The following is a 55365-nucleotide window of genomic DNA, read 5'->3' as shown; positions in this document are numbered from 1 at the left end:
CGGGGCTGCGCATGGATCGCTCGCGGGCCGCGGCCCAGGACGAAAACGGATTCGGCGGGGCCGCGGCCGGGAGCGTCGACAGCAGCAACCAGATGAGCGGCTTCCTGCGGGTCGAACAGGACTTCGCGGCCTGGCCGGCCACCGGGTACCTGGGTATCGGGCGGGCCGAACGCGCCGCCGACTTCTGGGAACGCCGTCGCGTGTTCGAGCTGGAGACCGAGACGCTCACCCAGTTCGATCTGGGAGTACAGGTCCATCATGGCGATCTGACCGGATCGCTGGCCGTGTTCTACGGTCAGTTCGATGACTACATCCTGATCGCCCGCGAGGCCCCCGAGGCGCGTAATGTCGATGCCACCACCTATGGCGCAGAGCTGGACCTGGCCTGGGCGCTGCACCAGCACTGGACCGCCCGCGCCGGCGCAGCCTGGGTACGCGCTCGGAATGACAGTGATGGCGTGCCCCTGGCACAGACGCCCCCCGCCGAGCTCACCCTGGGCCTGGAGTACGCGGCCGGGAACCGCTTTGCCGGGGCGCAGGTGCGCGGCGTTGCGCGCCAGGACCGCATCCACCTCGATCACGGCACCATCTACAGCTTTGATACCGAGGAAACGCCCGGATTTGCCACCGTCGCGGTCTATGCCGGGATGGAGGTCTTCGGAAACTCGCGGGTCACCTTCGGTATCGACAACCTGTTCGACCGCAGCTACCGCGAGCATATCCAGCGCGGTCAGGCCGAGCTCGGCACCGCGACACGCTCCATCAACGATCCGGGGCGAACGCTATGGGCCAACTGGACCGTGGAATTCTGATCCAATCTCGGGCGCAAGGATTTCGCCGGCAGCCCACTACGAGGAAGCAAGAAATGAACACATCCATTCGCACGCTTTGCGCATTCGCGCTGGTCGGTCTGTTCGCCACATCCGGTGCACATGCCCATCATGTTGAGGGCCACGAAGAGCCGGGGTTCTGTGACTGCATGGAGGGCGTCGAGATCGATGAACGGCCCTGGGTGCGCCTGATGCCCCCCGGAATGCCCAGCACCGCGGCTTACATGACCTTGCGCAACACGACGGACGAAGACATCGAGATCGTGTCCGGGTCGTCGCCGGTGGCGGCGGTCACCGAGCTTCACGATCATGTGGAAGACGACGCGGGCGTGATGCGCATGCGCGAGGTGGAAGCCATCACCATTCCGGCCGGGGGCGAAGTTGCGCTGCAGCCGGGCGGCCTGCATGTGATGCTGATTGACCTCCACGAGCCCCTGCAGAAGGGCCAGGAAGTCTCTATCGAGCTGCATACCCGCTCAGGCGAGGTGTTCACCGTGGAGGCCGAAGTCCGGCGAGCCGATGGAGGGATGGGTCATGGCCACGGACAGGGCCATGGGGCCGGTGGCCATCACCATCACTGACCCGTCAGGGGGCCAGACACCTACCCGGTGGCGCCGATCCAGAACTCGATGGAGCGGCCGAGGAACTCGTCCCAGGTCATGTAGTGCGAGCCGTCACAGGAGAAGGTCAGGCTGACCATGCCATTGAACAGGTTGATGGAGGCGGAGCGCAGATAGATGGTCTCGTCCGCGTAGCGCAGGGCCTTCAGCCCCTCCAGTACCCGGCCGACCTCGTCCTTCGGGATGAGTGCCTCCTCGGGGTACGGCTCGTGCGGAAACGCCAGGCACACGTCCGGATCGCCGAGGGATTCGTGGGTCAGGATGCGGTAGCGGTACGGGTCCTCGGTGGTCCACAGCGTGGCGCGTGAACTGGAGAAGTGGAATACCCCCTGAAACACCCCGCGCTCGGTGAACAGTTCCTCGATGATGGCCAGGGCCGTATCCATGTTCTGGTCCATCAGGCTCTCGGTACGGCTCTGCAGGAACAGCGTGCCGCGGATGGACGGATCGCCCTTGATCTGCCGCCACTCGTTCGGCTCTTCGTACAGGTCCTCGGAAAAGTCGGGCAGGTTGCGCAGGTCAAAGTCCGCTCCGAGAAAGCCCAGCGCATTGCCGTCGCTGTCGCGAACCAGCTGCAGCGCGGTCAGCGAGGGCCGCCGTCCGAGCAGGCTGATGTAGGCATCCGAAAGCAGAAAGCCCGTCGCCGGCACGACCTCCTTCATGTACGGGCGTTGTGACCGGTCGCGCCCGAAATGCTCCGGCAGTACGCCGCTGCGCGAGATGTTGTCGGAGAGCTGGATGCCCCGGGTATTCAGGGCATAGACGAACGTGGCCTCCGGGATCTGGCGGATAGCCTCTTCCAGAATCGAGTCCAGGTCCTCGCGGCGCGGCCAGACCGCGGACAGCCGACGCGCGATGTTGGCCAGAGGCTCCTGCAGCTTGTTCTCGAGGTAGTCGCGCTGGTGCTCGATCGCCTTCTTCAGTTCCGTCATGGTGCGGTGTCGTCTCCTTTCGGTGCGGCGCGGATTATCCCCGATCGAGGGTTTCGTTGTCGTGAAGGGCCTCGTGGGTCCATGCGTTTGGCACTTCGCGTTGCGCAAAAGGTCCGAGCAGGAACCGTGCCGACAAACCTGATGACCGATGCCCGAAACCACAACCTCCCTTACCACCTTGACTGCCCGTGCCGCGCGCCCAGAGGATCTCGATGCCATCAACCGCCTCGTCGCCGAGGCGATTGAGGACTGGCCGTTGCCCGAACGCGTGCGCCGCCTGGCCCTGCCGGCCTACCGCTACACCGAGGCCGACCGGATGTTCCTCGACATGGTCGTGCTGGAGTGCGCAGGCGACGTGGTCGGCGTCGCGGCCTGGGAGGCGGCGGGGGCCCAAGAACTGCCGGAGGGTATACCGGATGGCCTTCTGCTCCACGGCCTCTATGTCGGGCGCGCCGCGCGCGGGCAGGGGGTGGGGCGGCAACTGGTCGAGGCCAGTCGCGCCGCCGCGAGGGAGGCCGGTGTCGCCGGGGTGCTGGTCAAGGCCCAGGCCTCCGCCGCCGGTTTCTTCGCCGCCATGGGCTTCGTCCCGGTGCCGGTCCGCGATCGCGACCGGGATTACGAACAGCGTTACTGGTGGCCGGCGAAGGGCGCGTCCTCTCCGCCCTGAGCTCAGCGCCGCGGGCGCTTGCGGTGCCACTGTCGGGCAAACAGCCCCACGATGATCGCCATGGCCAGAAGGCCCAGGCCCAGCGGCCACGCGTGTTCCGGAGCGCTCAGGAAGTGAAGCAACGAGAACCCTTCGCCATGGCCGTGCCCCGGGTGGGCCAGAGCGGGGCTGCTGGCGAGCGTGAGGACTGCGGGAATCAACGGGCGCATCGACATCGGGGGTTCCTCCTGATTGAACCGGGGGGATCACCATAACGCCCGACGGCCGCCGCCGTCATGCGCGTGATCCCGTGTCGTCGTGAGCACTCCATCGGGCGGTTTCCGTGGTCCCTCGGCAGGCGCTGCAAACAGCGACTCAGCAGATGCGGGGCAACTGCTCGCCGGCCGGCAGGATCACCCGGCGTTCCACGCCGGTCGCGAGGCGTCGGATGACCGCGGGTTCGCCCGCCTCGGCCTGGCCGATCGCAACGGCCCCGGCCGTCTCCGGTCGTGACCGCAGCACGCTCAGGGCATGTTCGGCCGCGGGTTCCGGCACGGCGGCCAGGAAGCGCCCCTCCGAGGCGCTGTGCAGCGGGTCCAGCCCGAGGATCTCGCAGGCCCCGCGCACGTCCTCGCGCACCGGGATGGCTGCGTCCTCCAGTATCAGGCGGCAGCCCGAGGCGTCCGCCAGTTCCTGCAGCGCGGCCACTGTGCCGCCGCGGGTGGGGTCGCGCAGGGCATGCACGGGCACATCGGCTGCCAGCAGCGCGGCCACTGCCCCGGCGACCGGGGCGCTGTCGCTGGGGATCGGCGGGTCCAGTCCCAGGCCCTCGCGCGCGGCCAGGATGGCGACGCCATGTCGGCCCAGGTCACCGCTGGCCAGCAGCATGTCGCCCGGCCAGATCGCGTCCGGTGCGATCCGCACCCCCTCCGGCACGACGCCCACCCCGCTGGTGTTGAGGTAGGCCCCGTCGCCGCGCCCGCCCTCGACCACCTTGGTATCGCCGGCCACGACCCGGACGCCGCATTCTTCGGCGGCCGCGCTTACGGAGGCGAGGATGCGCCGCAGGTCCTCCAGGGGCAGCCCCTCCTCGAGGATCAGCCCCAGCGTCAGCCACAGTGGCCGCGCCCCGGCCATCGCCAGGTCATTGACCGTACCGTGCACCGCGAGGCGGCCAATGTCGCCGCCGGGGAAGAACAGGGGGCGCACCACGAAGCTGTCGGTGGTCATGGCCAGGCGTCCGTCCGGTCCGTCGAGCACGGCCGCATCGGGGGCGCCGCGAGCGGACGTGCCCAGCGCCGACAGGATCACCTCGTCCAGCAGCTTGGCCTGCAGGCGGCCCCCACCGCCATGCGCGAGGCGGACCACCTCCGTGGTCATGCCCCGCCCCGGTAGTGCAGATAGGCGGCGCAGGCCCCCTCGGAGGACACCATCGGCGCGCCCAGCGGGGTGTCCGGGGTGCACTCGCGGCCGAAGGCGGGGCACTCGGTCGGTCGGCGCAGCCCGCGCAGCACCTCGCCGGCGATGCAGGGCCCGTCCGCACCGGTCGCGGGGGCCGCGATCCCGAAACGCGCGACCGCATCGAAGCGGGCATAGGCCGGGCGCAGGCCCAGCCCGCTGGCGGGCAGGCGGCCCATGCCGCGCCACTCGCGTTCCTCCGGCTCGAACACACGGCTGACCGTATCGCGTGCGGCCACGTTGCCGTCGTCGCGGGCGGCTCGGTCATAGCGGTTCTCGACTCGGGCCTCGCCACGTTCCAGCTGCTCCACACAGGCCCGAATCCCCGCCAGCAGGTCCACCGGCTCGAAGCCCGTCACGACAATGGGCACCCCGAAATGCTCGGCGATCGCCTGATAGGCCGCGGCCCCCTCCACGGTGCAGACATGCCCGGCGGCCAGGAACCCCTGGATACGGTGGTCCGGATCCGTCAGCAGAGCCTCCATCGCTGGGGGTACCAGCGAGTGCGAGACCAGCAGCGACAGGTTGGGCAGCCCCAGGGCCTCGGCCTGCAGTACCGCGATCGCGGCGGCCGGGGCGGTGGTCTCGAAGCCCACCGCCAGCAGCACCACCTCGCGCTGCGGGTGTTCGCGCGCCAGGGCGACCGCATCCAGCGGCGAGTAGATCACGCGCACATCGCCGCCGGCCGCGCGCGCGGCGTTCAGGTCGCCCAGTGCGCCGGGGACGCGCAGCATGTCGCCGAAGGTACACAGCATCACCTCCCGGCGGCGGGTCAGCAGCACGGCCTGGTCCAGAGTCTCGGTCGGGGTCACGCAGACCGGGCAGCCGGGCCCGTGGAGCAGCTCGACCGAGCCCGCCAGCAGGTCGTCCAGCCCGTGGCGCAGGATCGCGTGGGTCTGGCCGCCGCAGACCTCCATCAGGGTCCAGCGCCGGGTGCAGGCCGCGCGGATCGCCTCCGCCTGGCGCAGGATCAGCGCCGGGTCGCGGTATTCGTCGAGGTGCCTCACGGGCCCTCCGGCGCGGGCGGCTCGTGCTCGGGGATCTCGCGCAGTGCGGCCAGGGTGCGTTCGGCCGCGGCCTCGTCGATGGTGGCGATCGCGATGCCGGCATGTACCAGCACGTAGTCGCCCGGCCCGGCCTCCGGCGTGCAGGCCAGCGAGACCGTGCGGGTGACGCCGCCGAAGGCCACGCGCGCCTGGCGGAACAGCGGGTCGTCACCTTCCACGCTGTCGATACGACCGGGGATGGCAAGGCACATCGGCTAAGTCTCCGTTCGGTGGCACAGCGGCCCGGCGCGCGATCACCGCCTGACCGAGCGCCAGCCCGCCGTCGTTCGGCGGTATGTGCTGCGGCCACAACGGGCGGAAGCCGGCGGTTTGCAGGGCGTCCACGCATTGTTGCAGCAGTCCCCGATTCTGGAAGCATCCGCCGGTCAATGCCACGGTCTCGCGTTCGCCCGTCCGGGCGGCCGCCACCGCGAACCGCGCCAGTGCGCTATGCAGCCGCGCGGCGATCGCCCCGGGGGTGGCACCGCCCGCCTGCGCCGCCAGCAGGTCGGTGATCAGCGGGCCCCAGTCCGCCTGCCAGGGCATCGCGTTCTCCAGCTCGAGATCCGGGGCATCCACCACGCCCGGCGCGGCCTCTGCTGCCTGCTGCACCAGCATCGCGGCCTGCCCCTCGAAGCCGGCACCGGTGCGCAGCCCGGTCAGGGCTGCCACCGCATCGAACAGCCGCCCGACGCTGCTGGTCCAGGGCGCATTGACCCCGCGATCCAGGGCGCGGAGCAGCGCTGGCCACTCGGCATCGTCGAACAGGGCCCGCGCCGGGCTGGCCGCCAGGGCCGCCGTATCGCCCGCGAAGTGTGCATGCAGCAGCCCCAGCAGCGCGCGTCGCGGCTCGCGGATTGCGGCCTCGCCCCCCGGCAGTCGGAACGGGCGCAGATGGCCCGCACGCTGCCAGTCACCGTCGGCGTCCACGGTCAGGCACTCGCCCCCCCAGAGCGTCCCGTCCGTACCCAGCCCCGCGCCGTCCCAGACCAGCGCCAGGACCGGGTCCTGCACCCCGTGCTCGGCCAGACAGGCCGCGGCATGGGCGTGGTGGTGCTGCACGGGGAAGACCGGCACGCCCGGGCGCTCGGCGAGTGTGGTAGAGGCATAGTCCGGGTGTCGGTCGCATGTGATGCGCTCGGTCTGCACGCCGCAGAGCCCGGCCAGCGCGCGGGCCTCGCTGTCGAGGCGGCGCAGGGCCGGATCGCTGTCGAGGTCGCCGACGTGGGCGCCGACCACGACCTCGCGGTTCAGGGCCAGCGCCGGTGCCGCCTTGAGGTGGCCGCCCAGCGCCAGCGTGACCGGGCCGGGCTGCGGCAGCGGGATGCGCAGGGGCAGGGCTCCCCGTCCCACGCGCAGGCACTGCGGCTGCCCGGCCGCGATCTGGAACACGCTGTCGTCCAGCGGCCGCGCAATCGGACGGTCGTGGTCGAGGATGGCATCCGCGATCCCGCCCAGCCGAGCCACCGCCTCCTCGCCGGAGATACAAAGCGGTTCGCCGCTGCGGTTGCCGGAGGTGCAGACCAGCGGGGTCGCGAGTGCGTCCAGCAGCAGCTGGTGCAGCGGTGTGGCGGCCCGCATCAGCCCGAGGCGGTTCAGCCCCGGGGCGATGTTGTCGGCCAGCGGCGCGCCGGGCTGGCGATCCACCAGCACGATCGGAGCCTCCGGGGCCTCCAGCAGGCCCCTTTCCGCATCGGATACGTGGGCCAGACAATCCAGCCAGTCGCCGTCCGGCAGCAACACCGCCAGCGGCTTTTCCGGGCGCTGCTTGCGCGCTCGCAGGCGGGCGATGGCCTCCTCGCGGGTGGCGTCCGCCAGCAACTGGAACCCGCCCGCGCCCTTCAGGGCCAGGATCTGCCCCTCGCGCAGGGCCGCCACAGCGGCCTCCAGTGCCGCATCCCCGGTGGCCTGTTCGGTGCCGTCCGGCGCGCGCAGCAGGAGCCGGGGCCCGCAGTCCGGGCAGGCCATCGCCTCGGCATGGAAGCGCCGATCCCCCGGGTTCTCGAACTCCGCACGACAGGCCGGGCACAGCGGGAAGTCATGAAGGGTGGTGCCGGCACGATCCCAAGGCAGCGCCGTGGCAATGCTCCAGCGCGGGCCGCAGGCCGTGCAGGCGGTGAACGGGTAGCGGTAGCGCCGCGCCGTCGGGTCGCGGATCTCGGCCAGGCAGTCGGGACAGGGGGCGCGGTCCGGGGCCAGGGCCGGGGCGCCGCCTCGGTTCGGCCCCGTAGTGAGCCGGAAGCCGGCTGCGCCGGTGGGGGTTACGGGGCTGACAGAGATGTCATTGACACGTGCGGCCACCGGCGCCTCTTGCGCCAGTGCCGAACGAAACGCATCCAGGCGAGCCGCGTCCCCCTCGACCTGGATCACCACGCCCTCGGGCGTGTTGCCGACCGTGCCGGCCAGCGCCAGCCGTTTTGCCAGCGCCGCGACGAATGGGCGAAATCCCACGCCCTGCACCCGGCCGGTGACGACCAGGCGCCAGCGCTCCCGCGCCGGGCTAAGTGTCGCGGGCGTGTTCACGCCACGTCCAGGCTCCGCAGCAGGATCTGTTGCGCCTCGGGGTGGGTCTCGTCGTCGGAGGTCTCCACCTCCAGCTCGGCGCCCTCGGCCAGCGTGCCGCGGGTGCCATCCTCGAAGTGCTCGCGAAAATGCTCCGGCGTGATGTGCGACAGCGCGCCCAGCCAGACCCGCACCCGGGTGACCCGCTCGGCGTTGTTATCCGCCGCCACCTGCTCGATCTTGCGCATCAGGTCGGCCATCAACGAAAACTCGTGCATCCGTGTTCCCCTATCCGAAAAAGCAGGCGTACTCGTCTTTCTCCACCACACTCAGCACATCCTCCAGCGAGGCCAGTTCCGGGTGTGGGTCGTAGCCGTGCCACTTCAGGTCTGCCCGTTGCCAGTAGAGTTTCCAACGGCCCGATTTGCGCACGAACGTGGCCTTGAACACCGGGTGTTCCATGACCCTTGTGGGAGCGTCCATCAGCGGGCGCACTTCGTACAGCACCACGCTTTGGCCTTCGAGACGCCAGACAAGGTCCAGACGGTCTCGAACATGGGCGGGCGGTCGGCGCCTTTCCATGAACCCCTCCATCACTTTTTCAATCCGCTTGCGCTCGAATTCGCTCAGGGCCATATGTATCCGTTCTCCGTTGCTGTCGGGGCCAATCGTTGGCTAGTCGGGGTCGGCAAAGTGACGATCCCGATAGTTTAGAGTGTGTGCCACGAGACAGCGCTGAAGCGATCCTACGGGCAAGGCTGCCCGTGTCCGGCCAAGTCTCCGTAAAGCGCGACCCCTTCCACCAGCCGACCCCCTCGGGAGACCTCATGCAGATTCACCTCGACACCCCGGATCTGATGACCCGCGTACGGCTGGAGTCGCGCTGGCGTTCGGCCGGCGCCGTGGTCACCTCTAGCCAGACACCGGAGGCGCCTGACCTGGTGGTGGTCGATCTCGGCAGCCGTGGCGTGGAAGCGGTATCGAGCTGGCGCGAGCGCTACCCGGACGCAACGATCCTGGCCTTTGGCCCGCACGTGGAAGGGGCCATGCTCAAGGCCGCGCGCCAGGCGGGCGCCGACGAGGTCGTGGTCCGCGGCAAGGTGGCCGATCGGGTTGCTTCCAAGCTGGGGTGCTGATTGAACCGGAAGGCGTTCGGCCGCGTCATCCGGCGCCCGCGCTCACGCCGTACCGCCTCTGCGTGAGGCGGACAGAGCGCGCAGGCGGCGGCGCTGCATCTTGAGGCGATACTCCAGCTCCTTGAACTGGGTGTGCAGTTCCGTGCGCAGCCAGCGGTCGTTCAGGACCTCGCGCCCGGCCCGCATGTTGCGCGCATGGACCTCCTGCCACTGGTTCACGATTTCACGGAAGCGCTGGTACTCGCGCTCCAGGGTCGCGCGCCAGTTGTCGTGGATTGCGCCCGCTGTGTCGGCGTTGAGCAGCCGGCGAAACTCGGTGTGCAGCCGCGCGCGCAGGATCTTGAAGCGCGGCGTCCAGCGCCGGTCATACACCAGTCCTGTCCAGGCAAAAAGGTTGATCAGCCATTTCGAGGGGTCGTACTGCCACCAGCGCACCCCGTTGCGGTAGTCCGCCTGAAAGGCGTGGTGGAAGTTGTGGTACCCCTCGCCCCAGGTGAGCAGGGCGACCAGGCCGTTGTCCACGGCGGTGTTCTCGTCGCTGTAGGGGCGCCGGCCCCACCAGTGCGCCAGGGAGTTGATGAAGAACGTGAAGTGGTGGCTGAGCACCAGGCGCAGCACGCCGGACAGCAGCAGCATGCCGACCACATCGCCGAACGCCAGCCCCAGCAGCAGCGGCAGGCCCAGATTCAGCCCCCATGCGAGCGTCCAGTAATGACGGTGCTGCCACATTACCACCGGGTCCTTCGCCAGGTCCTTCACGCGCGAATAGTCGGGCTCGCTGGTGGGCCAGTTGCGCAGCATCCAGCCCATGTGGGCGTGCCAGAAACCGCGCTTGATCGAATGCGGATCGCGGTCCACGTCATCCACGTAGCGATGATGTACGCGATGCCGCGCGCCCCAGTTGTAGATGCTGTTCTGCAGTGCCAGGGCGCCACACAGTGCCAGCACAACGCGCAGAGGCCCACGCGCCTTGAGGGTGCGGTGCGCCCACAGCCGGTGATAACCGACCGTGACGCCCAGCCCGCTCAGCACCAGGAACAGCCCGAAGAACAGCCAGGCCGCGCCGCTGAAACCCTGGGTGAACCACCACCACGGCACCAGCGTGACGGCGGCCAGGTTGGTCAGTACGAAGAAAACTGCCGGGGTCCAGGCAATCGGAGGGGAGCGTTCGGACATCGGGGAGACCTGCTGACGATCGGGGCGAGCGAGGGTGCTCGTTCATTCATACTGTATGAGACCACTGCGGGCGCAAGAAATGCCCTTGTGCCGGAAGGCCGGCCCCAGCGACCGGTCGGATGCGGGGCATTCCACCGGAGCCGACGTTCGGCGCCGGGTCTTTCCAACCGTGTCGGGCCTACCTGTAAGATATGACGCTTGTTTCGAAGGCCGGCCCGGTCGCTCCCGTGGCCGAATACCCGCCATTGCTGGCCACGTCGAGTCACCGACTACGGCCCGTTACATCCAGCGATCAAAGGGAGTGATTGATGGGCCTCGGTGTTGGACTCGTGGTGCTGGCGGCTTTCTTCTGGGGGTTGTCCGGCGGGATCGGCGGCATCCTGATGGCCGAGGGCTGGGACGCCTTCGTGGTCTCGTTCTACCGCGGTGCCATCGGCCTGCTGTTCGTGCTGATCTGGCTCGCCTGGCGTCCCGGTGGCAGCGGGCTGGGCAGCGCCAAGATGTGGTTCTGGTCGGCCGTGGCCGGGCTGGGCGTGGCCGGCAACTTCGCGTTCTACTTCCTCAGCATCGCGCATGGCAGTGTGGCGGTCGCCGCCACGTTGATGTACTGCGCCCCGGTGTTCGTCTACATCATCTCCTTCGCCCTGCGGCTGGAATCCCCGACCACGCTCAAGCTGGTGGCCATCGCGATGGTCATGGTCGGCATCGTGCTGCTGACCCAGATCTACGACACCGGAGCGGGCAATGTGACCCTGATCGGCGCCGGTGCCGGCCTGTTGGCGGGCCTGTCCTACGCGATCTTCATCTTCGGCTTCAAGTACGCCGGGCAGCACGGCAGCCCGCAAGCGATCCTGACGATTGCCTTCGGTGTGCTGGTCATCCTGCTGATGCTGCCGGGCGACAATACCCAGATGGTGGAGGTCCTGAGCACCTCCGACTGGCCGCTGTTCCTGGCCCTCGGCATCTTCGGTGCCGGGCTGTCGTTCGCGTTCTACATCAATGGCTTGCGGACTACGGCCCCCGCCGTTGCCTCGATCGTCGCGATGATCGAACCGGTCACCGCCACGCTGTTCGGCGTGGTGATCCTGCACGAAAGCCTGGCACTGGTTCAGATCATCGGCATGGCCCTGATCCTGGTCACCGTCACCGCCCTCAGCGTGTCCTCCCGCGCCACGCCGCCCCCGGTCCCCGAGCGGGGCCGCGACGCCGAGTAGCGTTGTCGCACGGAGTTCCGGATCGCCCGCGCGATCCCTCCTGCCGGGCGGCAGGCCTTTGATGCGCGGGGAGATGCCACGCCGGTCTGCAGGGCTGGTATCCTCGCAGCCTGTTGATGGTGGCCGCTGCGGGCGGTCGCGCACGATCTTTCCGGGCTCGCCCGGACCGAGGATTCTGGAGGCTGCATGAGCAGTACGCACCGACCCACCGATATCCAGCTGCATCAGAAGTCGCGCATCCTGGAGTTGACTTACTCCGACGGTTCGCATTTCGAGCTGCCCTGCGAGTTCCTGCGCGTGTACTCGCCCTCGGCCGAGGTGCGCGGGCACGGGCCGGGCCAGGAGGTGCTGCAGGTGGACAAGGAGGACGTGAACATCACCGCGATCGAGCCGGTCGGCAACTACGCGGTGAAGCTGGTGTTCTCCGATGGTCACGACACCGGCATCTACGACTGGGACTATCTGCACAAGCTCGGCACGGAGCAGGAAAGTCTGTGGCAGGATTATCTGGATCGGCTGAAAGAGGCCGGCCACGAGCGCAAGACGCACTGACAACGGCAGCTTGATGAAAGAAGAACCCGGCAAGACCCACTTCGGCTACCAGACCGTACCCGAGTCCGAGAAGGCCTCGCGGGTCGGCGAGGTCTTCCATTCGGTCGCATCGCGCTACGACGTGATGAACGACCTGATGTCGATGGGCATCCATCGCATCTGGAAGCGCTACACCCTGGAGCGCACCGGGGTGCGCCCGGGCATGAAGATCCTCGACCTGGCCGGGGGCACCGGGGACCTGGCCGGGGCCTTCGCCCCACGTGTCGGGCCGAAGGGGCAGATCGTGGTCTGCGACATCAACGCCTCGATGCTGGAGGCCGGGCGCGACCGCATGCTGGACGAGGGCCATGTGGGCAACCTCGACTTCGTGCAGGCGGACGCCGAACAGTTGCCCTATCCGGATGACTACTTCGACCGCGTAACCATCGCCTTCGGCCTGCGCAACGTGACCCGCAAGGAACGCGCACTGGCCGAGATGCGCCGGGTGATCAAGCCGGGCGGGCGCGTGCTGGTGCTGGAGTTTTCGCAGCCGATGGCGCCGCTGCGCCCGCTCTACGATGTCTATTCGTTCAAGATGCTGCCGCTGATGGGCAAGCTGGTCGCCAACGATGCGGACAGCTACCGCTACCTGGCGGAGTCCATCCGCATGCACCCGGATCAGGAGACCCTGGCCGGGATGATGCGCGACGCCGGCCTGGAGAGGGTCGAGTACGACAACCTGACCGGCGGCATCGTCGCGCTGCATCGCGGCACAAAACTGTAACGTTTTCATGGCCGAACCCTTCGCTCTGCCCAGTCCGTTCACGGCCCTGATCGAGGCCACGCTGAACGAACACCTGGCGAGCGCGCCGGAGAAGGACCGGGCGCGCCTGGCCGGGCGCGCAATCGCCATCGTGATCGAGCCCCCGGGGCTGGCCCTTTCGCTGGTCGGGGCTGCCGACCGACTGCAGGTCATCGGCGGTGTCGAGGAGCCGGTGGATGTGCAGCTGACGGGCTCGCCCCTGTCGCTGGCCGCGGCGCTGGGCCGTGACGACCGTTCCGGGCTGACCATCACCGGTGACGCCACCGTGCTCTCCGATCTGCAGCATGCGCTGCGGGATTCCGGAATCGACTGGGAGGGGCTGTTCGAGCGCTTTGCCGGCGCCGGGGCCGCCGGACCGCTGCGCCACCTGCTCGATCAGGCCCGCGGCAGCCTGCGCCACCTCGGCCGCCGCTCCGCCGAGGATACCGCCGACTATCTGCGCGACGAGCTCGAGTGGCTGCCGGCCGGCGGGGCCTTCGAGGCCTTTGCCGAGGACGTCGCCGACCTGCGTGACGGGGTCGCCCGCCTAGATGCCCGGCTGCGCCGTCTGGAGGCACAGTCCTCCGCACCTGACGACCGGCAGGCCTGATGCGCCGCGCGCTGTACCGGGGCCTGCGGCTGTGGACCATTGCGCGGGTCCTGGTGCGCTATCGCCTCGACGTCATCCTGTTTACGCTGAAGCCGCTGCGCCCGCTCAGCTTCCTGCTCTACCTCGCGCCCTGGAACTGGTTTCGCCGTACCGAAGGCACGCGCGGCGAGCGCATCCGCCGCGCGCTGGAGGACCTGGGGCCGATCTTCATCAAGTTCGGGCAGATGCTGTCCACCCGGCGCGACCTGCTGCCGGACGACATCGCGGTGGAGCTGGCCCGGCTGCAGGACCGCGTACCCCCGTTCCCGTTCGAGCAGGCACGCGCCCTGATCGAGGCCGAGCTGGAGCGCCCGATCGAGATCGCCTTCGCCACCTTCGAGGACACGCCGATCGCCTCGGCCTCCATCGCCCAGGTACACGCGGCCACGCTGCAGGATGGGCGCGAGGTGGTGGTCAAGGTCGTGCGCCCCGGCATCCTCAAGACCATCCGCGCGGATCTCGAGGTGATGCACCTGATCGCGGACCTGGCCGATCGCTACTGGTCCGAGGCCAAGCGCCTGCGCCCGCGCGAGGTGGTGGACGAATACGAAAAGACCGTCACCGACGAGCTGGACCTGATCCGCGAGGGTGCGAACGCCGCCGCGATCCACCGCAACTTCGAGGACAGCCACCTGCTGTACATCCCGGAGATCATCTGGGACTACACGCGCCGCAGCGTGCTGGTGATGGAGCGCATCGGCGGCATCCCGGTGGCCGACATCGCCGCGCTGCGCGAGCGGAACGTGGATCTGAAGCTGCTGGCCGAGCGCGGGGTGGAGATCTTCTTCACCCAGGTGTTTCAGCACAACTTCTTCCACGCCGACATGCACCCGGGCAACATCTTCGTCGATGCCACCCACCCGGACGACCCGACCTACCTGGCGGTGGACTTCGGCATCGTCGGCTCGTTGCTGGACTCCGACCAGCGCTATCTGGCGGAAAACTTCCACGCCTTCTTCAACCGCGACTACCGCCGCGTGGCCGAACTGCACGTGGAGTCCGGCTGGGTGCCGAAGGACACCCGCGTGGACGAATTCGAGGCGGCCATCCGCACCGTCTGCGAGCCGATTTTCCAGCGCCCGCTGGACGAGATCTCCTTCGGCCAGGTCCTGCTGCGCCTGTTCCAGACTGCGCGGCGCTTCAACATGGAGGTCCAGCCGCAACTGGTGCTGCTGCAGAAGACCCTGCTGAACATCGAGGGCCTGGGCCGCCAGCTCTATCCACAGCTGGACCTGTGGACCACCGCCAAGCCATTCATCGAGAAGTGGATGCACGAACGCATGGGCGTGCGCGCGTTCATCCGCAACGCCCAGCAGCACCTGCCGCGCTTGCTGGCCCATCTGCCGGAGATCCCGATGCATCTGGAGAAGGCGTTGACGGTGGAGGAGCAGCGCGCCGAGCGCGACGCCGCACTGCGCCGCCAGATCCTCGAGCTGGAAGACGGACTGAGACGACAGTCCCGACGACGCAACGAGGGCTGGGCCGGGGTCGCGTTGCTGGCGCTGGCCGGCCTGGCTACGCAACTGGAGGTGGCCAGCTGGCTGGGACTGCCCTGGCCGACCTGGCCGCTCGCCTTCGCCGGTGCCGGCGTGCTCCTGCTCGGTTTGCGCCCCGGTCCGCGGCGGCGGCGCCGAGACGTGAACGCCTGACCCCTACAAAGCCCCGCCCGACGATCGAATCCGACCGCTGAGCGGCGCGCGGCTGCTGTATTAACAAACCCTGTTTGTTCCCGGCGGGATGCCTTTTTAAGCTACAGACTCCCCGCACGGACGCCGGGGCGCCCCCAGTCCATCGAACAAGAGGACCGCATGGCCCGCAGGCGCCGCCTTTTCCGACTCGGGATTCGCCAGAAGGTGGTGCTGGTCCTGCTGACCGTGCTGCTGACCGCGCTTTCGATCAGCGGCTATCTGGTCCTGCGCGATGTCGAGCAGAACGTCCTCAGCGAAACCGATCGCCGCGGCGGCGAGACCGCCGACTCCCTGGCCCGGTCGCTTTCCTTCAGCGTGGTGGGCTACGACTACCACACCATCCAGTTGCTGCTGGACCAGTTCGTCGAATCGGGCGGCGTGGTGCATGCGCGCGTCTTCAGCGATCGCGGCAACACCATGGCGGAGGCGCAGCATCCCGAACGCATGGAGCTCGAACGCGTGGCGTTCGACCGACCCATCGAACTGGACGGACGAGCCGTCGGGCACCTCGAGATCGAACTCAGCATCGAGCCCATCCTGGCCCAGCTGGAACAGCAAAAGGCCTCCCTGATCCGCCGCGAGGTGGCCGTGATCGCGCTGATCGCGCTGGGCGAGTTCGCCGCCCTGTCCTGGATCATCATCGCCCCGCTGACCCGCGTGTCGCGCGCCCTGGAGTCGAACGTCGACCGCAACGGCGTGATCGTGCGTGACATCGAGGTGCACTCCAATGACGAGATCGGGGACCTGGCGGCCCGGTTCAACCAGATGCGCGCCCAACTCAACGCCGCCAACGAACAACTGCGGGGGCGGGTGGAGTCGGCCGACCGTGAACTGCGGGAGGCCTACGAACGGCTGATCCAGCAGCAAAAGGAGCTGGAATCCTCCAATGCCGAGCTGGAGGCCTTGACCCGCACGGATCCGCTGACCGGCCTGGGCAACCGCCGGGCCTTCCAGGAGGCGATGGAACAGGACATCGCCCTGTTCCGCCGCCACGGCGATCCGGCCAGTCTGCTCATCCTGGACCTGGATAACTTCAAGGCCATTAACGACACCTGGGGCCATGACACCGGGGATCGCATCCTCAAGGCGTTCGCCGGGCTCATTCGCGAGCAGTGCCGGGATACCGACACCACATGCCGCATGGGCGGCGAGGAATTCGCCGTGTTCCTGCGCCGCTGCGATGCGCGTGGCGCGCAACGGACCGCGGAGAAGCTGCGGCGCACCGTCGAGGCGATGGAAGTGCCCACGGAGGATGGTGGCCAGCAGTTGCATGTGACCGTCAGTATCGGCATCGCGACGCTCTCGCTGGAGGAGGGTGTCACCTCCTCCAGAGCCCTTTGCCGCGCGGCCGATCAGGCGATGTACTCCAGCAAGCGGCGCGGACGCAACCGCGTGACCAACTACACCACACTGATCCATGAAGACCCGCTGTCAGTCAACTTCGAGGGAGACGAGTCATGAACAAACGGTTCCAGGGAATGCTGCTCGGCGGTCTGCTGGCACTGACCGCATCCGCGGGCGCCGCGGACGCAAATGAACCACTGGTGTTCGGGTCGGTGGCCATGGACATCCCGGCGCAGATGATGGCGCGCCTGGAGCCGTTCACCGAATATCTGGCGGAAACCCTGGAGCGGGACGTGTCCCTGCGCCTGTCGTCCAGCATGCCCGACGCGATCCGCGAGATCGCGGAGGGGCGTTCGGACATCGCCTACCTCACCCCGGTCGCGTATATCCGGGCGAATCAGCGCGGGGACGCCGTACCCCTGGCGCGCACCATCACCAAGGGCGAGGACAGTTTCCGCCTGATGATCGTGGTCGCGGAGGACAGCCCCTTGCAGACCCCCGAGGAACTGGCCGGCAAGCGTTTCGCCTTCGGCGACGAGGCCGCCCTGCTGCAGCGGGCCGCGGTGGTCGACTCCGGGGTTGAACTCAGCGAACTCGGGGAGTACCACTTCCTCGGGCATTACGACAACATTGTGCGCGGGGTCATCAGTGGCGATTTCGATGCCGGCATCCTGAAGGACACCGCTGCCTACCGCTGGGAAGGCGAAGGCATTCGCATCCTGCACGCCTCGCCCTATCTGCCACCGTACGTCATTGCCGCCCGCGCCGGGCTGGACCCGGACCTGCGGGAGCGCGTCCGCGACACCCTGCTGGCGGCGAACCCGGACGACCCGGCCTCGGGCCCGGCCCTGCGCGCGCTGGACGAGAACTACAACGGCTTCGCCCCGGTTCGCGATGCCGACTACGATGTGGTGCGCGAACTGATCGCGCCGTTCGACTGACGGCGGACCTTCGCCACCTTCGGTCCCCGCAACTGTAGGAGGCCAGCCCTCTGGCCGATAGGGGCCTGCCCGACGCCCCATTCGCCAGAGCCCCTATCGGCCAGAGGGCTGGCCTCCTACGGGGAGCGGTCCGGCGCCCGGGGTCAGACGTCGAGGAGCAGGCGCGCCGGGTCCTCGATGGCGTCCTTGATGGCGACCAGGAACTGCACCGCATCGGCGCCATCCACCAGACGGTGATCGTAGGATAGAGCTACGTACATCATCGGCCGGATCACCACCTCGCCGTCCACCGCAACGGGGCGCTCCTTGATCGCGTGCATGCCCAGGATCGCGCTTTGCGGCGGGTTCAGGATGGGCGTCGAGAACAGCGAGCCAAACACACCGCCGTTGGTGATGGTGAAGGTGCCCCCGCGCAGCTCGTCGATATCCAGCTTGCCGTCGCGGGCACGCTCGGCGAAGTCGCGGATGCGGCGCTCGATGTCGGCGACGCTGGCGTTGCCGGTATCGCGCAGCACCGGTACGACCAGCCCGCGCGGTGACGACACCGCGATCCCGATGTCGCTGTAGTGATGGTAGACAATCTCCTCGCCGTCCAGCGCGGCATTGATCACCGGGAAGCGCTCCAGCGCCCGCGTGGCCGCGGCCACGAACAGGCCCATGAAGCCGAGCTTGATGGAATGGCGCTTCTCGAAGGTCTCCTTGTAGCGCCCGCGCAGGGCCATCGCCGCGGACATGTCGATCTCGTTGAAGGTGGTCAGCATCGCGGTGGATTGCTTGGCCTCCAGCAGGCGCTCGGCGATGCGCGCACGCAGCCGCGTCATGGGCACGCGCTCGATGCGTTCGGCACGGTCCGTCGGCTCGGTCGGGCGTTGCGCCGTGCGGGCGGCCGAACCGGAGTCTTCCGCCTGCGCACCCGTACGGGTCCCGGAACCCGCGGCCCGCTGGTCACGAACGCGCTCCACATCCTCGCGCTGGATGCGCCCATCTTCCCCAGTGCCCTCGACCTCCCCGGCACTGAGCCCGGCCTCCTGCAACAAGCGCCGAACGGAGGGAGAGGGCGGCGGCGCACTGCCGGCATCATCCGCGCCCGTACCGGACGCTGCGGACTCGGCAGCGGGCTGCGCGTCGGCGCGCTCCTCCTGTGCGTCGGCAGCCGGGGCGGGCTCGGCAGTCTGCCCCTGAGCCGCGGTCTTCGCCGGCTCCGGTTCGTCACCGGACTCGTCTTCCTCATCCTTTGGCGCGGCCTCGGCCGGCCCCAGATAGCCCAGCACGGCATCGGCCTTGACCACGTCGCCCTCGCTGGCGGACAGCTCCACCAGGGTGCCGGGGCCAGGCGCCGACACCTCGAGGACCACCTTGTCGGTCTCCAGCTCGGCAATGAGTTCATCGCGCTTGACGGGGTCCCCGGCCTTTTTGTGCAGGGCGATCACGGTCGCGTCGGCGACCGATTCGGGGAGTTCCGGGACCTGGATCGGGGTGCGATCGGTTGCCATCTCGCTTCCTTGTGCTGTACGTCAGTTTCGAAGATTCAGGGCGTCGGGTGCGGCGTGTCCCGCGAGCTGATGGGCCCGAACGCACGTTCGAGCAGATCCTTCAGCTGGGCCTTGTGCACCTCGGGGTAGCCGACGGCAGGGGCCGCAGCCGGGGGCCGCGCCACCGCGTGCAGGGTCTGGCCGCGTACCGCCAGCAGCGGGTTGATGCGCGGCGCGACGAACTCCAGATACCCCTGGTTCTCCGGCTCGTCCTGGACCCAGACGAACTCGTCCGCCTCCGGGTAGCGGCCCAGCAGCTCGGTCAGGCGTGCCTCGGGGAAGGGGTAGCACTGTTCCAGGCGCAGGATGGCCGTGTCCGCGTGCTCGCCCTCGGCCTGGCGGGCGGCCAGGTCGTAGAAGATGCGGCCGCTGGTGAGCAGGACGCGCTTCACCCGGTTCGGGTCGTCGATGCCGGCGTCGTCGATGACCGTCTGGTACTGGCCGCTGGCCAGGGCATCGAGGTCGGAGACTGCGTCCTTGTGTCGCAGCAGGCTCTTGGGCGTCATCACGACGAGTGGCTTGCGGTAGGGGCGCAGCATCTGGCGGCGCAGCAGGTGGAACATCTGCGCTGGCGTGGTCGGCACGCAGACCTGCATATTCTCCTGTGCCGCGAGCTGCAGGAAGCGCTCCGGGCGCGCCGAGGAGTGTTCCGGACCCTGCCCCTCGTAGCCGTGCGGCAGCAGCAGGGTCAGACCGGACAGGCGGCCCCATTTCTGCTCCCCGGAGGAGATGAACTGGTCGATTACCACCTGGGCGCCGTTCACGAAGTCGCCGAACTGCGCCTCCCAGATCACCAGGGCCTCCGGGGCGGCGGTGGCGTAACCATATTCGAAGGCCAGCACGCCCTCCTCGGAGAGCAGCGAGTCGATTACCAGGAAGCGCGGATGGTCCGGGTCCAGACGCCGCAGCGGCACGATGGCCTTCCCGGTCTCCTGGTCGTGCAGCACCGCATGGCGGTGGAAGAAGGTGCCCCGGCTGGAGTCCTGTCCGGACAGACGGATGCGGTAGCCATCCTGGATCAGCGCCCCATAGGCCAGAGTCTCGGCCGCGCCCCAGTCGAGCGGCTGTTCGCCCCGCGCCATGGCGACGCGGGCCTCCAGGATCTTCTGCACGCGGTCGTTCGGGCGAAAGCCCTCCGGCGGCGTGGACAGCTGCTCCAGGGTGCGCGCCAGACGCTCGGCGGGCGCACCGGTCTCCACGTCCTGGTCCCAGGTCTGGTTCACGTAGGGGCCCCAGTTGGTCGAAGACCCGGTATGGCCATTGCGCTCGCGCAGCAGCGACAGTGCCACCGGCTGTCCGGCATCCAGCCGGCCGCGGTAGTCCTCCAGGGCCTGATCCTGGGCCTCTTCGGTGGTCAGGCCGTCGCGGATCAGGCGCGTGGCGTAGCGCTCGCGGGTGGTCGGCAGCTCGCGGATGCGGTGGTACATGCGCGGCTGAGTGGCGGCCGGTTCGTCGGCTTCGTTGTGCCCCTGGCGGCGATAGCAGACCAGGTCGATCACCACGTCCTTGCCGAAGCGCATGCGGTAGTCCAGCGCGATCTGGGTGACAAACACCACGGCCTCGGGGTCGTCGCCGTTCACGTGCAGGATGGGTGCATTCACCATCTTGGCCACATCGGTCGCGTAATGGGTCGAACGTGCGTCTTTCAGGGTCGATGTCGTGAACCCGATCTGGTTGTTCACCACCACGTGCACGGTGCCCTTGGTGGAGAACCCCCGGGTCTGGGACATGTTCAAGGTCTCCATGACCACGCCCTGCCCGGCGAACGCGGCATCGCCATGGATCACCACCGGCATCACGCGGTTGCCCTTGCGATCGCCAACGCGGACCTGGCGCGCGCGCACTGAGCCCTCGACTACCGGGGTGACGATCTCCAGATGCGACGGATTGAAGGCGAGCGCCAGGTGAACCGGCCCGCCCGGCGTATCCAGATCCGACGAGAATCCCATGTGGTACTTCACGTCCCCGGTACCGCGATCGTCACGCGGCCGGCCCTCGAATTCGTTGGCCAGTTCCTCCGGCGACTTGCCGAACAGGTTGACCAGCACGTTCAGGCGCCCGCGATGGGCCATGCCGACCACGAGTTCGTGCAGCCCGCGCGCGCCGCCACGCTGGACCAGGGCATTCAGCAGCGGGATCAGGCTCTCCGCGCCCTCCAGCGAGAAACGCTTCTGTCCGACATAGCGCCGGTGCAGGTAGCGCTCCAGGCCCTCGGCCGCGGTGAGACGCTCGAGGATGGCCAGGCGCGTCTCGTCGTCGAAGCCGAACCGGCCATGCGCGGACTCCAGGCGTTCCTGCAGCCAGCGCTTCTCGTCGGTGGCCATCAGGTGCATGTATTCCGCGCCGATACTGGCGCAGTAGGTCTCCTTCAGGACCCGCTCGATGGTATCGAGCGAGACGCGCCCCTCGATAAACAGGGAACCCGGATCGAAGGTGATGTCCGGGCCGACCTGGTCCAGCCCGTGATGCTCGCGGCTCAGCTCGCGCGGCGGCTCGGGGGACTCGCGTTCCAGCGGGTCGAGGCGGGCGCCGAAGTGCCCGAGATAGCGGTAGGCGTTGATGAACTGCAGCACCCGGATCTGCAGTTGTTCGTGCGCCAGGTCCGGACGGTCGGTCGAACGCCGGCGGCGTTCCGGCCGCGACACACCTTCCAGCGAGCGAAAATAGTCGGCCCAGGCGGGCGGGACCGAATCGGGGTCCTCGCGGTAGCGCTCCAGCAGACCCTCGGCAAAGGCCAGATTGTCGGGGTGCAGTTCCTGGCCGGAGACGGGGCTGTCCAGCCGGTGCCGGGATGGCATCTCGTTCATTCGCGGTCTTCCCATTCCTGATGCGACTACCCTTGTGACTCCGTCGGCGTGCGAGGTTCCTTGCAGGCACCCTGGCGCTTCGACGCGGGCTGACTTCGAGAGTAGCGCGTTTGCCCGGCCGAAGGCACACGGCCCGCATGTGGAACGTGCGATTCCGGCCGGGTTTCCCTACCATTCGCGCATGGATGTCTCCCCCCTGCTTGATTCCCTGAACCCGGCCCAGCGCGAGGCCGTGGCCGCCCCGCCGCAGCCGCTGTTGGTACTGGCCGGCGCCGGCTCCGGCAAGACCCGCGTGCTGGTGCACCGCATCGCCTGGCTGATCGGCGTGGAGGGCGTGGCCCCGCACAGCCTGCTGGCGGTCACCTTCACCAACAAGGCGGCGGCCGAGATGCGCGGGCGCATCGAGGCGCTGCTGGGCCACCCGGCCACGGGGCTGTGGGTCGGCACCTTCCACGGCCTGGCGCACCGGCTGCTGCGCCAGCACTGGCAGGAGGCGAAACTGCCGCAGGGCTTCCAGATCCTCGACTCCGACGATCAGCTGCGCATGGTCAAGCGCGTGCTGCGCGGCCTGGAACTGGACGAGGCGCGCTGGCCGCCGAAGCAGGCGCAGTGGTACATCAACGCGCGCAAGGACGAGGGCTCGCGCCCGGAACACCTGCCGGATACCGGCGACCCCGTCGCGCGCCAGTGGGTGCGCGTCTACACCACCTACCAGCAGGCCTGCGAGCGCGCCGGCGTGGTGGACTTCGCCGAGCTGATGCTGCGCTCGCTGGAGCTGCTGCGCGACAACAAGGCGCTGCTGGAGCACTACCGCACGCGCTTTCGCCATGTGCTGGTCGACGAGTTCCAGGACACCAACGATATCCAGTACGCCTGGCTGCGCCTGCTGGCCGGCGACAGCCCCGTGTTCGCGGTCGGCGACGACGACCAGTCCATCTATGGCTGGCGCGGCGCGAAGATCGAGAACATCCAGCACTTCCAGCAGGACTACCCGGGCACCCAGGTCGTGCGCCTGGAGCAGAACTACCGTTCCAGCGCCAACATCCTGAACGCGGCCAACGCCTTGATCCGCCACAACGCCGGCCGCCTCGGCAAGGAGCTGTGGACCGAGGACAAGGAGGGCGCGCCGGTGCGCCTGTACACCGCGCTGAACGAGCAGGAAGAGGCGCGCTTTATCGCCGAGACCATCGCCCGCCATGTGGACGAGGGCGGGCTGTACCGCGAGTGCGCCGTGCTCTACCGCTCCAACGCCCAGTCGCGCGTGCTGGAAGAGACCTTCATCGGCCGGCGCATGCCCTACCGCGTCTACGGCGGTCTGCGCTTCTTCGAGCGCCAGGAGATCCGCGACGCCCTGGCCTACCTGCGCCTGGCCGGCAACGGCGATGACGACGCCGCGTTCCTGCGCGTGGTCAACCAGCCGCCGCGCGGGATCGGCGAAAAGACCCTGGAGGGCCTGCGCCAGGCGGCCCAGGCGGCGGACACCAGCCTGCTTCAGGCGGCGGCCCACGCGGTGGATGCCGACGCCCTGCCCGGGCGCGCGCGCAACGCGGTCGCCGGGTTCGTGCAGCTGGTCCGCGATCTGCAGCAGGAGCTCCCGCGCCAGCCGCTGGCGGACCAGGTGGAGCAGGCGATCGAGCGCGCCCAGCTGCGCGAGCACTACAAGAAGGAAAAGGGCGAGCGCGGCGAGGCGCGCCTGGAGAACCTGGACGAACTGGTGGGGGCGGCGCGCGCCTTTGACATGGAATCCACCGCCGAGAGCGAGGAAGGCGAGGGCAATCCGCTGACCGAATTCCTCGCCCACGCGGCGCTGGAGGCCGGCGAGGGCGCGGCCGACCCGCACGAGGACGCGGTGCAGATGATGACCCTGCACTCTGCCAAGGGCCTGGAGTTCCCGCTGGTGTTCCTGACCGGCATGGAGGAGGGCCTGTTCCCCAACGCGCGCTCGTTGGAGGAGCCGGGCCGGCTGGAGGAGGAGCGCCGCCTGGCCTACGTCGGTATGACCCGCGCCGAGAAGGAGCTGTACCTGATCCACGCCGAGACCCGTCGGTTGTACGGGCGCGAGTCCTACAACGTCGCCTCGCGCTTCATCAACGAGATCCCGGAGGACGCGCTGGAGGTGCTGCGCCCGCAGGCCTCGCCCTACGGCGCCGGACGCTTTGCGGCGGCCCGGCAGAAGACGGCGGGCTTTGGGTCCATGGATGCACAGGCCGCCGAGGCCTCCGCGGCGGGCCTGGCCATCGGCGCCCGTGTGCATCACGCGAAGTTCGGCGAGGGCTTGGTCACCCAGTTCGAGGGCTCCGGCAACTCGGCGCGGGTACAGGTGAACTTCGCCCACGCCGGCTCCAAGTGGCTGGTGCTCAGCTTCGCCAAACTGGAGGTTCTGGGTTAGGCGGAATGCCGCTTATTTCACCACGGAGAAGGGCCAGGGCGATTTACAGGAAGGTGGGGAGACAGGAAGAGATGGGCTGGATTGATAGGGCGGGCGTTGTGAGCGTCGCGCGGCAATCCTTTGGGTAACACTGGAGGGGATCCCAACCCGATCGCCACGTCGCTTCGCTTCTCGCGATGACGTACTCAATAGCGACACGATGCGATTCGCTGCGCTCGTCACATCCTGCCCCCCTTCGCGGGGTTTCTCCGTGCCCTCTGTGGTGCAAACGCCCTTGATCCCCTTCGTATCTTCGTGCGCTTCGTGGTGACACAAAAAAGCCCCGCCGAGGCGGGGCTTGTGAGCATCAAGCCGAACGGCGATCACTCGATCTTGATGTAGGCGAAGCCTTCCTCGTTCTGCAGTTCGGCCACGCGCACCACGCCCGAGGGGACGAAATTCACGTGGTCGTAGATCAGATCCTCGTCGAGGCCGATCTGCGAGCGGGTGATCTCGCACAGTTCCAGCTTCACGCCATGGGTGCTTGCGAGGCTCATCAGGCGGCCGCGCAGGGTCTCGCGCTCTTCCTTCAGTTCCTCGTCGGCCTCGAACGGCGTATCGGCGAGATTGTCGTCGGTCAGGAAGCGGATGCCGTGGGCCACGAACACGATGCGCACGTCGGCGTCGATGAACTCGTTCTGGTAGTGCGTCATCATGTTATTGATGCTGGTCAGCATCGCGGAGAAGCGGCGCGGGTCGGCGAAGTCGGCGTGATAGACCACCTTGGCCTCCGGCTCGAAGGCCTTGGCATGGGGCATGAAGGCCAGGCTCGCGACCAGCAGGGTGGCCAGCAGGAGGGCCATGCCCGCGGCGGTTGCCGAGGTGGTTTGAAGGGTCCGGGGAAAGCGGTTCATCGTGGTCTCCTTTGTATGGTGTTGTTTCTTTCTAGAGTAGACGCCCCGGAACCCCCCTGTCATTCCCGCCACGCCCCGCTCCCGGTTGACGCGCAGCCGGCCCGGCGGTATGCTCTGCCGCCTTTTCCAGAACCTAGCGATTCAACGCGAGGGAAGTACTTTGGCGAATATTGCTTCTGCCCGTAAGCGGGCCCGTCAGGCGGTCAAGAACCGCGCCCACAACATGGCGCTGCGCTCCCGTTTCCGTACGGCCATGAAGGCCGTGCTGAAGCCGCTGCACAAGGGCGATGCCCAGGCTGCCGCCGAGGCCTACAAGTCGGCCGTGCCGGTGATCGACAAGACCGTGAGCAAGGGCCTGATCCACAAGAACAAGGCGGCCCGTCACAAGAGCCGTCTGAACGCCCGCATCCGCGACCTGGCCCAGGGCTAAGCCCCCGGGCATCTGGCCGGCCTCGCGCCGGCCGCGGATAGCTGAATCGCGAAGCCGCGCCCCGCAAACGGGCGCGGCTTTTTGCGTGGGTGGCATTCGGCGCGCCCCTGAACGTATTCGTCGCCGCTATCCCCCGTCATCGCGAGTCGCACAGCGACGTGGCGAGCTCTCGGGGTACCCGCGACTGCCGCGTTCCTTCCACAATGAGGGTTACGGGAGCTGAAAGACGCGCGCCTCGCCCTCGCCGCGCGGGTCGGAGGCGGCCTCCAGACGGTCGGCCTCGGGCTCCCACAGAATGGCGTGCATGTCGCCGAACGGGCGGACCTGAGGCACCAGCTGGTGCCCGCGCGCGACCAGCTGGCCGCGCAACTCGGCATCAAAGGCGCCGGTCTCGTGCTCGACCCGGTCCGGCAGGTACTGGTGGTGATAGCGCGGAGCCGCCACCACATCCTCGATGGACTGTCCCTCGAGCACCCCGAGGATGCCGTGCAGCACCATGGTGATGATACGGCTGCCCCCGGGCGTCCCCAGGATCGCCACCCGCTCGCCGGTGTCGACGAAGGTCGGGCTCATGCTCGACAGCGGCCGGCGCTGCGGGGCGATGGCGTTGGCCTCGAAGCCGACCAGGCCGTAGGCGTTGGGCTCGCCCGGTTTCGCCGAGAAGTCGTCCATCTCGTTGTTCAGGAGCACACCGGTGCCGGGCACCACATAGCCGGCGCCGAAGGGGTAGTTGAGGGTCAGGGTAGCCGCGACGCGGTTGCCCTCGGCATCGATCACGGAGAAATGCGTCGTCTGGCGGCTCTCGGTGGCGGCGGCCTCCGGGTGGTCGGCCTGCGGATCCACCGACAGCGGCAGGTAGCGGCTGGGGGTGGCCGTGTCCGGATGGATCGTGGCGCGCAGTCCGGCGGCGTAGTCGCGCGACAACAACCGCTCCAGCGGCATCTCGACATGATCCGGATCGCCCAGATACTCGGCCCGGTCGCGGTACGCGCGGCGCATGGCCTCGATGGTCAGATGGGCGCGCATGTCCGGCGCCAGTGCCTCGAGGTCATAGAATGAAAGGATGTTCAGGATCTGCCCCAGTGCCACCCCCCCGGAGGATGGCGGGGATGCCGTGGTGATCTCGGCCCCGTGGTAGTCGAGTCGGATCGGGTCGCGCTCGACCACCGCGTAACCGGCGAGGTCGTCCAGCGTCCAGATCCCGCCCGCCTCGCGCACCCCCGCGACCAGCAGCTCGGCCAGTTCGCCGGTATAGAACCCGTCGCGGCCGGCGTCCGCCAGGCGCCGCAGGGTCGCGGCCAGATCCGGCTGGCGCAGGGGCGCCCCTTCGTCCGGCAGCTGGCCGTCGTCCAGGTAGATGTCGCGCGCGTCTGCCCCGTCGCGCAGGGCCTGGTGGCGGAACCCCGCCATCTGCCGATAGCGACCGCTGACGGGCACGCCATCCTCGGCCAGACGGATCGCCGGGGCCAGGCTGTCCGCCAGGGACAGACGCCCGTAGTTCCGCGCGAGGTGATCGAGGCCGGCCGGCATGCCGGGGATGCCCGCCGCCAGCACGCCGTCCAGCGACAGTCCGTCGACCACCTCGCCTTCCGCATCCAGATACATGTCGCGATGCGCCGCGGCCGGGGCGGTCTCGCGAGCGTCGACCATCACGCTGCGGTTCGAGTCGGCCTCGTACAGCAGGAAGAACCCGCCGCCCCCGAGGCCGGAGCCATAGGGTTCGGCCACGCCCAGCGCGGCGGTGATGGCCACGGCGGCGTCGAAGGCATTGCCGCCGTCGCGCAGCACGGCCTCGCCGGCCTCGGTGGCCGCGGGGTGGGCAGTGGCCACCGCATGCTGCCCGGGCCCGGCCCAGGCCAGCGGGGCGGCCAGTGCTAGGGTGACAAGGACGGCGCCGCGCTGGAGGGGTCGATGCCAGTCCACGAGGTTGCCTACTTCGCGGCCATCAGGGCTTCATACTTGGCCTGGAGCTGTTCTCGGGTCTCCTTGTGATCCGGGTCCAGCGGGATGCAGTCGACCGGGCAGACATCCTGGCACTGCGGCTCGTCGAAGTGCCCAACACATTCCGTGCACAGATTGGGGTCGATCTCGTAGATCTCGTCACCCGGGTAGATGGCCTCGTTCGGGCACTCGGGCTCGCAGACATCGCAGTTGATGCATTCGTCGGTGATCATCAGGGCCATGGGCCAATCCTCGTATCCAGTCGCAGGGCCCGGCCGCTAGCGCTCCAGGCCGTTTTGTTCGGCCAGCATGCGCGCCACGCCGGGGCTCACGAATTTTGAGACGTCGCCGCCCAGACGGGCGATTTCCCGTACCAGACTCGAGGAGACGAAGCTGTATTCCTCGGCCGGTGTCAGGAACAGGGTTTCGACCTCCGGCGCCAGCTGGCGGTTCATCGCCGCCAGCTGGAATTCGTGTTCGAAGTCGGACACCGCCCGCAAACCGCGCAGGATTACGTTGGCGCGCTGGGCGTGGACAAAATGCGCCAGCAGTACGTTGAACCCCTGCACCTCGACGCCGGGGATCTCGCCCACGGCCTCGCGGGCCAGGGCCACGCGCGTCTCCAGCGGGAAGGCCGGGCCCTTGTTGGGATTGGCGGCCACCGCGATCACCACGCGATCGAACAGGCGGGCGGCCCGGCGCACGATATCGGTGTGACCATGCGTGATGGGATCGAAGGTGCCGGGGTAGATAGCGGTAACGGACATGGGCGAAAGGCCGGCCGGGAAAGCCCCCATTAGACCCCAAGCACCGCAAGCAGACAAAATGCGCCCGCCGCACCGCAACCAGGGAATGCCCCATGAGTGACGACTACCGCCCTCCGCTTGCCGACTACTGGGATCAGCTCGAGTCCCGCTACGGTGGCGGCTTCAATTTTCACCAGATCTCGCGCGACGAACTGGCGCAACTGGTGGAACACCTGCGCCACGCCGTGAAGGAAGACCCGCAGGTCACGGACGTCGAGAAACAGAACCTGGGCCTGGTCCTTAAGCACGCTGAACAGACGCTCGAGAAGCGCAAGTAGGCGCGCCGCACACGCCCCGGCCGGAGAGGACCGGCGCGCGCCGCGCAAGCGTGCACCCGCCTAATCGCGCTCCGGTAAAGCCGCGGAGTCCATCGTCGTGGCACAAGGCGGCAGGGCGCGGCATTCGGCCCCCGTGTCCGGCGCATCCGCCGCCGCGCCGAGGGTGCGAGCGTAGCTGCCCGGCCCCGCCAGACCGGCCGCGCAGCTCGCCGCCTCGCGTGCCTGCTCACCGCACTCGCGGGCGATCAGTACATGCGCCAGGTTGTTCCACCCTTCGTGACGCGCCGGATCACGCTCCACGAGGTTCCGCAGGGCGTCCTCGGCCGTGGTCAGGTCGCCCTGGGCAAACGCCACGTTGGCCCGGCCCACATAGGGGATGGCCTCGTCGGGCCAGCGCTCCATCGCCGTTTCATAGCCAGTGGCGGCCGCCGCGAGGCGTCCGGTCTGCTCCAGCTCGTTGACCGCTCGCAGCCAGCGCAGGGGCGTGGCCGTTGCCGGCAGGGTGTCCGGTGCCATCACCAGGAAGGCCCAGCGTTCCCCGCGGGCCCAGGTCCGCTCGAAGCGGGCAAACGAGTTCACATGGCGCTGGATGGGGCCGCTGCGCAGGAAGATCTCGCGATCCTCCAGGTCATAGCCGATCACCACTGCGAAGTGCCATTCCGGGATCAGGGCCACGCCGAGGTTCTGGAACACCACCACCGGGTTGCCGGCGGCCACTTCGCGCAGGACGGTCTCCAGTTGCGGCTCGATGCGGTAGGCGACCTGGTCGCGGGCCCGCACCGCCGCGCGCATCTCGGCCTGGAGACTGCCCTCGCGGCCGGGGAGGTAGACTTCCTCGATCAGGTCGTCCAGCGCGGCGTCGATGCCGCGGGCGTTCAGGGCCGTGGCCAGGGCGGCGGGGCCGCACTGGTATTGCTCCTGCGGGAAGAAGGGCGTGTCCGTCAGTTCCACGCGTGTCGGCAGGTCGGCCGGGCGCTCGCTCGCCAGGCTCGCGCTCTGCGGCGCGGTGGCGCAACCGCCCAGGGCGAATGCCCCAAGCACCAGGCCGAATACAAGAACGGCGAGCCCGGGGGCTCGCCGTCGGTTCCGGGATGTCATGACCGCGTCAGCGGTTGGCGCGCGCCGGACCCACGAACGAGAAGATGTCGGTCACGCCGACCGCATCGAGGATCACGAACACCACGAACACGATGGCGACCACACCGAGGGCGCTGGCGGCACCGGCCGGGTCGGTTTCCATGTGCGCTTCCAGGCGGGCGAGTTCCTCGTCGGTCAGACGCGCCACGCGCTGCTCGGCCCGTTCGGGGTCGACCCCCATCTCGATCAACTGGGCACGAACATCGGCGTCATTGAGCTGTTCCAGCAACTGGGCGCGGGTGTCGTCGGCGCTGGCCTGCTGGATCATGCTGCCGGTATCGAGCATGCCCACGCCGGCGAAGGCCGGGGTGGCGGGCAGCAGGGTCAGAGTCAGCGCGACCAGAAAGGCCGCGGGGGCGGACAGGACTTGGCGAAACGAAGGGACGCGCATGGACAGACTCCTCGAATGGGGACGGGGTGCATAACGCTTACGAGTGTAGCGCGCCCACGGCGCAAGGGAACCGGCCGCGAAGAAAAATCGCGGCCGGAATCACAGGCCTCAGCTTTCGTCGGGGGCGTCAACCACGTTGATCTCGTACTCCAGGACCTCGACCCCGCGCGCCCAGGCCCCACCGCACACCGAGTTGTCACGCGTGCGTTCCTGGGTCTCGCCCGGACCGAGGGTGCGCCACAGGCGGGTGGTCGTGCGGACATCGTCCTCCAACTCGCCGGGGCAGTTGTAGGCGGTCTTGGTGACGCGCACCTCCAGCCAGTCGTCGGTGTTGTTGGTCGCCCGCCATTGGCCGCGCACGTTGGCACAGCCGTATTCGCGCATGCGGTACTCGAAGGTGACCTCGTCCGGCGAGCCATCGGCCGGCGCGAAATAGGCGCCCTGCGCGGCGACCTGGCCTGGCGCCAGGAATGCGGCGGCCAGGACGCTGGCGGCCGACAGGGCAAACGTGCGGTTCAGGATTCGCGTGTACATCGTTTCCTCCATCCGGTATCCGGTGTTGGCGCCCGTCTTGCGCGGGCTTGCAGTGCTGTAGACTCCGGAACCGCCCGTTTTGTGCCGATCCCGGTTGTCCGGCGGGGTTTTTCGCCTGCCCGCCTGGATCTTGCATCCCATCCTCGCAAACCGACCTGAAACGCATATGAACGAGATCATCCCCGACTCGACCCTGACCTGCCCGGAGTGCGGCCATCAGAAGACCGAGACGATGCCCACCGATGCCTGCCAGTGGTTCTATGAGTGCACCGGCTGCGGTGCCCTGCTGAGGCCGTTGCCGGGGGATTGCTGCGTCTTCTGTTCCTACGGGTCCGTGCCCTGTCCGCCGATCCAGCAGGAGGGCCCCGGTGCTTGCTGTACCCCCGGGAGGCCTTCGGGTCCGTAGTCCGCGTATCTACTCGGTCTTCACGTCGAATGGCGGGCAGCGTTTTGGCAACAGCTCGCCGCGGATGCGCGGGTAGCAGGGCAGGCCCCGTTCGAATGGCGGGGCATCCTCGCCCTGTATCAGCGGGCGCAGGTAGTCGCGCGCGGCCTGGGTGATGCCGTAGCCATCCGGGGTGATGTAGTTGCGCGGCATGCCCTGCTCGATGTCCGCGACGGTCTCCAGCGGGGTAAAGCCGATGCTCCAGCGGTACGGCTGGTTGGAGTCCCGGCGAATGATCGGCATGAAGGCGTCCTCGCCGGCCACCACCCCCTCCACCGCCGCGCGACCGCAGGCATAGGCCTGCTCCACGTCCACCTTCGATGCGATATGGCGCGAGGCGCGCTGGATATAGTCCACCACGGCCCAGTGCAGCTTGTGGCCGGTCTTTTCGCGGATCAGTTCGGCCAGGCGCGGGGCGGCACCGCCGAGCTGGGTATATGCGTACACGTCGTGACTCTGCGCGACCGAGAACAACTCCCCGTCCGGGTTCTTGATGCCCTCGGAGACGACCACCACGCAGTAGCCGTGGCGCTCGATGGTCCGGTTCAGGTGGTCGAGGAAGTCGTCCTGGTCGAACGGGACCTCGGCGAACAGGATCAGCATCGGCGGCTGACCGTCGAACTCCTGCGCCAGCGCCGCGGCGGCCGCCAGCCAGCCGGCATGCCGACCCATCACCTCCATCACGAACACCTTGGTGGAACTGGTGTGCATGGACTCGACGTCCAGGCTGGCCTCGCGCACTGCCGTGGCGATGAACTTGGCGGCCGAGCCGAACCCCGGGCTGGAGTCGGTCACGGCAAGGTCGTTGTCGATCGTCTTCGGCACGCCGATCGCCTTGATCGGAAAGCCCATGCGCTCGCCCATCTTTGCGATCTTCAAGGCGGTATCCATGGAGCCGCCACCGCCGTTGTAGAAGAAGGTGCCGATGTCATGGGCGCGGAAGACCTCGACCAGGCGCTCGTATTGTTGCGGGTCCTTGTCGGGGTCACCCAGATCGAAGCGGCAGGAACCGAACGCACCGCCCGGCGTGTGGCGCAGGGCGGCGAGGGTCAGCGGGTCCTCCTGGTCGAGGTCGATGATCTCTTCGCGCAGCACACCCAGGATGCCGTCGCGCGCCGCATAGATCTTGCCGAAATGGGCCGGGTGGGCGCGCACCGCCTCGATCACCCCCCAGGCGCTGGCGTTGATGACGGCAGTGACTCCGCCCGACTGGGCGTACAGCGCGTTCTGCGGCATGCGAATCCTCCATTTCCTGTTGGTTCCCGAAGGCCGAGCAAACACAGTGCCAGGCCGATCACGCCACGATCAGTACCGTGGATCGGCCACTCCGGGTGCTTTTGCTACACTATGCCGCCTTTGACACCCGGCGCGCCGGGGCCGTTCGCCCCGCGACGGGGCTGCTGTGCCCCATTTCGCGCCGTGTCGCCCGATTCACAACAGCATCAGGATTGCATCATGCATATCGGTACCACTCTGACCAACTGCATTATCGAAACCCAGCGCGGCATCCAGGGCGCGACCGGCGAATTCACCGGTCTGCTGAACGACATCTCCGTGGCGTGCAAGAAGATCTCCGACCTCGTCGACAAGGGTGATCTGGTCGGCGTGCTCGGCTCCGCCGGCTCCGAGAACGTGCAGGGCGAGACGCAGAAGAAGCTCGACATCATCACCAACGAGGTGTTCATCGAGAGCCTGAGCCACAACGGCCACGCCGCCGGCCTGGCCTCCGAGGAGATGGACGAGATCTGCGAGATGCCGGCCAACGAGCCGCGCGGCCACTACCTGGTGCTGTTCGATCCGCTGGACGGTTCCTCGAACATCGATGTGAACGTTTCGGTCGGCACGATCTTCTCCATCCTGAAGGCCCCGGAGGGCGTCACCGATCCCAAGACCGAGGACTTCCTGCAGCCGGGCACCAAGCAGGTCGCCGCCGGCTACTGCCTGTACGGCCCGTCCACCATGATGGTGATGACCACCGGCCAGGGCGTGAAGATGTTCACCCTGGACAAGGACTTCGGCGAATTCCTGCTGACCAAGGACAGCGTGCAGATCCCGGAAGACACCCAGGAGTTCGCGATCAACATGTCCAACAGCCGCTTCTGGGAGGCCCCGGTCAAGCGCTACATCGACGAATGCCTGGCCGGCAAGGAAGGCGCCCGCGGCAAGGACTTCAACATGCGCTGGGTGGCCTCCATGGTGGCCGAGGTGCATCGCATCCTGTCGCGTGGCGGGGTGTTCCTGTACCCGATGGACACGAAGATGCAAGCCAAGGGCACGGCCGGCAAGCTGCGCCTGATGTACGAGGCCAATCCGATGAGCTTCATCATCGAGCAGGCCGGCGGTGCCGCCACCACCGGCCGCGAGCGCATCATGGACATCAGCCCCGAGGGCATCCACCAGCGCGTACCGGTGGTCCTGGGCGCGAAGAACGAAGTGGAGCGCATCACCAGTTACCACAACGAGGGCTGATCCCTACGCCCTTTACAGTCCGAGGCCCGGCCCCGCAAGGCGCCGGGCCTTTTTGATGAAGGCAATCGACCATGACCGACTATCGTAGCCGGCAAGACGTCCAGCCCGGACCGCCGCCTGCACCGGGCCGGGGCGAGGCCTTTCGCTACTGGCTGAAACTCGGTTTCATTTCGTTCGGTGGCGCCGCCGGGCAGATCGGGATGATGCACGAGGATCTGGTCGAGCGGCGGCGCTGGGTCTCGGAGAAGCGTTTTCTGCACGCGCTGAACTACGCCATGGTCCTGCCGGGTCCCGAGGCACAGCAGCTGGCGACCTATCTCGGCTGGCTGTTGCACGGGACCTTGGGCGGCTTGATGGCCGGACTGCTGTTCATCCTGCCTTCGCTATTCCTGATCGCCGGGCTTTCATGGGTCTACCTGGCCTTTGGCGATGTGCCGGCGGTGGAGGCGGTGTTCTACGGCATCAAGCCGGCCGTGGTCGCGATCATTGTCTACGCCGGCTGGCGTATCGGCGGACGGGTGCTCAATAACGGCCTGCTGTGGCTAATGGCCATCGCGGCCTTCCTGGCCATCTTCGCCCTCAACGTCCCGTTCCCGTACATCATCATCACGGCGGGGATCCTCGGCTGGCTGGGCAGCCGCGTCTGGCCAGAACGCTTCCAGAACGGCGAATCTCACGGGGCCGGCAGTGTTGAGTCGCGGGGCCCGGCGGTGGTGGATGACGACACGCCACCCGCCCCCTGGATGCAGTTTCGCTGGTCGCGGGTGATTCGCTTTCTGGTGGTGGGTCTGGGGCTGTGGGCCGCCGTGTTCGGGGCCCTGCTCGCGCTGTTCGGCTGGGACGCCACGCTGACCCGCATGGGGCAATTCTTTACCCAAACGGCGCTCGTGACCTTCGGCGGGGCCTACGCGGTCCTGCCCTATGTCTACCAGGGTGGGGTGGAGACCTATGGGTGGCTGAGTCCCGCGCAGATGATCGACGGGATCGCACTGGGGGAGGCCACACCAGGGCCGCTGATCATGGTGGTCACGTTCGTGGGCTTCATTGGCGGCTGGACCCAGGCCTTCCTGGGTCCGGATCAGGTCTTTCTGGCGGCCGTGCTGGGTGCGCTGGTCGCAACCTTCTTTACCTTCCTGCCATCATTCCTGTTCATCCTGGTCGGTGCGCCGCTGGTCGAACGCACGCGCGGGGATCTGCACTTCACGGGGCCGCTGACCGGCATCACCGCCGCGGTGGTCGGGGTGATCGTGAACCTCGCGGTCTTCTTCACCTGGCACGTGCTGTGGCCCGACGGCTTTGACGGCGCCTTCGAATGGTTCTCCGCCCTGCTGGGCATCGCCGCCTTCATCGCCCTGGCCCGCTTTCGCGTCGGGATCATCCCGCTGATCCTCGTTTGTGCGGGGCTGGGGGCGGGCTTCCAGCTCGCGTTCTGATCGCGGGGAGATGCCTCAGACGACGCGGCCTTCGGGTTGCGCGTCCGGGTCCTGGTGCAGGGTGGTCAGGTTGGCGACGGTGGTGTCGGCGATGTTGGTCAGCGCCTCGTGGGTCAGGAAGGCCTGGTGGCCGGTGACCAGCACATCGTCGCGCTGCATTAGCCGCGCCAGGCGCCGGTCCGGAAGACCGGCCAGCGACCAGTCGTGGAAGAACAGCCCCGCCTCGGCCTCGTAGACATCCAGTGCGAATCCGCCCAGCTGACCCGAGTCCAGTGCGACCTCGGCGGCATCGGTATCCACCAGCGCCCCGCGCGCCGTATTGATCAGAAAGGCCCCTCGCGGCATTCGCGCCAGGGTGTCGGCATTGATCATGTGCCGGTTCTCCGGCGTCATCGGGCAGCTCAGGCTCACCACCGAGGACTTGACCAGTAGCGTGTCCAGGTCCCGATACTCCACCCCCGCGGCCTGCAGCTCGGCGTTAGGGTGCGGGTCGTGCGCAAGCACGCGGCAGCCAAAGCCGAGCATGATCCGGGCGAAGGCCTGGCCGATGCGCCCGGTGCCCACCACCCCCACTGTACGCCCCACCAGATCGAAGCCCGTCAGGTGATCGAGCCGGAAATCGCCGCGTCGGGTCCGCTCCCAGGCCCGGTGCACCCGGCGGTTCAGCGTCATCAACAGGGCGACGGCATGCTCCGCGATCGCGTTCGGGGAGTAGGCCGGAACCCGCCCCACGCGCACGCCGCGCTCGCGGGCCCGCGCCACATCCAGATTGTCGTACCCGGAGCAGCGCAGCGCGATCACGTGGATGCCCTGATCCGCCAGCCCGTCAATCACCCGGCGGTGCAGGTCGTCGTTGGTGAATACGCAGACCGCATCCGCACCCCGGGCCAGGTGCACCGTCTCCGCAGTCAGGCGCTCGGCGTACACCACCGGCACCAATTCGGCGGCCACCAGAGCCGGTATCAGGTGCTCGCGATCATGCTGCTGGGTACTGAAGACGGCGACCTTCATCGCATCCCCCGGACAGTGGTTGGGCCAAACTCCAGCATAACCGGGAAAGGTTACCGCCCGGGTGGATCGTGCCCCGTGATTGGCGCACTATGTTTTGACCCGCACGCATCGATTTCGGCGCTGCCTGCGGCGGGCGTCCGGGAGCAACCTATGCATGTGATCGCCCCACAAGCCGTGGATACGCTGATCCGCCTGCTGGCCGGTGATGGCTACGAGGTGGTGGGTCCGACACGGCGCGACGGCGCGATCGTCTACGATCGCGTGCAAGGTCTGGATGACCTGCCGGTGGGCTGGGGGGACGAGCACGCCCCCGGCCACTACCGCCTGCGCGAGCGTGACGACGCGGCCCTGTTCGGCTACGTGGTCGGGCCGCACTCCTGGAAGAAGTACCTGTTCCCCCCGCAGGAGACCCTGTTCCGGCTGACCCGCCAGCCGGACGGCAGCTTCGTGACCGAGCCGGGCGAGCCGGCACCGCCCCGGCGCGCGTTCATCGGCATGCGCGCCTGCGAGCTGGCGGCGATCGCCGTGCAGGACCGGGTGTTCCTCGGCCAGGCGGTGCAGGATCGCGGCTATGCGGCGCGGCGCCAGGATGTGTTCATGGTCGCGGCCCACTGCGCGGAGCCCGGCGGCACCTGCTTCTGTGCCTCGATGGACACTGGGCCCCGTGCGCGGGAGGGCTTCGATCTGGCCCTGACCGAGGTGGTCGACGCCACGCAGCATTTCCTGGTCGCCGAGGCGGGGAGCGAGGCCGGGCGCGCGGTGCTCGACCGGCTGGAGCCGCGCCCGGCCACGGACGCCGAGCACGCCGCCGCCGAACGCGTCTGGGCCGAGGCGCCGGAAAAGATGGGCCGACAGATGCCGGCGGACGCCCGCGAGGTGCTGAACCGGGCCTTCGAGCACCCGCGCTGGGAAGAGACGGCCGAGCGCTGCCTGTCCTGCTCCAACTGCACCCTGGTCTGTCCCACCTGTTTCTGTTCCCAGGTCGAGGAGGTGCCCGATCTGGAAGGTCAGCGCACCGAGCGCGTGCGGCGCTGGGATTCCTGCTTCAACCAGGAGCACTCGCACCTGGTCGGTGGCGCCCACCGCGATTCGGTCGCCGCGCGCTATCGCCAGTGGATCACCCACAAGCTGGCCACCTGGCACGATCAGTTCGACACCTCCGGCTGTGTCGGCTGTGGACGCTGCATCACCTGGTGCCCGGTGGGAATCGACATCACCGAGGAGGTGACCGCCGTGCGCCGTGATGCGGAGGGGCAGCGATGAAGGAACTGCTGGCCATCCTCGAACAGCAGCCGTTCTTCGAGGACTTCGACCCGAAGCACCTGCGCCTGCTGGCGGCCTGTGCGGCCGAGCGCAGCTACGAATCCGGCGCTCGGCTGATGCGCGACCACGAACCCACCGAGACCTTCTGGCTGATCCGCGAGGGCCAAGTGGCGCTGGAAGGCCGCGTGCGCGAGGGCAATGTGCCCTTTATGACCCTGGGCCCCGGTGACATCCTCGGCTGGTCCTGGCTGCTGCCGCCGTACCGCGCGAGCTACGACGCGCGCGCGACCACCGACTTGCACACCCTGCGCTTCGACGCCGGCGTGCTGCGCGAGCGAATGGAGGCCGACCCGGCGCTTGGCTATACCCTGATGAAACACTTCGCCGCACTGATCGTCCAGCGCCTGCAGGCCGCGCGGCTGCAGGCGCTGGATATCTACAGCCACGGAGGGTCCGAGCATGGCCACTGACGCGGCCGCGACCCTGCCGGACCAGGTGATGGCCCCCCAGCCCTGGCGCATCTACTCGGTGCACCGCGACGTGGCCAGCAACGAGGTCTTCAGCTGGGAGCTGCGCCCAGCGCCCGGGGTGGAGCCCGGCACCCTGCCGGCGCCCGGGCAGTTCAACATGCTCTACCTGTTCGGCGTGGGCGAGGTGCCGATCTCGGTCTCCGCGATCACGGACGACGGCGGGATCGTGCATACCATCCGCGCGGTGGGCAGCGTGACCCGGGCGATGCAGGACCTCGAGGCCGGCGCGGTCGTGGGCCTGCGCGGCCCGTTCGGCACGGCCTGGCCGCTGGAACAGGCGCGCGGCCGCGACCTGGTGCTGGTCGCCGGCGGCATCGGCCTGGCCCCGCTGCGTCCGGTGATCCATGCGGCGCTCGAACGGCGCGCGGACTTCGGCCGGGTGGTGGTCTGCTACGGCGCGCGCGCCCCGGGGGACATGATCTTCCGCGACGAGCTGGATGCCTGGGCCGCGCGCGACGACCTCGACCTGCGCGTGACGGTGGATCGCGGCACCGCGGCCTGGCGTGGCGATGTCGGCGTGGTCACGCAGCTGATCGACCGCGGCGGCTTCGACCGGCGCAACACGCTGGCGATGGTCTGCGGCCCGGAGGTGATGATGCGCTTCGCGGCCTCCTCGCTGGAGCGACGCGGCGTCAAGCCGGAAGACATCTTTGTCTCCATGGAGCGCAATATGCGCTGCGCGGTGGGCTTTTGCGGGCACTGCCAGATCGGGGCGCACTTCGTCTGCCGCGACGGCCCCGTGTTCCCCTACCCGGTGATGGAGCCGGCCTTTCGGATACGCGAACTATGAGTGCCGAACGTCCGACCCTTGCCGTATTCAAGTTCGCCTCCTGCGACGGCTGCCAGCTCAGCCTGCTCGACTGCGAGGACGAGCTGCTGGCGGTGACCGACCGGGTGCAGATCGCGCACTTCCCCGAGGCCACCCGCACCCGCATTGATGGGCCCTGGGACCTGACGCTGGTGGAGGGCTCGATCACTACGCCGGAGGCGGCCGAAGAGATCCGCGAGATCCGCCGCGCGTCGAAGTTCCTGGTGACCATCGGCGCCTGCGCCACCGCCGGCGGCATCCAGGCCCTGCGCAACTTTGCCGACGTCGAAGAGTTTACCCGCCAGGTCTACGCCCACCCGGAGTACATCTCGACCCTGGCCACCTCGGATGCGATCAGCCAGCACGTGCCGGTGGACTTCGAGCTGCGCGGCTGCCCGATCGACAAGTACCAGCTGCTGGAGGTCATCAGCGCCTTCCTCTACGGCCGCCGCCCGCAGGTCTCCAGCGCCAGCGTCTGCGAGGAGTGCAAGCGGGCGGGGCAGGTCTGCGTGATGGTCGCCCACGGCACGCCCTGCCTCGGCCCGGTCACCCACGCCGGCTGCGGCGCGCTGTGCCCCGGCTGCCACCGCGGCTGCTACGGCTGCTTCGGCCCCAAGGAGACGCCCAACGCGCCCGGCCTGTCCGGGCAGCTGGAGGCCCTCGGCATGGAGCGCGCCACCCGCGTGCGCTTCTACCGCACCTTCAACGCCGGCGCCGACGCCTTCCGCGAGGAGGGCGAGCGCGAAGAATCAGGAAACGGACCATGAGCGAGACCCGCACCATCGAAGTCGACTACCTGGCGCGCGTGGAGGGCGAGGGCGCGATGTACGTGCGCGCCGAGGGCGACCGCGTGGAGGAGGTGAAGCTGTCGATCTTCGAGGCCCCGCGCTTCTTCGAGGGTTTCCTGCGCGGGCGCGACTTCCGCGAGGCCCCGGACATCACCGCGCGCATCTGCGGCATCTGCCCGATCGCCTACCAGCTGGGCGCCTCGCTGGCGATGGAGGACGTCTGCGGCGTGACCGTGGACGGCGTGCTGCAGGACCTGCGCCGGCTGGCCTACTGCGGCGAATGGATCGAGAGCCACGCCCTGCACGTGTTCATGCTCCACCTGCCGGACTTCCTTGGCTATCCCGACGCGGTCACCGCCGCGAAGGACCACCCGGACATGGTGCGCAACGGCCTGCGCATCAAGAAGATCGGCAACTCCATCCTGCGCCTTTTGGGCGGGCGCGAGATCCACCCGGTCAACCTGCGGGTCGGCGGCTTCTACCGCACGCCGACGCCCGACGAGGTCGCCGGGCTGCGCGAGGACCTGGCCTGGGGCCTGGAGGCGTCCTGCGAGGTGGCCGAGTTCCTCTCCACCCTCGACTACCCGAACCTGGAACGCGACTACGAGTTCGTGTCGCTGGTGCACCCGGACGAATACCCGATCACCCACGGCCGCCTCGGCTCCGGCAGCGGTCTGGACGCTGCCATCCGCGACTACGACGACGTCTTCACCGAGGAGCACGTGGCCCACTCCAACGCCCTGCACAGCCACCGCTCCGACAGTGGCGAACCGGTGTTCATGGGCCCGCTGGCGCGCTTCGCCCTGAACCGCGAACGTCTCACCCCGCGCGCCGCCGAACTGGCCGAGCGCGCCGGGCTGGGCGCGGCCTGCCGCAACCCGTTCCGCAGCATCCAGGTGCGCATGATCGAGATCGTGCTCGCCTTCGAGGAGGCCCTGCGCCTGGTCGACGGCTACCGGGACGCGCCGGCCGAACCCGCGCTGCCGGTCACCCCGCGCGCCGGCACCGGCTTCGGCGCCACCGAGGCTCCGCGCGGCATCTGCTACCACCGCTACAGCATCGACGACGCGGGCGTTATCACCGACGCCAAGATCGTCCCGCCCACCTCGGTCAACCAGCCCACCATCGAGGCCGACCTGCGCGAACTGGTGCTGAGCCACCTTCACCTGCCGGACGACGAACTGCGCCACCACTGCGAGGTCGCCATCCGCAACTACGACCCCTGCATCTCCTGCGCCACCCACTTCCTCGACCTCACCGTCGACCGCCAGTGAGTGCGCACCGACCCGGCGGAAACGAGGAACCTTACCATACCGATGAAGATGAGCCCTCTCCATTGGTAAGGGCCTGCTCCGAAGGCCGCATTCCCCTTGTCGACCCCACCCCGGGTTGTGCGACGCTACCGAAATTGGCTCGCCTCACCTATATTCAAGCGAAGCTTAAACTGCGCGGGTTCGCTCACTGACTCGAAGGCCACACCAACGTGCATCTTTCCAGAAGACCTAGCTTGTCCATGACCAAACAGCAGACTCTATCAAAGGAAACCAATTCATAGATTATGAACTATTACGCGAAGGACTGCGAATTAGTACTTGCTCTTGTCGCCCCTGTCGGAGTCAACTTAGACGACGTTGAAACCAGGCTCGAATCCCTGCTCAGCCAATTCGGATATTCAACAGCGATTTTTCATTTGAGCCAGATCGCCGCCAATCTGGAAGGGCATCAATCGTCCGAGCATCAAAGTGAGGCCGAAAGGCTGGATGCTGGTATGAACCTCGGTAACAGCCTAAGGGAGAAGTATGACCGAGGAGATGTTTTGGCTCTTCTCGCCATTCAAGCCATAAATGATCGCAGGGGTTATGAGCAGGATGCTCCTGAGCCTTTGTCTCGAGCTGCGCATGTAATCCGATCTCTCAAACACGAAGATGAGGTTGAAACGCTTCGGCAAGTCTACGGCCCAGGGTTCTTTCTTATAGGGGTTTCCTCATCTCTAGAAAGCCGAAAACAATACCTAAAAGAACTAAAAGGTGTTCCAGAGGAGGAGATTCATAGACTGATTGAGCGCGATGACAAAGAAAATCGTCCTCTAGGGCAGCAGACAAGAGATGTGTTTCAGCTGGCGGATGCATTCCTCACCACTGATGCTCCTACAGTCTTGGAGAGTCAGTTGGGGCGCATAATGGACCTGATTTTTTCCAAGCCTGTTGTGCCGCCTACGGCTGAGGAATACCCAATGTTCATGGCCTATGCTGCGTCTTTACGCTCCGCAGATCTTGCCAGACAAGTGGGCGCGGTAATCGTGAATGAAAAAAATGACATAATATCCACAGGCGCGAATGATGTGCCGGCTTATGGTGGCGGGCTCTACTGGACAAACCAAAATGACCAACGAGATTACGTCCGAGGGTGCGACTCGAATGAGCAGGAAAAAATTGAGATCGCAAAGGACGCCGCCACCAGAATTTTAGGGGAAGAGGCTCAGAGCGCAGACCTGGAAGAGGCCGTAAAACGCCTCAAGGGGTCTAAATTAATGGATATAACCGAGTATGGAAGGTCAGTCCATGCCGAAATGGAGGCTCTGCTACAAGCTGCTCGCAATGGAACTCCTGTACGGGGAGGAACGCTGTTTACAACTACTTATCCGTGCCACAATTGTACCAAGCATATCGTGGCAGCAGGGATACAAAAAGTCATATACATAGAGCCTTATCCGAAGAGTTACGCGACTACGCTACATGGTGATGCAGTTGAAGACAAAGGGTCGCAATCGTCCGATAAAGTGGAATTCAAGCAGTTCGTTGGGGTTGGCCCGCGTCGGTTTGTGGACCTTTTTTCTATGAAGTTGAGTAGCGGGCGAGAACTTCCTCGAAAATCAGAAGGAAGAATAATTGAGTGGCATAGGCGTCAAGGTGAGACACGTGTCCCAATGTCACCATTATCGTATCTAGATTCAGAAGTATCGATAAGGCATGAGCTTGAAGAACTTTTGGAGGGCGGGAGAGATGAGAAGAAGGGATAATTCAGAGAATGCCAACAGAGTGTATAGTGGCTGGCCAGGGTGGAAGAAAGAGTTTTGTCTCACAAAATACTCAGCTTGCAAGGATGAGTCCAGCGCTGGTCGTGACCAAGAAAAATCGAGGCCGAGAACTGTAGTTCGTAAGTTGCGGTAAGTGGGTACAAAGGCTACGAGGCTGCGATTGGATTGGACGCGCACAGAGGCAGTGACATCGCTCGATAGAACGGCTTTGGTGTGTGTCCAAAGCGATGTAAACGACGACCGGTGAAGGGCGTTCGACTGTGGGGTCCGGAAGCTCTCTGGCCTTCCTTGAGAAATTTGTACTTTCGATCGGTGGATATGGGACAGCCTTGCGAAGCCTCCGCTGTCTATCGGTTCATTCGGGAGCGCCAGTAGGCGGGGCATCGTGCGTGATGCGCAAAGCCCAGGACGATGATGCGACGGGAAGACCCGAGGAAGACGATGTCATACGGGAAGCGGCGCAACACCAGTCGGCGCACGCCTTTCCGGCCTAGATGCCCCGGCATGGGACTTCCGGAGACCAGACCGTCTTCAAGCAGTTCGAGGCCCGCGTTCAGCGACTCGCGAAACTGCCGCCCGAGCCCGGGCTGTTCGTGTTCGTACCAGTCAGCCGCCGCTTCTGCTTCATCGGCCGCGGCGGCGACGATCTCCAGTATGGGCATCCATGCTCATCCGGTCTGGTCCCGCAAACGTCGATTGAGTTCGTCACGTGAGAGGGTTTCCGCGTCCCCGCTCTCGACCTGCGCAAGGCGGCGAGCAATCTCCTGCTCCCAGGCCGCGGCGACGCCGGTGTCCGGCGACCCCTCCAGAGTCTCCAGAAGATCATGCACCAGCCGTGCACGCTCCGAGTCCGGGAGCGCTCGCGCCTGGTCAAGAATGGTTTCGAAGTCGTCGCCCGGCATGTCTGACACTGTTCACAAGGGGTGGTGGCCTTTCAGGTTACGCCTGTGCCGGAGCGTGTTCCAGCGAGCCTGGGTGCCCCCGGCGCTGGCCGGGGACTCTCACGCTTGCCGGGAACCGGTCCGGCAAGCGAACCGCTTCGCGGGATGCGGGCCGTGAGCACTGACAAGGGGCCGCTGGTCATCGGCATCGGCAACCCCTGGCGCGGCGACGACGGCATCGGCCACGCCGTGGTGGACGCGCTGGCCGATACCCCGGGCCTCGCCACCGCGAAGAGCCACGGCGAACCCGCCGAACTCATGGAGTTATGGCAGGGCCACGACCCGGTGATCCTCGTCGATGCCATCGTCACCGGCGCCGCCCCCGGCACCCTCCATCGCCTGGATGCCCGCGAGCCCCTGCCGCGCGGCGCGCGCTACTCCTCCCACGGTATCGGCCTCGCCGAAGCCGTCGAACTTGCCCGCTCCCTGGGCGAGCTTCCCCAGCACGTCATCGTGCACGGCATCGAGCCCGCCTGCCTCGAGGATGGGGCCAGCCTTTCGCCCGAGATCTCAGTTGCCATTGTCCGGATTTGCGAGAACATCCGAATGGAGCTCACCGGGCCCCGGCCTGACGCCTCTCGCTGACCGGAATCCTACGGGGGACGGATCAGGCGGAGGATGAGGCCGGGAAGGTAAAGGACTCATCCCGGCCGGCCCGGATGCAGTTGCTTTCGCTGGCGCCCAGGTAGAGATACCAGGTTTGCTGGGTAAGAGGTTCCGGCTGCGTGAATACTGCCGGGGCCAGGAGCGCCAGATTGGCGCCTCGCTGAGGGTCGCGCACAGATTCATAACGGATGGCCTGGATACCGGCTCGTCGCGCCTCTGCGGCGAGCGCCCGGGTGGCGGTGTAGTCGTCCGGGTGGGTCCACTGGGCGCGATCCTGGTTGAGCGGCGGACGGGTCAGGTCCAGGTGACTCGGGGTGCGCCAGGCGACGCTGAAGACCGTGAGCGATTCGTGGGCTTCAGGTAACGGTGTGCCCGGGGACGCCTCGAAAAAGTGTCGGCGCCAGTAGCTGAACTCGGCCAGTCCGGTGCGGACGGCTTCGGCACAGTAGAAGACGCCCTCGCCTTCCTGGGGTCGACGGAACCGGGAACCGAAGGGCGACGGCGGATAGCGGAACGGCGTCTTGAGGAGGTAATGCAAATGCGCCGTATTGGCGGGAAAGGCGGGCTTGGTCTCCTCCAGAATCGCCTCCAGCACTTCCTGCTCGTCCCGGGTACTCACAAGCTTGCGGGTAGACACGGTGTACTGATGCTCCACCACCCGCCATCCCTCGCCGTTCGCAGGCGCGGCTTCAGATGCGAGCGCGGTGTGCGTCCACATACTCGACTACGCGAGCCAGCCCCGCCACATTGTCCACCAGGTCTCCCGGAACACCGTGCAGGTCGGCATTGGGATTGCGCATCCAGGCCCGAAGGGAACGCTCGTCGCCGGCCGTGATGGCGTCAAGCCCACGGTAGAGACGGACCAGCAGGGCCGCGATCTCCCAGTGCTTGGTGCGCTCGTCCAGGAAATAACCACCGGCGTACATGCGGCTGATTGTAGCGGGGCTCAGCCCCAGGGCCCGGGCCAGCTCCGACTGTTTCATGCCGAGCCGTGCCCCGGCCTGCGCGACAGCCCTGGTGAGTACCTCCTGGCGCTGTTCCGCGTTTGCCGTTTGTTCCATATGGCCCTCCGGGACAAGAAGGAGTATTTCTATAGAAAATATAGAGCCAGGTTCTTCCTGACGCAAACAAATCGCGTGGGCGTGAAGTCGCGGTGTCCCTTTTGGTTCACGCTGGGGTGTCCGGCGTCCCGGCGTGTCGTCAGGCCCGGGGCCAGTCGCGCGTGGCCTGCTGGTAGAAGGCCGGGTCGTCGGTGGTGGCGCCCTGCAGGGTGCAGACTGCGGCGGCAAATCGGAGGGCGCGCTCCAGGGTGGTCGCCCAGGGCCAGGCGTTCTGCAGCCCGATGATGGCGACGCTGGCGAAGGCGTCGCCGGCGCCCACGGCGTCGCGGAACCCGTCGACGGGCGGTGCGGGTGCCTGCCAGTGCTGGCCATCGGGCTCGTGGATGGCGGCACCACCGGCCCCGTGGGTGACGATCAGGGCGGAGCGGATCGCGGCCCGTTCGAGCAGCGCGGTCGGGCGCTCGGCCTCGGCGACATCCGGGGCCAGGGTCGCGGCCTCGTCGGTGTTCAGCTTCACCACGTCGGCGCCGCGGATCAGCGCGAGGACGTCATCGGTGTCGTACCACGGTGCCCGCAGGTTCACGTCGACGAAGCGCTGGCGTGAGCGGGCCCGCAGGCGTTCCAGCAGCTCGCGATTGCCGGTGCGCAGGGCCAGCGTCCCGTGATAGAGGAGCGTGGCCGTAGCCGGCAGCTGCTCCGCCCAGTCCGCCGGGACGTCGTCATAGGCCTGGCCGGGGACGATGGTGTAGCTCGGCTCGCCCTGCTCCAGGGTGACGCGGACCTCCCCCGTTGGGGCCGTGGGGTGCTGGTACAGCCCGCGTGTATCCATCCCGATGTGGTGCATGCGTTCCCGCACGCGGCGGCCATCGGCGTCGTCGCCGATGCCGCCCACAAAGCAGGCGGCGGCACCCAGCTGATGCAGGTTCCAGGCGACGTTAAAGGGCGCGCCGCCGAGGACGCGCGTGCCGTCGGGGAAGCCGTCGAACAGGACCTCGCCGAAGATCAGGTGAGATGGGGGCGTGCCGCGCATGGCGTCTCCCGGGATCGGTCAGTCGTTGGCGCGTTCAATGCGGTCGCGCCCGCGTTTCTTGGCCTGGAGCAGGGCGTGGTCGGCCGCGTCGAAGATCGCCTCCGGGGTCGCGGCGGGATTGATGCCGGCCAGGCCCGCGGAGATGGTGACCTTCAGCCGGGTGTTCCCGGCGCGCACGATCAGGCGATCGACCGCCTCGCGGATAGTGTCCGCCTGTGTATGGGCGGCCGCGGGTTCGCGGTAGAGGATCATCACGAATTCCTCGCCGCCGTAGCGCGCGACAAAGTCGGGTGCGCGGACCCCTTCGGCCAGGATCTCGGCGACCGCCCGCAGGACCTTGTCGCCCGCGCTGTGTCCGTATTCGTCGTTGATGGTCTTGAAGTGGTCGATGTCCCAGACCAGCAGGGAGGCGGCGCCGGCCTTTTTCAGCTCCGCCGGGAGCTGGGCCAGGCGCTGTTCGAAGGCGGTGCGGTTGGGCAGGCCGGTCAGGCTGTCGCGCGTGGCCTCGGCGCGGGCCTGTTCCAGGCGCGTGCGCAGGGCCTGCACCTGGCCCTCCAGACTGCGGCCCTTGGAGCGCAGGGCGCGGTTGCGCTCCAGTGCTGCCAGCAGCTCGGTTTCCTGTTCATCGCGAAACGCGGTGACCCGCTCCACCATGCGGTCGAGGCCGCGGCTGACCTCGGTGCGCAGGGTCGCCAGATCGTCGACGTCGACGACCCGGCCCTTGATATGGGCGACATCGCCGGAGATCCCGGCATGCAGCTCGGACACGGATTCGCGGGCGCGTTCGCCGCGGGCCTCGTCCTCGGACAAGGCGGTGTCGACATCCTCGAGGCGGTGCCAGATCTCGCCGACGACCTCGGTGAGCTCCTCGCGCTCGGTCATGGCCTTCTGGCACTTGTCGTGCAGGACCGTGAACAGACGGTTGAGGGTGCGTTCGATCTCCGCCTTGTCGCGGCGGTCAGCGGCCCGGGTCAGGGCGTCCACCTCGGAATCGAGGAACTCGAAGCCGTGCAGGCCGCGGCGCACCACCTCGAGGATGCCCTCGGCAAGATCCTGGCGATGGTCGCTGGAACGTACCGCGTCAGCGAGCTGGCCGCTCAGGCGGTCCAGCCAGGCGGTGTCGCCGGGGTCGGACTCGATGGCCCGGGTCAGGTCGCGGACCGCGCCCTCCAGTGCCGGCACCTTGGCGGACACCACCGCAAGCGAACGCAGCGCGACTCGGCGGATCGTGTCCTGCAGGGCCCGTTCCCGGTCCAGCGAGCGTTCGAGCTCGATGATGGTTCTACGCAGATCGCTGTCGGACATCGGGAAATCCCGGAAAGGAGGCGTGTCTATTTAAACGCGTAATACGGGTAGATGCCACCGGGATCGTACCCGTATACGGGCAACGGTTTAGTGCGCTGGATCATGAAGGGCCTGGCGCTGCGGCAGTTCGATCTCGATGCCGACCGGGAGATGGTCGGACAGCGCAACGTTGTAGACGCGCACGTCGCTGACATGCAGGTCGGGGGTCAGCAGGATGTGGTCGAAGACCAGGCGCGGGTCCCAGGCGGGGTAGGTCGCGGGGCAGGCCATTGGCTCCATCAGGCCGGTGCGCGCGACCAGCTGGCGCAGTTCCTCACTGTCCTGCTGGCAGTTGAGATCGCCCATGACCACCGCATGGGGGAGGTCCTGGATGTGTTCCGCGACGTAGGCCAGCTGGGACTTGCGGGTCCGCTTGCCGAGGGCGAGGTGCAGCAGGAACAGGACCAGTTCGTCTCCGTCGCCCATCGCGTAGTGCGCCTCGATCGCGCCGCGTCCCGGCAGGGCGCCTGGCAGGCGGTGCATCTCGACCCGGTCCGGTTCCAGGCGCGAGAACAGGGCCAGGGAGTGCTTGGCGAACTGCCCGAGATCCCGGTTGATCCGGTTGTAGGTGTACGGGAACTGCGCGCGCTCGGAGAGATAGGACGCCAGATCGACGAAATTGCTGCGGATGCTGCCGCCGTCCAGCTCCTGCACGCCGACGATATCGAACTCGGAGATGAACCGCGCGACCCGGTCCAGGTTGTCCATGCGCCCGCCATAGGGGAGCACGTGCTTCCAGCTGTTGGTGACGTAGTGATGCAGGCGGGAAGAGTGGATGCCCACCTGGGCATTGAAACTCAGCAGACGCAGGCGCTGGCTGCCCTGTTCGTGCTGGTAGCTCAGTTGTTCCGGGGTGGCGGTTTCCGGTTGCGCCTCGCCTTCGGGGCCGAGGGGCGTGGCACGACGGTCGCCGGGCGCGATCGACGTCATCGCGGGTGGTCTCCTGCTGGAGGGAAAGTCCGTGTTCTCAGAATGGACAAACCAGCTCGCCCAAACGTTCCGTCAGCTTCATGTTCTCGCTGTAGTCGACCGGGCAGTCGATCACGGTCACGCCCGGCTCCACCAGGGCCTCGCGCAGGGCCATTTCGAGGCTGTCTCCCGGTTCGATGCGCACGCCGCGGGCGCCGAAGGCGCGGGCCAGCTGGACGAAATCCGGGTTGCCGAATTCGACGAAGGCCTTGCGCCCGTACTCGCGGACCTGCTTCCACTCGATCAGGCCGTAGGCGTTGTCGTTCCAGATCAGCACCACGAAATTCAGGCCCAGCCGGACCGCGGTCTCCAGCTCCTGCACGTTCATCAGGAAGCCGGCATCGCCGGTGACGGCGACGACCTGGCGTTCGGGATGGAGCTTGGCTGCGGCGATGGCGCCGGGCAGAGCGATCCCCATGCTGGCGAAGCCGTTGGAGATCAGGCAGGTGTTGGGTAGCTCGCAGCGGAACATGCGCGCCATCCAGAGCTTGTGGGCGCCGACATCGGTGATCATGATCGCGTCGAGATCCGCCGCGGTGCGCAGGTCCCAGATCAGCTTCTGTGGCTTGAGCGGCACCTGGGTGTCGTCGCGGTGCTCGTTCATGTCCTCGATCAGGCTCTGGCGCAGCGGGCGCAGGATGGTCTCCTCGCGCGGACTGACCTGCTCGGCCAGACGGTGCAGACAGGTCGTCAAATCCCCGAGGACCTCGGCCGTCACGTTGTAGTGGCCGTCGATCTCGGCCGGGGCCGAATCAATGTGGATCAGGGTGCGGTCGCCGTCTGGATGCCAGAAGCTTGGCGGGTATTCGACCAGGTCGTAGCCGATGCAGACGATCACATCGGCCTTGTGGAAGCCGAAGTTCACGAAGTCCTGGCTCTGCAGCCCGACCGAGCCGAGCGCCAGCGGGTGGCGGAACGGCAGTACGCCCTTGGCCATGAAGGTATTGGCCACCGGGATGTTCAGCGCGCTGGCGAGCGTGGCCAGGGCCCCGCTGGCGCCGGAGCGGATCACACCGTTGCCGGCGAGGATCAGCGGGTGGTGGGCCTCGTTCAGCAACCGGGCCGCGGCCTCCAGCGAGGCGTCGGCCGGCACGGCCGCCGGGCCGGCGTGGACCGGCAGGGGCGGGTTGGGGCACGGCTGCGAGGCGATGTTCTCGGGTAGTTCGAGGAAGCTGGCCCCGGGTTTGCCGCCTTCGGCCCACTTGAAGGCCTTGCGCACCACCTCCGGGAGAATCTCGGGCTCGACCACGCTGGAGCTGTACTTGGTGATCGGCTGGAACAGGCCCTTCAGGTCGAGGACCTGATGCGACTCCTTGTGCAGGCGATGGGTGCTGGCCTGGCCGGCAATTGCGACCAGCGGGGCGTGATCCATGTTGGCGTCGGCAACGCCGGTGATCAGGTTGGTGGCGCCGGGACCCAGGGTCGCCAGGCAGACACCCGCCTTGCCCGACAGACGCCCGTGGACGTCGGCCATAAAGGCGGCGCCCTGTTCGTGGCGCGTGGTGACGAATTCGATGGAGGAGTCGGCCAGGGCATCGAGAACGGCCATGTTCTCCTCGCCCGGCAGACCGAAGATGCGTTCGACGCCCTCCTGCTCGAGGCACTCGACCAGACGCTGGGCGGTGGTCGGCGTGCTCATGCTGAAGACGCCCCGGCGGGCCGGGGCATATGCCGCGCGTTAGCCGCGGGCACGTTCGATCAGGAAATCAGCGACTTCCAGCATCTCGTCGTGCCCACCGGCCATGCTGGCGGAGACGATCGCCTCGCCATTGATGACCAGGGTGGGCACGCCGCCGACGCCGTAGTCCTGCACGGCCTCGGTGGCCTCGACGACACGGCGGCGGATCGCGTCGGAACGCATGGTCTCGCGGAACTCGTCCGCGTCCAGCCCCCGCTGGTCGATGAAGCGCAGAATTGCACTTTCCGAGCGCATCTGGCGGCCCTGGTCGTGGATCGCGTCATAGAACGCCTGGTGCACGTCGTCGAGCACGCCCAGCTTCTCGGCGGTGTAGAACACCCGCGCATGTAACGCCCAGACGTCGTTCATCGGCGCCGGCAGATACTCGAACTGCACGTCGTCGGCCAGGTTCGGCTTCCACGCCTGGACCTTGGGCTCGAAGGAGTAGCAGTGCGGACAGCCGTACCAGAAGACCTCGACCACCTGGATCTTGCCATCCTCCAGGCCGGTATCCAGTGGTGGCTGGATGGCCCGGTAGTGCTGGCCCTCGCGGAACTCGGCCGCAAGGCTGGTGCCAGTGGCGAGGAGCAGGCCGGCGCCGCCCAGGGCGCCCATGAATTCACGACGTCTCATTACAGCTCACCGTAGGAGTGCAGGCCGGACAGGAACATGTTCACGCCCAGGAAGGTGAAGGTCGTCACGAACAGCCCGATGATCGCCCACCAAGCCATGACCGGCCCGCGCCAGCCCTTGGTAAAGCGCATGTGCAGCCATGCGGCGTAGGTCAGCCACAGGATCAGGCTCCAGGTTTCTTTCGGGTCCCAGGTCCAGTAGCCGCCCCAGGCCTCGGCGGCCCACATCGCGCCGAGCACGGTGGCGATGGTGAAGAAGGCGAAGCCGATCGCGATGGCCTTGTACATCACGTTGTCCAGCGCTTCCTTGCTCGGGATGCGCTGGGTGAGGGCGGCGTCGGGCCGGGTGCGCTCGAGCCGATGCTTGACCAGATAGGCCACCCCCAGCATCGCGGCGATGGCGAAGCCGCCGTAGCCAACAAAGTTGGTAGGCACGTGGATCTTCATCCACCAGCTGTTCAGCGCCGGAACCAACGGCTCGATCTCGTGTGCCTGGCGGTCCCACATGTACCACAGCAGGAAGGTGACCGACGCGGCGATGACCAGCATGACGAACGCGCCCATGGTGCGCTGGCCGGTGCGGCCCTCGTAGTACAGGTACATCAGCGTGGTCAGGGCGGCCAGCAGGATGAAGACCTCGTACAGGTTGGCCACCGGGATGTAGCCCCAGGTCGGGTCGGTCAGGTAGATCTCGCGCCAGCGCACCAGCAGGGCCATGAGGCCGGCACCGGCGCCGATCCAGGCGAAGGCCCCGCCGACGCGGGTGGGGAAGTCGGAGCGGCTGAACAGCCCGGTCACGTAGGCAACCGTGGACAGGTACAGGAAGACGCTCATCCACATCACACCGGCCTGGCCCGAACCGACGTAGTTCAGCCAGAAGTTGGTGCTGCCGCGGGCGAGGTCGTCGCCGTACATCCAGATGCCGAACAACGAGAGCGCGGCGACGATGATCGAAAAGAGCTGCCACGGACGCCAGAACCAGCCCATCCAGGCACTCAGGCCGACGGCCAGGATCAGGCCGCCGGTGTCGTAGCGGTCCATCATGTGGCCGTATTGCCAGAAGGCGATCAGCCCGACGGCGATCGTCAGGGCGATGTACGCCCAGTCGCGCGGCTGGATGCGCCGGAAGATGCCGGGCCGTTCGAAATCCAGGGCCTCGTGGGGGACTGACATGGGGTGCTCCTCCGACTGCTTAGCTTTTAGTCGTTTTTGTTGTTGGACTCATGGGTGCCGTCGCTGGCGCCATCGACCGGCTTCTGATCGATGATCCACCTCTTAAGATGCGCGAAACGTTCCTCGAATTCCACCTGGTGGCGGTTGCTCGTGCCGGCCATCACCACGTGAGTGCCTTCGCCGTTCTCGCTCCGCCGCGCCATGATCCACAGGCGCTGATAGGACACGTAGAAGAGGAAGAAGATCCCGACGATCAGCATCACGCTGCCGGTGTAGACGGTGCTCTGGCCGGGGGCGCGTGCGATCTGCAGGCCGGACGCCTCGCGGTGCTCGAAATCCTTCAGGTGGAAGAAGAACGGCGACTGATAAAGGCTGATGGCATTGATCGCGGAGATCGTATCCTCCAGGAAACGCTGCTCTTCTTCCTGGATCGAGACTACACCCTCGTCCTGAAGGACTTCCATGTAAAGCCCCTGGAGGCCGGCGTGCAGGATGCGGATCATCAGGTCGCGCACCTCGTCGATGCGCTCGCCCGGTACGCGCCGTTCGATCTCGTTGTTGACGGCCATGTAGCCGCCCTCGGCGAACAGCCCCATCAGCTCGGCCGTCGTGCGGGCGATGGCCTGGGTCTGCTCGTTGGGTACCGTCTCGTCGTCGCGCGCCACCTGGCGGGCAATCTCGTTGCGCACTTCGGGGTTGTGCAGCATGGCCAGGTAGGTGCGGAAGCGCTCCAGCGAATCGTCGGCATCTGCCGGCAGGAACAGGTAGTGGAATTCCTCCGCCGGACTCTCGCGCACGCCGCTGAGGAAATACATCGCCCCTTCCTGCAGGGCCGGGCGCTGGTAGTTGCGGTAGTACAGGCCGTGGCCGGTGCGGTCCATCAGGCGGAAATCGAAGCTCGGGCCCATATGGCGGTTCTCGCGCACGCCCTCTTCGTTGAGCAGCGGAACCACGTTCTCCAGCTGAAAGTTGGTGAACTCGATGATCCGGGTGTCGCCGTCCGGCGTCGGGACCTCCATCTCCTGGAACACACGACCGGGCACCTCGAGCTCGCGCAGGGCCTCGGCGCCCAGCGGGATGGCGTCGATATCCAGGCGGGTGCCGCCGTCGGCGAAGCTTGCCTGATAGATCGCGAAGCCGTTGTAGATCAACGGGTGGTTGACCGAGATGGTGTGCCGCAGCGGCTCGTCGCGGTTCGGATCATGGATAACCAGGTCCGACTCGTAGGAGCTTTCGGCACCGGTGGAGAAGCGTTCGATCCGGAACTCCTCCAGTTCGACGCGGAAGGGCAGCTCCTGCACGAAGTAGCCTTCCCGCATCGGCAGGAACACCACATTCGCCGATGCACCCTCGGGGATCTCCACCGAGCCGCGGAAGGACGGGTTCCAGTCCGGTATCCAGGCCGAACGCGGGACCTCGGAGATCGGTACGCTGCGGGTCTCGATCTCGAGATTCCCCAGCCACTCGTTAACCTTCAGCAGGGTCGTGCCGTCGGCCAGGGCGCCCACACAGATCACCACGATGCCGACATGGGTCAGCAGGTAACCCATGCGGTTCCAGCGCCCGCGCATGGCAGCGATCACGGTCTGTCCGTCGTGGTTCTTCTCGCGCGCCTTGAAACCCTGTGCCTTCAGCACCCGGTGGGCGTGCTGGATGAACTCCTCCGGTGACTGATCGAGATCGCCGGTGGCACTGGAATGGAACGAGCGCAGGGACTTTTCCTTGACCTGCGTGTTGTAGCGGCGCAGGTCCTTCAGCAGCCCGGGGGTCTGGCGATAGACGCAGAAGGAGGTCGAGATGACCAGGAAGGCCACCACCAGCAGGAACCAGGTCGCGGAATACACCTGATACAGGCCCATCCCGGCAAAGATCTCGTGCCAGAAAGGCCCGTAGTCCATCAGATACTCGGTGTACGGTTCGTTCTGCACCAGGACGGTGCCGATGACCGAGGCGATCGCGAGGGCCACCAGGAGGGTGATCGCCAGGCTCATCGAGCCCATGAAATCGACCAGTATGCGGCTGCGCCGCGGCTTGCGCGCGGCCTTCTGGCGGGATGCGGGGGCCGGGCCGGCGGTGGCGGCCTGATCGTTATTCGACATGCTGAAACCTGCTTTAGCCTGACGGACTATGCGAAGCAACCCGACAGGGGTTCAATTTCCAAGACAAACTGCGCGGGCGTTGCGCGACCAGTGGATGGACCGATGATCCGCCCGGGAGTTCGCGCGCCCCACCATGACGCCCCTGTACAGGATTGCATTCCAACTGGGTGCGTTTTTCCGCGCCCACAAAAAAGGGGCGGCCAAGGCCGCCCCTTCCCTGGGTCGCTTCGCCGCCGGTCCTGCGCGGCGTACCCGAAGCCGAATCAGTTGCTCGGCTGCAGGCCGGCCATGTACTGGGACACGGCCTCGATGTCTTCATCGGACATGTTGCGCACCACATTGCGCATCATGCGGCCATTGTCGTTGGCGCGCTCGCCGCTACGGAAGTAGCGCAGCTGATCCGCGCTGTACTGCGCGTGCTGGCTGGCGACGGCCGGGAACATGGCTTCCGGGTTGCCGTTGCCGTTCGGGCCGTGGCAGGCAATGCAGGCGGCGACGTTCTGCGACGGGATGCCGCCGCGGTAGATCTGCTCGCCCCGTTCGACCACCGACTCGTCGGCGGTGCCGGCGCTGATTTCCTGCTCGGCATAGAAGGCCGCCAGGTCGCGCATGTCCTGCTCGTCCAGGTTGGCCACCTGGCCCAGCATCAGGCTGTTCTCGCGGCGCTCGGACTTGTAGTCCTGCAGCTGCTTCACGGTGTACTTGGCGTGCTGGCCGGCCAGCTTGGGCCATTCCGGGTTCACGCTGTTGCCATCCGCCTGGTGGCAGGCCGCGCAGGCTTGGGACAGTTCCTGGCCGCGCTGGGGATCGCCCGCCTGGGCTGCCGACAGCGGGAGCAGCAGGGATACGGACAGGGCAGCAAAGAGAGCGGAAAGCTTGTGGTTCATGACGGAGAATCTCCTGCTTGTAAATGCGTGCCGGGTCGCGACCCGTTCCTTGTGCCCCATCGTAGGGCGATCAACATAAGGGGCGCAGTTTATAGCACAATGCTAATTTGTGCTCAAAAATAAACCGAGTCCGGCACTCGGCCAAGGGAAACACTGATGAATGTACACGCTCGCGTTGGCACCCCAGGTTTTCCGAGACAAGGCGCGTCGCGCAGCGGGTAGTGGTTCTACCCGCAAGCGGCGCAACGCAGGATCGGGGAACCTGGGGTGCCAACCCCACAAGCCATTGAAAGCAGGGGCTCGGCCGCTTTTGCGTGCGCCCGGCGTTGCGGCTCGCTTATGTAGCTCGGCTACACTTCACTCACCGCGCCTTGTTCGCACGCAAAAGCGACTCGAGCGCGAGCGTGTACATTCATCAGTGTTTCCCTAGGACGCTCTCTCGCCCCATGGAACCCCGATTTCGCGAAACTGACCTCCTGCGTGGCGTGGCGCAGATTGCCCAGCTCCC

56 protein-coding genes (1 of these 56 only partly in view) are annotated in these 55365 nt (G+C 67.2%); 24 read left to right on the top strand and 32 right to left on the bottom strand.

All coding sequences use genetic code 11. The features are described from left to right. Together D103_RS0112490 and D103_RS0112485 are read left to right on the top strand one after the other, a co-directional pair. Positions 1-812: the 3' end of a TonB-dependent copper receptor gene (locus tag D103_RS0112490; protein WP_038028907.1), read on the top strand. It extends 1117 nt beyond the left edge of the window; the window shows 812 of its 1929 coding nt (coding positions 1118-1929); the start codon falls outside the window, past its left edge; it ends in the stop codon at positions 810-812. A 53-nt stretch (positions 813-865) separates the two neighbouring features. Next, positions 866-1411: a copper chaperone PCu(A)C gene (locus tag D103_RS0112485; protein WP_018877031.1), complete on the top strand. Its 546-nt coding sequence runs from the start codon at positions 866-868 to the stop codon at positions 1409-1411. Positions 1412-1431: 20 nt separating this feature from the next. Here the strand turns inward: D103_RS0112485 and D103_RS0112480 are convergent, their stop codons facing one another. Further along, a complete protein-coding gene (locus tag D103_RS0112480) occupies positions 1432-2382 on the bottom strand; it encodes a PDC sensor domain-containing protein (protein ID WP_018877030.1) in 951 nt (316 codons plus the stop codon). A gap of 148 nt (positions 2383-2530) precedes the next feature. Between D103_RS0112480 and D103_RS0112475 the strand changes: the two genes are divergently transcribed. Beyond that, complete coding sequence (locus D103_RS0112475) at positions 2531-3049, top strand: GNAT family N-acetyltransferase (RefSeq protein WP_018867580.1); 519 nt, start codon at positions 2531-2533, stop codon at positions 3047-3049. 2 nt (positions 3050-3051) lie between these two features. Here D103_RS0112475 and D103_RS0112470 read toward each other — a convergent pair whose 3' ends face one another. The 7 genes from D103_RS0112470 to D103_RS0112440 all read right to left on the bottom strand — a co-directional run bounded on the left by D103_RS0112470 (position 3052) and on the right by D103_RS0112440 (position 8670). Continuing rightward, positions 3052-3264, bottom strand: a complete 213-nt coding sequence (locus D103_RS0112470; RefSeq protein ID WP_018867579.1) for a hypothetical protein — start codon at positions 3262-3264, stop codon at positions 3052-3054. Between the two features lie 139 nt (positions 3265-3403). Continuing rightward, on the bottom strand, positions 3404-4408 hold the full coding sequence (gene hypE, locus D103_RS0112465; RefSeq protein WP_018877029.1) for a hydrogenase expression/formation protein HypE: 1005 nt from the start codon (positions 4406-4408) through the stop codon (positions 3404-3406). Continuing rightward, the gene (gene hypD, locus D103_RS0112460; RefSeq protein ID WP_018877028.1) at positions 4405-5493 is read right to left on the bottom strand and encodes a hydrogenase formation protein HypD; all 1089 of its coding nucleotides are present in this window, start codon (positions 5491-5493) and stop codon (positions 4405-4407) included. The genes hypE and hypD overlap by 4 nt, the downstream gene beginning before the upstream one ends. After that, the gene (locus D103_RS0112455) at positions 5490-5744 is read right to left on the bottom strand and encodes a HypC/HybG/HupF family hydrogenase formation chaperone (RefSeq protein ID WP_018877027.1); all 255 of its coding nucleotides are present in this window, start codon (positions 5742-5744) and stop codon (positions 5490-5492) included. Before D103_RS0112455 ends, hypD begins: the two co-directional genes overlap by 4 nt. Continuing rightward, a complete protein-coding gene (gene hypF / locus D103_RS0112450; RefSeq protein WP_018877026.1) occupies positions 5701-8055 on the bottom strand; it encodes a carbamoyltransferase HypF in 2355 nt (784 codons plus the stop codon). Before hypF ends, D103_RS0112455 begins: the two co-directional genes overlap by 44 nt. Continuing rightward, the gene (locus D103_RS0112445; protein WP_018863238.1) at positions 8052-8312 is read right to left on the bottom strand and encodes a hydrogenase maturation nickel metallochaperone HypA; all 261 of its coding nucleotides are present in this window, start codon (positions 8310-8312) and stop codon (positions 8052-8054) included. The genes hypF and D103_RS0112445 overlap by 4 nt, the downstream gene beginning before the upstream one ends. Before the next feature lie 10 nt (positions 8313-8322). Next, positions 8323-8670, bottom strand: a complete 348-nt coding sequence (locus tag D103_RS0112440) for a DUF3024 domain-containing protein (RefSeq protein WP_018877025.1) — start codon at positions 8668-8670, stop codon at positions 8323-8325. A gap of 191 nt (positions 8671-8861) precedes the next feature. Here D103_RS0112440 and D103_RS0112435 point away from each other — a divergent pair, with 191 nt between their 5' ends. Continuing rightward, positions 8862-9170 (top strand): response regulator transcription factor, encoded by a 309-nt coding sequence (locus tag D103_RS0112435; protein WP_018877024.1) that lies wholly within the window; start codon positions 8862-8864, stop codon positions 9168-9170. Between the two features lie 42 nt (positions 9171-9212). Here D103_RS0112435 and D103_RS0112430 read toward each other — a convergent pair whose 3' ends face one another. Beyond that, positions 9213-10346, bottom strand: a complete 1134-nt coding sequence (locus D103_RS0112430) for an acyl-CoA desaturase (RefSeq protein ID WP_018877023.1) — start codon at positions 10344-10346, stop codon at positions 9213-9215. Between the two features lie 308 nt (positions 10347-10654). On the opposite strand from D103_RS0112430, the gene D103_RS0112425 reads away from it, so the two are divergent. The 7 genes from D103_RS0112425 to D103_RS0112395 all read left to right on the top strand — a co-directional run bounded on the left by D103_RS0112425 (position 10655) and on the right by D103_RS0112395 (position 17515). Continuing rightward, on the top strand, positions 10655-11560 hold the full coding sequence (locus D103_RS0112425) for a DMT family transporter (protein WP_018877022.1): 906 nt from the start codon (positions 10655-10657) through the stop codon (positions 11558-11560). A 186-nt stretch (positions 11561-11746) separates the two neighbouring features. Next, positions 11747-12112, top strand: a complete 366-nt coding sequence (locus D103_RS0112420) for a gamma-butyrobetaine hydroxylase-like domain-containing protein (RefSeq protein WP_018867570.1) — start codon at positions 11747-11749, stop codon at positions 12110-12112. 13 nt (positions 12113-12125) lie between these two features. Then, positions 12126-12875 (top strand): bifunctional demethylmenaquinone methyltransferase/2-methoxy-6-polyprenyl-1,4-benzoquinol methylase UbiE, encoded by a 750-nt coding sequence (ubiE, locus tag D103_RS0112415; RefSeq protein ID WP_018867569.1) that lies wholly within the window; start codon positions 12126-12128, stop codon positions 12873-12875. Positions 12876-12882: 7 nt separating this feature from the next. Then, entirely contained in the window at positions 12883-13503 is a 621-nt protein-coding gene (locus D103_RS0112410; protein WP_018877021.1) for an SCP2 domain-containing protein, read from the top strand. After that, the gene (gene ubiB, locus D103_RS0112405) at positions 13503-15191 is read left to right on the top strand and encodes a ubiquinone biosynthesis regulatory protein kinase UbiB (protein WP_018877020.1); all 1689 of its coding nucleotides are present in this window, start codon (positions 13503-13505) and stop codon (positions 15189-15191) included. Before D103_RS0112410 ends, ubiB begins: the two co-directional genes overlap by 1 nt. 159 nt (positions 15192-15350) lie before the next feature. Continuing rightward, positions 15351-16691: a diguanylate cyclase gene (locus tag D103_RS0112400; protein WP_018877019.1), complete on the top strand. Its 1341-nt coding sequence runs from the start codon at positions 15351-15353 to the stop codon at positions 16689-16691. Continuing rightward, the gene (locus D103_RS0112395) at positions 16688-17515 is read left to right on the top strand and encodes a PhnD/SsuA/transferrin family substrate-binding protein (RefSeq protein WP_018877018.1); all 828 of its coding nucleotides are present in this window, start codon (positions 16688-16690) and stop codon (positions 17513-17515) included. Before D103_RS0112400 ends, D103_RS0112395 begins: the two co-directional genes overlap by 4 nt. 143 nt (positions 17516-17658) lie before the next feature. Here D103_RS0112395 and odhB read toward each other — a convergent pair whose 3' ends face one another. Continuing rightward, on the bottom strand, positions 17659-19008 hold the full coding sequence (gene odhB, locus D103_RS0112390; protein ID WP_018877017.1) for a 2-oxoglutarate dehydrogenase complex dihydrolipoyllysine-residue succinyltransferase: 1350 nt from the start codon (positions 19006-19008) through the stop codon (positions 17659-17661). 35 nt (positions 19009-19043) lie between these two features. Continuing rightward, the gene (locus tag D103_RS0112385; protein WP_018877016.1) at positions 19044-21854 is read right to left on the bottom strand and encodes a 2-oxoglutarate dehydrogenase E1 component; all 2811 of its coding nucleotides are present in this window, start codon (positions 21852-21854) and stop codon (positions 19044-19046) included. A 181-nt stretch (positions 21855-22035) separates the two neighbouring features. Here D103_RS0112385 and uvrD point away from each other — a divergent pair, with 181 nt between their 5' ends. Beyond that, positions 22036-24243, top strand: a complete 2208-nt coding sequence (gene uvrD, locus D103_RS0112380; protein ID WP_026280364.1) for a DNA helicase II — start codon at positions 22036-22038, stop codon at positions 24241-24243. A gap of 362 nt (positions 24244-24605) precedes the next feature. On the opposite strand, the gene D103_RS0112375 is transcribed toward uvrD, so the two are convergent. Beyond that, complete coding sequence (locus D103_RS0112375; protein ID WP_018867929.1) at positions 24606-25136, bottom strand: DsrE family protein; 531 nt, start codon at positions 25134-25136, stop codon at positions 24606-24608. A gap of 160 nt (positions 25137-25296) precedes the next feature. Here D103_RS0112375 and rpsT point away from each other — a divergent pair, with 160 nt between their 5' ends. After that, complete coding sequence (rpsT, locus tag D103_RS0112370; RefSeq protein WP_018880926.1) at positions 25297-25566, top strand: 30S ribosomal protein S20; 270 nt, start codon at positions 25297-25299, stop codon at positions 25564-25566. Between the two features lie 210 nt (positions 25567-25776). Here rpsT and ggt read toward each other — a convergent pair whose 3' ends face one another. Genes ggt through coaD form a run of 3 tightly spaced genes read right to left on the bottom strand, consistent with a single transcriptional unit; the run spans position 25777 to position 28274 of the window. Next, a complete protein-coding gene (ggt, locus tag D103_RS0112365) occupies positions 25777-27489 on the bottom strand; it encodes a gamma-glutamyltransferase (protein WP_018877014.1) in 1713 nt (570 codons plus the stop codon). 8 nt (positions 27490-27497) lie between these two features. After that, positions 27498-27749 (bottom strand): YfhL family 4Fe-4S dicluster ferredoxin, encoded by a 252-nt coding sequence (locus D103_RS0112360; protein ID WP_017942992.1) that lies wholly within the window; start codon positions 27747-27749, stop codon positions 27498-27500. 36 nt (positions 27750-27785) lie between these two features. Continuing rightward, on the bottom strand, positions 27786-28274 hold the full coding sequence (gene coaD, locus D103_RS0112355) for a pantetheine-phosphate adenylyltransferase (protein WP_018867926.1): 489 nt from the start codon (positions 28272-28274) through the stop codon (positions 27786-27788). Between the two features lie 92 nt (positions 28275-28366). Here coaD and D103_RS0112350 point away from each other — a divergent pair, with 92 nt between their 5' ends. Then, a complete protein-coding gene (locus D103_RS0112350) occupies positions 28367-28591 on the top strand; it encodes a hypothetical protein (RefSeq protein ID WP_018877013.1) in 225 nt (74 codons plus the stop codon). A 60-nt stretch (positions 28592-28651) separates the two neighbouring features. Here the strand turns inward: D103_RS0112350 and D103_RS0112345 are convergent, their stop codons facing one another. The 3 genes from D103_RS0112345 to D103_RS0112335 form a co-directional block, all read right to left on the bottom strand. Next, the gene (locus tag D103_RS0112345; protein ID WP_051074676.1) at positions 28652-29689 is read right to left on the bottom strand and encodes a PA2778 family cysteine peptidase; all 1038 of its coding nucleotides are present in this window, start codon (positions 29687-29689) and stop codon (positions 28652-28654) included. Between the two features lie 7 nt (positions 29690-29696). Beyond that, positions 29697-30119 carry a PA2779 family protein gene (locus D103_RS0112340; RefSeq protein ID WP_018877011.1) on the bottom strand — a complete coding sequence of 141 codons (423 nt, stop codon included), beginning with the start codon at positions 30117-30119 and terminating at the stop codon, positions 29697-29699. A gap of 108 nt (positions 30120-30227) precedes the next feature. Then, positions 30228-30665, bottom strand: a complete 438-nt coding sequence (locus D103_RS0112335) for a hypothetical protein (RefSeq protein ID WP_018867922.1) — start codon at positions 30663-30665, stop codon at positions 30228-30230. Between the two features lie 154 nt (positions 30666-30819). On the opposite strand from D103_RS0112335, the gene D103_RS0112330 reads away from it, so the two are divergent. Next, positions 30820-31059 carry a GDCCVxC domain-containing (seleno)protein gene (locus tag D103_RS0112330; RefSeq protein WP_018867921.1) on the top strand — a complete coding sequence of 80 codons (240 nt, stop codon included), beginning with the start codon at positions 30820-30822 and terminating at the stop codon, positions 31057-31059. Between the two features lie 9 nt (positions 31060-31068). On the opposite strand, the gene D103_RS0112325 is transcribed toward D103_RS0112330, so the two are convergent. After that, positions 31069-32334: a 6-phosphofructokinase gene (locus D103_RS0112325; RefSeq protein WP_018877010.1), complete on the bottom strand. Its 1266-nt coding sequence runs from the start codon at positions 32332-32334 to the stop codon at positions 31069-31071. A 219-nt stretch (positions 32335-32553) separates the two neighbouring features. Here D103_RS0112325 and D103_RS0112320 point away from each other — a divergent pair, with 219 nt between their 5' ends. Then, positions 32554-33567, top strand: coding sequence for a class 1 fructose-bisphosphatase (locus D103_RS0112320; protein ID WP_018877009.1), 1014 nt, complete (start codon positions 32554-32556; stop codon positions 33565-33567). Between the two features lie 71 nt (positions 33568-33638). Next, a complete protein-coding gene (gene chrA / locus D103_RS0112315; RefSeq protein WP_018877008.1) occupies positions 33639-35000 on the top strand; it encodes a chromate efflux transporter in 1362 nt (453 codons plus the stop codon). Positions 35001-35015: 15 nt separating this feature from the next. On the opposite strand, the gene D103_RS0112310 is transcribed toward chrA, so the two are convergent. Further along, entirely contained in the window at positions 35016-36011 is a 996-nt protein-coding gene (locus tag D103_RS0112310) for a 2-hydroxyacid dehydrogenase (protein WP_018877007.1), read from the bottom strand. A 150-nt stretch (positions 36012-36161) separates the two neighbouring features. On the opposite strand from D103_RS0112310, the gene D103_RS0112305 reads away from it, so the two are divergent. The 6 genes from D103_RS0112305 (at position 36162) to D103_RS14135 (ending at position 42419) form a co-directional block, all read left to right on the top strand. Beyond that, complete coding sequence (locus tag D103_RS0112305) at positions 36162-37274, top strand: sulfite reductase subunit A (protein WP_018877006.1); 1113 nt, start codon at positions 36162-36164, stop codon at positions 37272-37274. Beyond that, positions 37271-37744 (top strand): cyclic nucleotide-binding domain-containing protein, encoded by a 474-nt coding sequence (locus D103_RS0112300; protein WP_018877005.1) that lies wholly within the window; start codon positions 37271-37273, stop codon positions 37742-37744. Before D103_RS0112305 ends, D103_RS0112300 begins: the two co-directional genes overlap by 4 nt. Beyond that, entirely contained in the window at positions 37734-38594 is an 861-nt protein-coding gene (locus D103_RS0112295; RefSeq protein ID WP_018877004.1) for an FAD/NAD(P)-binding protein, read from the top strand. Before D103_RS0112300 ends, D103_RS0112295 begins: the two co-directional genes overlap by 11 nt. After that, positions 38591-39379, top strand: coding sequence for an oxidoreductase (locus D103_RS0112290; protein WP_018877003.1), 789 nt, complete (start codon positions 38591-38593; stop codon positions 39377-39379). The genes D103_RS0112295 and D103_RS0112290 overlap by 4 nt, the downstream gene beginning before the upstream one ends. Beyond that, on the top strand, positions 39376-40674 hold the full coding sequence (locus D103_RS0112285; protein WP_018877002.1) for a Ni/Fe hydrogenase subunit alpha: 1299 nt from the start codon (positions 39376-39378) through the stop codon (positions 40672-40674). The genes D103_RS0112290 and D103_RS0112285 overlap by 4 nt, the downstream gene beginning before the upstream one ends. A gap of 284 nt (positions 40675-40958) precedes the next feature. Beyond that, on the top strand, positions 40959-42419 hold the full coding sequence (locus D103_RS14135) for an anti-phage dCTP deaminase (protein ID WP_038028899.1): 1461 nt from the start codon (positions 40959-40961) through the stop codon (positions 42417-42419). A gap of 365 nt (positions 42420-42784) precedes the next feature. Here D103_RS14135 and D103_RS0112275 read toward each other — a convergent pair whose 3' ends face one another. Beyond that, positions 42785-43099 carry a type II toxin-antitoxin system RelE/ParE family toxin gene (locus D103_RS0112275; RefSeq protein ID WP_018877000.1) on the bottom strand — a complete coding sequence of 105 codons (315 nt, stop codon included), beginning with the start codon at positions 43097-43099 and terminating at the stop codon, positions 42785-42787. 6 nt (positions 43100-43105) lie between these two features. Continuing rightward, positions 43106-43339, bottom strand: coding sequence for an addiction module protein (locus D103_RS0112270; RefSeq protein WP_018876999.1), 234 nt, complete (start codon positions 43337-43339; stop codon positions 43106-43108). Positions 43340-43483: 144 nt separating this feature from the next. On the opposite strand from D103_RS0112270, the gene D103_RS0112265 reads away from it, so the two are divergent. Beyond that, a complete protein-coding gene (locus D103_RS0112265; RefSeq protein ID WP_018876998.1) occupies positions 43484-43963 on the top strand; it encodes a hydrogenase maturation protease in 480 nt (159 codons plus the stop codon). A 22-nt stretch (positions 43964-43985) separates the two neighbouring features. On the opposite strand, the gene D103_RS0112260 is transcribed toward D103_RS0112265, so the two are convergent. The 10 genes from D103_RS0112260 to D103_RS0112215 all read right to left on the bottom strand — a co-directional run bounded on the left by D103_RS0112260 (position 43986) and on the right by D103_RS0112215 (position 54857). Further along, complete coding sequence (locus D103_RS0112260) at positions 43986-44702, bottom strand: RES family NAD+ phosphorylase (RefSeq protein ID WP_231366607.1); 717 nt, start codon at positions 44700-44702, stop codon at positions 43986-43988. Continuing rightward, a complete protein-coding gene (locus tag D103_RS0112255) occupies positions 44674-45045 on the bottom strand; it encodes an antitoxin Xre/MbcA/ParS toxin-binding domain-containing protein (RefSeq protein ID WP_018867694.1) in 372 nt (123 codons plus the stop codon). Before D103_RS0112255 ends, D103_RS0112260 begins: the two co-directional genes overlap by 29 nt. Before the next feature lie 139 nt (positions 45046-45184). After that, positions 45185-46075 (bottom strand): carbohydrate kinase, encoded by an 891-nt coding sequence (locus D103_RS0112250; RefSeq protein ID WP_018876996.1) that lies wholly within the window; start codon positions 46073-46075, stop codon positions 45185-45187. Between the two features lie 18 nt (positions 46076-46093). After that, the gene (locus tag D103_RS0112245) at positions 46094-47380 is read right to left on the bottom strand and encodes a GGDEF domain-containing protein (RefSeq protein WP_018876995.1); all 1287 of its coding nucleotides are present in this window, start codon (positions 47378-47380) and stop codon (positions 46094-46096) included. 87 nt (positions 47381-47467) lie between these two features. Further along, positions 47468-48349: an endonuclease/exonuclease/phosphatase family protein gene (locus D103_RS0112240; RefSeq protein ID WP_018876994.1), complete on the bottom strand. Its 882-nt coding sequence runs from the start codon at positions 48347-48349 to the stop codon at positions 47468-47470. 37 nt (positions 48350-48386) lie between these two features. Next, complete coding sequence (locus tag D103_RS0112235) at positions 48387-50027, bottom strand: acetolactate synthase large subunit (RefSeq protein ID WP_018867698.1); 1641 nt, start codon at positions 50025-50027, stop codon at positions 48387-48389. 39 nt (positions 50028-50066) lie between these two features. Next, positions 50067-50699, bottom strand: a complete 633-nt coding sequence (locus tag D103_RS0112230) for a thiol:disulfide interchange protein DsbA/DsbL (protein WP_026280363.1) — start codon at positions 50697-50699, stop codon at positions 50067-50069. Beyond that, on the bottom strand, positions 50699-51871 hold the full coding sequence (ccsB, locus tag D103_RS0112225) for a c-type cytochrome biogenesis protein CcsB (RefSeq protein ID WP_018876992.1): 1173 nt from the start codon (positions 51869-51871) through the stop codon (positions 50699-50701). Before ccsB ends, D103_RS0112230 begins: the two co-directional genes overlap by 1 nt. Positions 51872-51897: 26 nt before the next feature. Beyond that, positions 51898-53970: a cytochrome c biogenesis protein ResB gene (locus D103_RS0112220; protein WP_018867701.1), complete on the bottom strand. Its 2073-nt coding sequence runs from the start codon at positions 53968-53970 to the stop codon at positions 51898-51900. A 263-nt stretch (positions 53971-54233) separates the two neighbouring features. Next, the gene (locus D103_RS0112215; RefSeq protein ID WP_018867702.1) at positions 54234-54857 is read right to left on the bottom strand and encodes a cytochrome c; all 624 of its coding nucleotides are present in this window, start codon (positions 54855-54857) and stop codon (positions 54234-54236) included. Positions 54858-55365 lie beyond the last annotated feature (508 nt).

This window comes from Thioalkalivibrio sp. ALE31, from assembly GCF_000377405.1.
Lineage (GTDB): Bacteria > Pseudomonadota > Gammaproteobacteria > Ectothiorhodospirales > Ectothiorhodospiraceae > Thioalkalivibrio.
The sequence above is the reverse complement of the archived record's forward strand: the minus strand, read 5'-3'. Positions and strand labels throughout refer to the sequence as shown.

Coding starts and splice junctions, on each gene's coding strand:
- D103_RS0112485 (WP_018877031.1), top strand. CDS start 866: ATGAACACATCCATTCGCACGCTTTGCGCATTCGCGCTGGTCGGTCTG.
- D103_RS0112285 (WP_018877002.1), top strand. CDS start 39,376: ATGAGCGAGACCCGCACCATCGAAGTCGACTACCTGGCGCGCGTGGAG.
- D103_RS0112220 (WP_018867701.1), bottom strand. CDS start 53,970: ATGTCGAATAACGATCAGGCCGCCACCGCCGGCCCGGCCCCCGCATCC.
- D103_RS0112400 (WP_018877019.1), top strand. CDS start 15,351: ATGGCCCGCAGGCGCCGCCTTTTCCGACTCGGGATTCGCCAGAAGGTG.
- D103_RS0112455 (WP_018877027.1), bottom strand. CDS start 5,744: ATGTGCCTTGCCATCCCCGGTCGTATCGACAGCGTGGAAGGTGACGAC.
- D103_RS0112440 (WP_018877025.1), bottom strand. CDS start 8,670: ATGGCCCTGAGCGAATTCGAGCGCAAGCGGATTGAAAAAGTGATGGAG.
- D103_RS0112295 (WP_018877004.1), top strand. CDS start 37,734: ATGGCCACTGACGCGGCCGCGACCCTGCCGGACCAGGTGATGGCCCCC.
- ubiE (WP_018867569.1), top strand. CDS start 12,126: ATGAAAGAAGAACCCGGCAAGACCCACTTCGGCTACCAGACCGTACCC.
- D103_RS0112375 (WP_018867929.1), bottom strand. CDS start 25,136: ATGAACCGCTTTCCCCGGACCCTTCAAACCACCTCGGCAACCGCCGCG.
- coaD (WP_018867926.1), bottom strand. CDS start 28,274: ATGTCCGTTACCGCTATCTACCCCGGCACCTTCGATCCCATCACGCAT.
- D103_RS0112340 (WP_018877011.1), bottom strand. CDS start 30,119: ATGCGCGTCCCTTCGTTTCGCCAAGTCCTGTCCGCCCCCGCGGCCTTT.
- hypE (WP_018877029.1), bottom strand. CDS start 4,408: ATGACCACGGAGGTGGTCCGCCTCGCGCATGGCGGTGGGGGCCGCCTG.
- D103_RS0112215 (WP_018867702.1), bottom strand. CDS start 54,857: ATGAACCACAAGCTTTCCGCTCTCTTTGCTGCCCTGTCCGTATCCCTG.
- uvrD (WP_026280364.1), top strand. CDS start 22,036: ATGGATGTCTCCCCCCTGCTTGATTCCCTGAACCCGGCCCAGCGCGAG.
- D103_RS0112230 (WP_026280363.1), bottom strand. CDS start 50,699: ATGAGACGTCGTGAATTCATGGGCGCCCTGGGCGGCGCCGGCCTGCTC.
- ubiB (WP_018877020.1), top strand. CDS start 13,503: ATGCGCCGCGCGCTGTACCGGGGCCTGCGGCTGTGGACCATTGCGCGG.
- D103_RS14135 (WP_038028899.1), top strand. CDS start 40,959: ATGAACTATTACGCGAAGGACTGCGAATTAGTACTTGCTCTTGTCGCC.
- D103_RS0112395 (WP_018877018.1), top strand. CDS start 16,688: ATGAACAAACGGTTCCAGGGAATGCTGCTCGGCGGTCTGCTGGCACTG.
- D103_RS0112420 (WP_018867570.1), top strand. CDS start 11,747: ATGAGCAGTACGCACCGACCCACCGATATCCAGCTGCATCAGAAGTCG.
- D103_RS0112305 (WP_018877006.1), top strand. CDS start 36,162: ATGCATGTGATCGCCCCACAAGCCGTGGATACGCTGATCCGCCTGCTG.
- D103_RS0112255 (WP_018867694.1), bottom strand. CDS start 45,045: ATGGAACAAACGGCAAACGCGGAACAGCGCCAGGAGGTACTCACCAGG.
- D103_RS0112435 (WP_018877024.1), top strand. CDS start 8,862: ATGCAGATTCACCTCGACACCCCGGATCTGATGACCCGCGTACGGCTG.
- D103_RS0112430 (WP_018877023.1), bottom strand. CDS start 10,346: ATGTCCGAACGCTCCCCTCCGATTGCCTGGACCCCGGCAGTTTTCTTC.
- D103_RS0112385 (WP_018877016.1), bottom strand. CDS start 21,854: ATGAACGAGATGCCATCCCGGCACCGGCTGGACAGCCCCGTCTCCGGC.
- D103_RS0112335 (WP_018867922.1), bottom strand. CDS start 30,665: ATGGAGGAAACGATGTACACGCGAATCCTGAACCGCACGTTTGCCCTG.
- D103_RS0112240 (WP_018876994.1), bottom strand. CDS start 48,349: ATGACGTCGATCGCGCCCGGCGACCGTCGTGCCACGCCCCTCGGCCCC.
- D103_RS0112310 (WP_018877007.1), bottom strand. CDS start 36,011: ATGAAGGTCGCCGTCTTCAGTACCCAGCAGCATGATCGCGAGCACCTG.
- D103_RS0112410 (WP_018877021.1), top strand. CDS start 12,883: ATGGCCGAACCCTTCGCTCTGCCCAGTCCGTTCACGGCCCTGATCGAG.
- D103_RS0112250 (WP_018876996.1), bottom strand. CDS start 46,075: ATGCGCGGCACGCCCCCATCTCACCTGATCTTCGGCGAGGTCCTGTTC.
- D103_RS0112345 (WP_051074676.1), bottom strand. CDS start 29,689: ATGACATCCCGGAACCGACGGCGAGCCCCCGGGCTCGCCGTTCTTGTA.
- D103_RS0112330 (WP_018867921.1), top strand. CDS start 30,820: ATGAACGAGATCATCCCCGACTCGACCCTGACCTGCCCGGAGTGCGGC.
- D103_RS0112270 (WP_018876999.1), bottom strand. CDS start 43,339: ATGCCGGGCGACGACTTCGAAACCATTCTTGACCAGGCGCGAGCGCTC.
- D103_RS0112300 (WP_018877005.1), top strand. CDS start 37,271: ATGAAGGAACTGCTGGCCATCCTCGAACAGCAGCCGTTCTTCGAGGAC.
- D103_RS0112350 (WP_018877013.1), top strand. CDS start 28,367: ATGAGTGACGACTACCGCCCTCCGCTTGCCGACTACTGGGATCAGCTC.
- D103_RS0112245 (WP_018876995.1), bottom strand. CDS start 47,380: ATGTCCGACAGCGATCTGCGTAGAACCATCATCGAGCTCGAACGCTCG.
- D103_RS0112290 (WP_018877003.1), top strand. CDS start 38,591: ATGAGTGCCGAACGTCCGACCCTTGCCGTATTCAAGTTCGCCTCCTGC.
- D103_RS0112320 (WP_018877009.1), top strand. CDS start 32,554: ATGCATATCGGTACCACTCTGACCAACTGCATTATCGAAACCCAGCGC.
- odhB (WP_018877017.1), bottom strand. CDS start 19,008: ATGGCAACCGATCGCACCCCGATCCAGGTCCCGGAACTCCCCGAATCG.
- D103_RS0112475 (WP_018867580.1), top strand. CDS start 2,531: ATGCCCGAAACCACAACCTCCCTTACCACCTTGACTGCCCGTGCCGCG.
- D103_RS0112480 (WP_018877030.1), bottom strand. CDS start 2,382: ATGACGGAACTGAAGAAGGCGATCGAGCACCAGCGCGACTACCTCGAG.
- chrA (WP_018877008.1), top strand. CDS start 33,639: ATGACCGACTATCGTAGCCGGCAAGACGTCCAGCCCGGACCGCCGCCT.
- D103_RS0112360 (WP_017942992.1), bottom strand. CDS start 27,749: ATGGCCCTGATGATCACCGACGAATGCATCAACTGCGATGTCTGCGAG.
- D103_RS0112445 (WP_018863238.1), bottom strand. CDS start 8,312: ATGCACGAGTTTTCGTTGATGGCCGACCTGATGCGCAAGATCGAGCAG.
- D103_RS0112260 (WP_231366607.1), bottom strand. CDS start 44,702: ATGTGGACGCACACCGCGCTCGCATCTGAAGCCGCGCCTGCGAACGGC.
- D103_RS0112425 (WP_018877022.1), top strand. CDS start 10,655: ATGGGCCTCGGTGTTGGACTCGTGGTGCTGGCGGCTTTCTTCTGGGGG.
- D103_RS0112235 (WP_018867698.1), bottom strand. CDS start 50,027: ATGAGCACGCCGACCACCGCCCAGCGTCTGGTCGAGTGCCTCGAGCAG.
- ccsB (WP_018876992.1), bottom strand. CDS start 51,871: ATGTCAGTCCCCCACGAGGCCCTGGATTTCGAACGGCCCGGCATCTTC.
- D103_RS0112275 (WP_018877000.1), bottom strand. CDS start 43,099: ATGCCCATACTGGAGATCGTCGCCGCCGCGGCCGATGAAGCAGAAGCG.
- D103_RS0112265 (WP_018876998.1), top strand. CDS start 43,484: ATGCGGGCCGTGAGCACTGACAAGGGGCCGCTGGTCATCGGCATCGGC.
- D103_RS0112325 (WP_018877010.1), bottom strand. CDS start 32,334: ATGCCGCAGAACGCGCTGTACGCCCAGTCGGGCGGAGTCACTGCCGTC.
- D103_RS0112470 (WP_018867579.1), bottom strand. CDS start 3,264: ATGTCGATGCGCCCGTTGATTCCCGCAGTCCTCACGCTCGCCAGCAGC.